42 protein-coding genes and 1 riboswitch are annotated in these 57,671 nt (G+C 72.2%); of the genes, 14 read left to right on the plus strand and 28 right to left on the minus strand.

The genetic code is table 11. From position 1 onward, the window contains the following. Nucleotides 1–70: 70 nt before the first annotated feature. The 6 genes from sucD to ACFV6E_RS34955 form a co-directional block, all read right to left on the minus strand. Nucleotides 71–955 carry a succinate--CoA ligase subunit alpha gene (gene sucD, locus ACFV6E_RS34930; RefSeq protein WP_385162749.1) on the minus strand — a complete coding sequence of 295 codons (885 nt, stop codon included), beginning with the start codon at nucleotides 953–955 and terminating at the stop codon, nucleotides 71–73. A 21-nt stretch (nucleotides 956–976) separates the two neighbouring features. Continuing rightward, nucleotides 977–2,155 carry an ADP-forming succinate--CoA ligase subunit beta gene (gene sucC / locus ACFV6E_RS34935; RefSeq protein WP_385467184.1) on the minus strand — a complete coding sequence of 393 codons (1,179 nt, stop codon included), beginning with the start codon at nucleotides 2,153–2,155 and terminating at the stop codon, nucleotides 977–979. A 563-nt stretch (nucleotides 2,156–2,718) separates the two neighbouring features. After that, entirely contained in the window at nucleotides 2,719–3,678 is a 960-nt protein-coding gene (locus ACFV6E_RS34940) for a hypothetical protein (protein ID WP_385467187.1), read from the minus strand. 221 nt (nucleotides 3,679–3,899) lie between these two features. Further along, nucleotides 3,900–5,078 carry a VWA domain-containing protein gene (locus ACFV6E_RS34945; protein WP_385162743.1) on the minus strand — a complete coding sequence of 393 codons (1,179 nt, stop codon included), beginning with the start codon at nucleotides 5,076–5,078 and terminating at the stop codon, nucleotides 3,900–3,902. After that, a complete protein-coding gene (locus tag ACFV6E_RS34950) occupies nucleotides 5,075–7,855 on the minus strand; it encodes a DUF5682 family protein (protein WP_385467189.1) in 2,781 nt (926 codons plus the stop codon). Before ACFV6E_RS34950 ends, ACFV6E_RS34945 begins: the two co-directional genes overlap by 4 nt. Then, a complete protein-coding gene (locus tag ACFV6E_RS34955; RefSeq protein ID WP_385467192.1) occupies nucleotides 7,852–9,054 on the minus strand; it encodes an AAA family ATPase in 1,203 nt (400 codons plus the stop codon). Before ACFV6E_RS34955 ends, ACFV6E_RS34950 begins: the two co-directional genes overlap by 4 nt. Before the next feature lie 133 nt (nucleotides 9,055–9,187). Here ACFV6E_RS34955 and ACFV6E_RS34960 point away from each other — a divergent pair, with 133 nt between their 5' ends. Both ACFV6E_RS34960 and ACFV6E_RS34965 read left to right on the plus strand, forming a co-directional pair. Further along, nucleotides 9,188–10,543, plus strand: coding sequence for an SWIM zinc finger family protein (locus ACFV6E_RS34960; protein WP_385467195.1), 1,356 nt, complete (start codon nucleotides 9,188–9,190; stop codon nucleotides 10,541–10,543). A 46-nt stretch (nucleotides 10,544–10,589) separates the two neighbouring features. After that, nucleotides 10,590–12,224, plus strand: a complete 1,635-nt coding sequence (locus ACFV6E_RS34965; RefSeq protein ID WP_385467198.1) for a DUF5691 domain-containing protein — start codon at nucleotides 10,590–10,592, stop codon at nucleotides 12,222–12,224. A 268-nt stretch (nucleotides 12,225–12,492) separates the two neighbouring features. Here ACFV6E_RS34965 and ACFV6E_RS34970 read toward each other — a convergent pair whose 3' ends face one another. Next, nucleotides 12,493–12,909: a cobalamin B12-binding domain-containing protein gene (locus ACFV6E_RS34970; protein WP_385162735.1), complete on the minus strand. Its 417-nt coding sequence runs from the start codon at nucleotides 12,907–12,909 to the stop codon at nucleotides 12,493–12,495. Nucleotides 12,910–13,418: 509 nt separating this feature from the next. Here ACFV6E_RS34970 and ACFV6E_RS34975 point away from each other — a divergent pair. Both ACFV6E_RS34975 and ACFV6E_RS34980 read left to right on the plus strand, forming a co-directional pair. Continuing rightward, a complete protein-coding gene (locus ACFV6E_RS34975) occupies nucleotides 13,419–14,282 on the plus strand; it encodes an esterase/lipase family protein (protein WP_385162733.1) in 864 nt (287 codons plus the stop codon). 326 nt (nucleotides 14,283–14,608) lie between these two features. Further along, a complete protein-coding gene (locus ACFV6E_RS34980) occupies nucleotides 14,609–16,336 on the plus strand; it encodes a M23 family metallopeptidase (protein ID WP_385467201.1) in 1,728 nt (575 codons plus the stop codon). Between the two features lie 185 nt (nucleotides 16,337–16,521). Here the strand turns inward: ACFV6E_RS34980 and pcrA are convergent, their stop codons facing one another. Then, nucleotides 16,522–19,008 (minus strand): DNA helicase PcrA, encoded by a 2,487-nt coding sequence (gene pcrA / locus ACFV6E_RS34985; RefSeq protein ID WP_385467204.1) that lies wholly within the window; start codon nucleotides 19,006–19,008, stop codon nucleotides 16,522–16,524. 323 nt (nucleotides 19,009–19,331) lie between these two features. Further along, nucleotides 19,332–19,518, plus strand: a riboswitch (cyclic di-AMP (ydaO/yuaA leader). 7 nt (nucleotides 19,519–19,525) lie between these two features. Here pcrA and ACFV6E_RS34990 point away from each other — a divergent pair. After that, nucleotides 19,526–20,692: an NlpC/P60 family protein gene (locus ACFV6E_RS34990; RefSeq protein WP_385467207.1), complete on the plus strand. Its 1,167-nt coding sequence runs from the start codon at nucleotides 19,526–19,528 to the stop codon at nucleotides 20,690–20,692. A gap of 89 nt (nucleotides 20,693–20,781) precedes the next feature. Here the strand turns inward: ACFV6E_RS34990 and ACFV6E_RS34995 are convergent, their stop codons facing one another. Then, nucleotides 20,782–21,135 (minus strand): hypothetical protein, encoded by a 354-nt coding sequence (locus ACFV6E_RS34995; RefSeq protein WP_385467210.1) that lies wholly within the window; start codon nucleotides 21,133–21,135, stop codon nucleotides 20,782–20,784. 435 nt (nucleotides 21,136–21,570) lie between these two features. Here ACFV6E_RS34995 and ACFV6E_RS35000 point away from each other — a divergent pair, with 435 nt between their 5' ends. Then, the gene (locus tag ACFV6E_RS35000) at nucleotides 21,571–22,725 is read left to right on the plus strand and encodes an NlpC/P60 family protein (protein ID WP_385467213.1); all 1,155 of its coding nucleotides are present in this window, start codon (nucleotides 21,571–21,573) and stop codon (nucleotides 22,723–22,725) included. A gap of 36 nt (nucleotides 22,726–22,761) precedes the next feature. On the opposite strand, the gene ACFV6E_RS35005 is transcribed toward ACFV6E_RS35000, so the two are convergent. The 5 genes from ACFV6E_RS35005 to ACFV6E_RS35025 all read right to left on the minus strand — a co-directional run bounded on the left by ACFV6E_RS35005 (nucleotide 22,762) and on the right by ACFV6E_RS35025 (nucleotide 25,745). Next, entirely contained in the window at nucleotides 22,762–23,142 is a 381-nt protein-coding gene (locus ACFV6E_RS35005; RefSeq protein ID WP_385162721.1) for a hypothetical protein, read from the minus strand. Continuing rightward, complete coding sequence (locus ACFV6E_RS35010; protein WP_385162719.1) at nucleotides 23,139–23,423, minus strand: type II toxin-antitoxin system CcdA family antitoxin; 285 nt, start codon at nucleotides 23,421–23,423, stop codon at nucleotides 23,139–23,141. The genes ACFV6E_RS35005 and ACFV6E_RS35010 overlap by 4 nt, the downstream gene beginning before the upstream one ends. Nucleotides 23,424–23,506: 83 nt before the next feature. Further along, nucleotides 23,507–24,379: a hypothetical protein gene (locus tag ACFV6E_RS35015; protein WP_385467216.1), complete on the minus strand. Its 873-nt coding sequence runs from the start codon at nucleotides 24,377–24,379 to the stop codon at nucleotides 23,507–23,509. Nucleotides 24,380–24,648: 269 nt separating this feature from the next. Beyond that, nucleotides 24,649–24,909, minus strand: coding sequence for a DUF397 domain-containing protein (locus ACFV6E_RS35020; protein WP_385467219.1), 261 nt, complete (start codon nucleotides 24,907–24,909; stop codon nucleotides 24,649–24,651). After that, nucleotides 24,906–25,745 carry a helix-turn-helix domain-containing protein gene (locus ACFV6E_RS35025; protein WP_385162713.1) on the minus strand — a complete coding sequence of 280 codons (840 nt, stop codon included), beginning with the start codon at nucleotides 25,743–25,745 and terminating at the stop codon, nucleotides 24,906–24,908. The genes ACFV6E_RS35020 and ACFV6E_RS35025 overlap by 4 nt, the downstream gene beginning before the upstream one ends. Before the next feature lie 138 nt (nucleotides 25,746–25,883). Here ACFV6E_RS35025 and ACFV6E_RS35030 point away from each other — a divergent pair, with 138 nt between their 5' ends. Next, a complete protein-coding gene (locus ACFV6E_RS35030; protein ID WP_385467222.1) occupies nucleotides 25,884–26,294 on the plus strand; it encodes an ATP-binding protein in 411 nt (136 codons plus the stop codon). A gap of 37 nt (nucleotides 26,295–26,331) precedes the next feature. Here the strand turns inward: ACFV6E_RS35030 and ACFV6E_RS35035 are convergent, their stop codons facing one another. Both ACFV6E_RS35035 and ACFV6E_RS35040 read right to left on the minus strand, forming a co-directional pair. Beyond that, the gene (locus ACFV6E_RS35035) at nucleotides 26,332–27,138 is read right to left on the minus strand and encodes a LuxR C-terminal-related transcriptional regulator (RefSeq protein ID WP_385467225.1); all 807 of its coding nucleotides are present in this window, start codon (nucleotides 27,136–27,138) and stop codon (nucleotides 26,332–26,334) included. Continuing rightward, entirely contained in the window at nucleotides 27,135–28,421 is a 1,287-nt protein-coding gene (locus ACFV6E_RS35040; RefSeq protein ID WP_385162707.1) for a PspC domain-containing protein, read from the minus strand. The genes ACFV6E_RS35035 and ACFV6E_RS35040 overlap by 4 nt, the downstream gene beginning before the upstream one ends. A gap of 179 nt (nucleotides 28,422–28,600) precedes the next feature. Between ACFV6E_RS35040 and ACFV6E_RS35045 the strand changes: the two genes are divergently transcribed. Both ACFV6E_RS35045 and ACFV6E_RS35050 read left to right on the plus strand, forming a co-directional pair. Then, entirely contained in the window at nucleotides 28,601–30,211 is a 1,611-nt protein-coding gene (locus ACFV6E_RS35045; RefSeq protein ID WP_385467227.1) for a PspC domain-containing protein, read from the plus strand. Then, nucleotides 30,198–30,545, plus strand: a complete 348-nt coding sequence (locus tag ACFV6E_RS35050) for a hypothetical protein (RefSeq protein ID WP_385162703.1) — start codon at nucleotides 30,198–30,200, stop codon at nucleotides 30,543–30,545. Before ACFV6E_RS35045 ends, ACFV6E_RS35050 begins: the two co-directional genes overlap by 14 nt. Before the next feature lie 5 nt (nucleotides 30,546–30,550). Here the strand turns inward: ACFV6E_RS35050 and ACFV6E_RS35055 are convergent, their stop codons facing one another. Together ACFV6E_RS35055 and ACFV6E_RS35060 are read right to left on the minus strand one after the other, a co-directional pair. Beyond that, nucleotides 30,551–31,081, minus strand: coding sequence for a DoxX family membrane protein (locus ACFV6E_RS35055; RefSeq protein ID WP_385162701.1), 531 nt, complete (start codon nucleotides 31,079–31,081; stop codon nucleotides 30,551–30,553). Between the two features lie 151 nt (nucleotides 31,082–31,232). Further along, on the minus strand, nucleotides 31,233–32,552 hold the full coding sequence (locus ACFV6E_RS35060; protein WP_385162773.1) for a hypothetical protein: 1,320 nt from the start codon (nucleotides 32,550–32,552) through the stop codon (nucleotides 31,233–31,235). A gap of 277 nt (nucleotides 32,553–32,829) precedes the next feature. Here ACFV6E_RS35060 and ACFV6E_RS35065 point away from each other — a divergent pair, with 277 nt between their 5' ends. Then, nucleotides 32,830–33,729, plus strand: coding sequence for a DUF4429 domain-containing protein (locus ACFV6E_RS35065; RefSeq protein WP_385162699.1), 900 nt, complete (start codon nucleotides 32,830–32,832; stop codon nucleotides 33,727–33,729). Nucleotides 33,730–33,824: 95 nt separating this feature from the next. On the opposite strand, the gene ACFV6E_RS35070 is transcribed toward ACFV6E_RS35065, so the two are convergent. Further along, nucleotides 33,825–34,619 (minus strand): class II aldolase/adducin family protein, encoded by a 795-nt coding sequence (locus ACFV6E_RS35070; RefSeq protein WP_385162697.1) that lies wholly within the window; start codon nucleotides 34,617–34,619, stop codon nucleotides 33,825–33,827. A gap of 349 nt (nucleotides 34,620–34,968) precedes the next feature. Here ACFV6E_RS35070 and ACFV6E_RS35075 point away from each other — a divergent pair, with 349 nt between their 5' ends. Next, the gene (locus tag ACFV6E_RS35075; RefSeq protein WP_385162695.1) at nucleotides 34,969–35,463 is read left to right on the plus strand and encodes a pyridoxamine 5'-phosphate oxidase family protein; all 495 of its coding nucleotides are present in this window, start codon (nucleotides 34,969–34,971) and stop codon (nucleotides 35,461–35,463) included. Nucleotides 35,464–35,542: 79 nt separating this feature from the next. On the opposite strand, the gene guaA is transcribed toward ACFV6E_RS35075, so the two are convergent. Beyond that, nucleotides 35,543–37,117, minus strand: a complete 1,575-nt coding sequence (gene guaA, locus ACFV6E_RS35080; RefSeq protein WP_385162693.1) for a glutamine-hydrolyzing GMP synthase — start codon at nucleotides 37,115–37,117, stop codon at nucleotides 35,543–35,545. A gap of 503 nt (nucleotides 37,118–37,620) precedes the next feature. On the opposite strand from guaA, the gene ACFV6E_RS35085 reads away from it, so the two are divergent. Further along, complete coding sequence (locus ACFV6E_RS35085) at nucleotides 37,621–37,905, plus strand: chorismate mutase (protein ID WP_385162691.1); 285 nt, start codon at nucleotides 37,621–37,623, stop codon at nucleotides 37,903–37,905. A gap of 793 nt (nucleotides 37,906–38,698) precedes the next feature. Here ACFV6E_RS35085 and ACFV6E_RS35090 read toward each other — a convergent pair. Further along, nucleotides 38,699–39,412 carry a hypothetical protein gene (locus ACFV6E_RS35090; RefSeq protein WP_385162689.1) on the minus strand — a complete coding sequence of 238 codons (714 nt, stop codon included), beginning with the start codon at nucleotides 39,410–39,412 and terminating at the stop codon, nucleotides 38,699–38,701. A 277-nt stretch (nucleotides 39,413–39,689) separates the two neighbouring features. Here ACFV6E_RS35090 and ACFV6E_RS35095 point away from each other — a divergent pair, with 277 nt between their 5' ends. After that, nucleotides 39,690–40,685 (plus strand): LAETG motif-containing sortase-dependent surface protein, encoded by a 996-nt coding sequence (locus ACFV6E_RS35095; protein ID WP_385162687.1) that lies wholly within the window; start codon nucleotides 39,690–39,692, stop codon nucleotides 40,683–40,685. A 208-nt stretch (nucleotides 40,686–40,893) separates the two neighbouring features. On the opposite strand, the gene ACFV6E_RS35100 is transcribed toward ACFV6E_RS35095, so the two are convergent. From ACFV6E_RS35100 to ACFV6E_RS35130, 7 genes are all read right to left on the minus strand, one after another. Continuing rightward, entirely contained in the window at nucleotides 40,894–42,699 is a 1,806-nt protein-coding gene (locus ACFV6E_RS35100) for a GMC oxidoreductase (protein WP_385162686.1), read from the minus strand. Nucleotides 42,700–42,756: 57 nt separating this feature from the next. Beyond that, nucleotides 42,757–44,436, minus strand: coding sequence for a succinic semialdehyde dehydrogenase (locus ACFV6E_RS35105; protein ID WP_385467230.1), 1,680 nt, complete (start codon nucleotides 44,434–44,436; stop codon nucleotides 42,757–42,759). Between the two features lie 140 nt (nucleotides 44,437–44,576). Next, nucleotides 44,577–46,355 (minus strand): serine/threonine-protein kinase, encoded by a 1,779-nt coding sequence (locus tag ACFV6E_RS35110; protein ID WP_385467233.1) that lies wholly within the window; start codon nucleotides 46,353–46,355, stop codon nucleotides 44,577–44,579. A gap of 91 nt (nucleotides 46,356–46,446) precedes the next feature. Next, nucleotides 46,447–48,213 (minus strand): serine/threonine-protein kinase, encoded by a 1,767-nt coding sequence (locus ACFV6E_RS35115; protein WP_385467241.1) that lies wholly within the window; start codon nucleotides 48,211–48,213, stop codon nucleotides 46,447–46,449. Nucleotides 48,214–48,404: 191 nt separating this feature from the next. Next, nucleotides 48,405–51,272, minus strand: coding sequence for a protein kinase (locus tag ACFV6E_RS35120; protein WP_385467236.1), 2,868 nt, complete (start codon nucleotides 51,270–51,272; stop codon nucleotides 48,405–48,407). 307 nt (nucleotides 51,273–51,579) lie between these two features. Continuing rightward, nucleotides 51,580–53,898 carry a serine/threonine-protein kinase gene (locus ACFV6E_RS35125; protein WP_385467243.1) on the minus strand — a complete coding sequence of 773 codons (2,319 nt, stop codon included), beginning with the start codon at nucleotides 53,896–53,898 and terminating at the stop codon, nucleotides 51,580–51,582. Between the two features lie 274 nt (nucleotides 53,899–54,172). Further along, on the minus strand, nucleotides 54,173–55,882 hold the full coding sequence (locus tag ACFV6E_RS35130; protein ID WP_385467239.1) for a glycerol-3-phosphate dehydrogenase/oxidase: 1,710 nt from the start codon (nucleotides 55,880–55,882) through the stop codon (nucleotides 54,173–54,175). Nucleotides 55,883–56,219: 337 nt separating this feature from the next. Between ACFV6E_RS35130 and ACFV6E_RS35135 the strand changes: the two genes are divergently transcribed. Next, the gene (locus ACFV6E_RS35135) at nucleotides 56,220–57,428 is read left to right on the plus strand and encodes a nucleotide sugar dehydrogenase (protein ID WP_385162676.1); all 1,209 of its coding nucleotides are present in this window, start codon (nucleotides 56,220–56,222) and stop codon (nucleotides 57,426–57,428) included. Nucleotides 57,429–57,671 lie beyond the last annotated feature (243 nt).

Consider the following 57,671-nt stretch of genomic DNA (forward strand, 5'->3'; position numbering starts at 1 on the left):
CCGGATCGGGGTGCGGGCCCACTCGGCGCCGGCCGGAACGGAAGGGAACGGCCGGTGAGGTTGTCGAAGGTCAGCCGGCGAGGATCTCGCGGGCCAGCTTCGCCGTCTCGGTCGGCGTCTTGCCGACCTTGACGCCGGCGGCCTCGAGGGCCTCCTTCTTCGCGGCGGCCGTGCCGGAGGAGCCGGAGACGATGGCGCCGGCGTGGCCCATGGTCTTGCCCTCGGGCGCGGTGAAGCCCGCGACGTAGCCGACGACCGGCTTGGTCACGTTGGCCTTGATGAAGTCGGCCGCGCGCTCCTCGGCGTCGCCGCCGATCTCGCCGATCATCACGATCAGGTCGGTCTCGGGGTCGGCCTCGAACGCGGCGAGCGCGTCGATGTGCGTGGTGCCGATGACCGGGTCACCACCGATGCCGACGGCGGAGGAGAAGCCGATGTCACGCAGCTCGTACATCATCTGGTACGTCAGCGTGCCCGACTTCGAGACCAGGCCGATGCGGCCCGGCTTGGTGATGTCGCCCGGGATGATGCCGGCGTTCGACTGGCCCGGGGTGATGAGACCGGGGCAGTTCGGGCCGATGATCCGGGTCTTGTCGCCCTTGGACTTCGCGTACGCGTAGAACGCGGCGGAGTCGTGGACGGCGATGCCCTCGGTGATGACGACCGCGAGCGGGATCTCGGCGTCGATCGCCTCGACCACGGCGGCCTTGGAGAAGGCCGGCGGGACGAAGAGGACGGACACGTTGGCGCCCGTCTTCTCGATCGCCTCGGCGACCGTGCCGAAGACCGGGATCTCGGTGCCGTCGACGTCGACCGTGGTGCCGGCCTTGCGCGGGTTCACGCCGCCGACGATGTTCGTGCCGTCGGCCAGCATGAGCTTGGTGTGCTTCATGCCCGTGGCACCGGTCATGCCCTGGACGATGACCTTGGAGTCCTTGTTGAGGAAGATAGCCATGGCTGTGGTGTCCCTCGTCCCTTACTTCGCAGCCGCGAGCTCGGCGGCCTTGTCGGCCGCGCCGTCCATGGTGTCCACGCGCTGCACGAGCGGGTGGTTGGCGTCCGACAGGATCTTGCGACCCAGCTCCGCGTTGTTGCCGTCGAGGCGGACGACGAGGGGCTTGGTGACTTCCTCGCCCTTGTCGGCCAGGAGCTGGAGCGCCTGGACGATGCCGTTGGCGACCTCGTCGCAGGCGGTGATGCCGCCGAAGACGTTGACGAAGACGGACTTGACGTCCGCGTCGCCGAGGATGATCTCCAGGCCGTTCGCCATGACCGCGGCGGAGGCGCCGCCGCCGATGTCGAGGAAGTTGGCGGGCTTCACGCCGCCGTGCTTCTCACCCGCGTACGCGACCACGTCGAGGGTGCTCATGACGAGACCCGCGCCGTTGCCGATGATGCCGACCTCGCCGTCGAGCTTGACGTAGTTGAGGTTCTTCTCCTTGGCGGCGGCCTCGAGCGGGTTGGCCGCCGCGTGGTCGACGAGCTCCGCGTGGTCGGGGTGGCGGAAGTCCGCGTTCTCGTCCAGGGAGACCTTGCCGTCGAGGGCGAGGACGTCGCCGGAGGCGACCTTCGCCAGCGGGTTGACCTCGACCAGGAGGGCGTCCTCCTCGATGAAGGTCTTCCACAGGGTGACCAGGATGTCGGCCACCTTGTCGGCGACCTCGGCCGGGAACTTCGCGGCCTCGACGATCTGGCGCGCGATCTCGGGGGTCACACCCTCGTTGGCGTCGATCGGCGTCTTGGCGACGGCCTCCGGACGGGTGGCCGCCACCTCCTCGATCTCCATGCCGCCCTCGACGGAGGCGATGGAGAGGAAGGTGCGGTTGGTGCGGTCGAGGAGGAAGGAGACGTAGTACTCCTCCACGATCTCCGGAGCCGTCTCGGCGATCATCACCTTGTGGACCGTGTGGCCCTTGATGTCCATGCCGAGGATGTCCGTCGCGCGCGCGACGGCCTCGTCCGGGGTCGCCGCCAGCTTCACGCCACCGGCCTTGCCTCGGCCGCCGACCTTCACCTGCGCCTTGACGACAGACTTGCCGCCCAGCCGCTCGGTGGCTGCGCGGGCCGCCTCAGGCGTGTCGATGACTTCACCGGCCAGCACCGGTACACCGTGCTTGGCGAAGAGGTCCCTCGCCTGGTACTCGAACAGGTCCACGCGCGTCCGTCCCTATCAGTGATCTCGCGGTTCGTTGGATGCGTGGGCGTGCCGCGAAGGGCAACGTGACGTCCGCTGTCACTAGGGAGGCGCACACGGTGACCGAGCGCGCGGCATGTCCGTCTCGCAGGTTATCGCCGCTCGACGCGGGTCCCTAAATCGCAGATCACACCTGAGCGGTGATACCTGTCACAACGTGCATCAGGCATGCCTCAGGCATGCGGTGCCTCACCGGGCTGGGGTTGGCCCGGTGAGGCACCTGAACGGGCCTTCAATGGCTTCGAAGGTCCGGCCCCTCAATGGTTTTCGAGGGGCCCGGGCCCGGCGGTTCCCACCCCTGGGAGCCGATGGGCCCTGCCCGCGGGGCATGGGCCGGCCGGCCGACGGCTTTCGGCCATCCGGAGCCCTGCCCCTGCGGAGTCTGTGGTGTGCCGCGCGGCGGCATCGCGAGGGCGCGGCCACGCGGGAAGAGCGAGGCCACGGCCGCGCAGAGAAAGAGGGGACGCGAATGCGCTGCGCGAAACGAGAGGTGAAAGGGGAGGGGAGGGGAGTAGCGGGTCGCCCTAGCCGGGGAACTTGAGAATGTCCCGGTGCCTGTCCCGCGTCCCGGCCGCGATCAGCACCGCGGCGGCGCCGGGCACGAGCCGCATCGACACCCGGTGGTGCGGCGCGACCGCCTGCGAGTCGCCGTGCCGCGGCGCGCCGCCGTCGACCGCCGAACGGTTGCCCAGAAGACCGGTCGGGTCGCCCGCGGGCGCCCGCTCCGGGGGTGCGACAGCCCGGACACCCTGCCCGCCGCCGTACGAGCCGCTGTGCGCGGACCCGGTGATCACATCGGTCCCGGCGTACGTCGGTCCGTACGTCTCCGCCGCCGGGCGGACCGTAACCGCCGCAGCGGCGTCGTCGTCCGCCTGTCTGCCGTCCTGGTCCGGGGCCGCGTCGCCGTCCTGCACGGACACCGGCGGCACTGACGCCGGAAGCGTGTCGCCCGCAGCGGACGCGCCGGGCAGGCTCGGCAGCTCCGGGGTCGCCGGGAGTCCGGGGAGCCCGGGAAGGGACGGCAGGGACGGGACCGTCGGCAAGGACGGCACCGACGGCTGCTCGGCGATCGGCGGAATCTGCGGCAACTGGGGCAACTGCGCCGACACGTCGGCCAGCTCCCCCGTCACCGTCTCCACGACTTCGCCGACCGTCCCGATCGTCCCGGCGAGATCGCCGGTGGCGACACCGTCGACGACGCCGCTGACGGCACCACCGACCACGCCGTTGACGACGCCGTCGACCACGTCACCGACCGGCCGTACGGCCTCGCCGCCCACCGGGCGGATCACTCCGGCACGGGCCGACGGAGTCCCGTCCACCCCGTCCGTCCCGTCCGCCGCCTGGGCCTGCTGTCCGCAGAGCAGGCCGAGGGCGAACAACGCGCCCACCAGCAGGGCCAGTTGCAGCACACGCCGTCCGGCCGCCGCGCGCATCACGCGCAGGGCGGCCCGGGGCACGGGTGCGGCGACTGACGGGGACAAGACTGCGGGAGCCTCTCGTGCGGCGGAACGAGACGGGTCGAGCGCGCGGGCGGTCATCTCGTCCCGCTGGATGAAGATTTAATGAAGAGGGTGTCGATCCTCGCACGTGAGTACGGAGGTTGCGCAAGCCCCCTGTTACTGATGGGTACGCATGTCCGCTTTCTCCCCCTCGGATCTGCCCCGAGGTCTCTCCCGCAGCCGTCTTCCTCAGCGCCCGGTGTTCACTGCGTGTCCGGTATCGGCAGGGGCCGCTTCTCGATCGCCGCCGCCATCACCTCGGGGAACAGATCGGGCGTGCAGGCGAACGCCGGTGCGTCGAGGGCCGCCAGCGCCGCCGCGTGCTCCCGGTCGTAGGCGGGCGCCCCTTCGTCGGACAGCGCGAGCAGCGTCACGAACTGCACCCCCGACGCCTTCATCGCCGCGACCCGCTTCAGCATCTCGTTCCGTATGCCGCCCTCGTACAGGTCGCTGATGAGGACGACGACGGTGTCCGCGGGCCGGGTGATCTGCGACTGGCAGTACGCCAGCGCCCGGTTGATGTCCGTACCGCCGCCCAGCTGCGTGCCGAAGAGGACGTCGACCGGGTCGTCGAGCTGGTCGGTGAGATCCACGACGGCCGTGTCGAAGACGACGAGCCGGGTGGCGATGGACCGCATCGACGCGAGCACCGCCCCGAACACCGAGGCGTAGACGACGGACGCCGCCATCGAACCCGACTGGTCGATGCAGAGGATGACCTCCTTCTTCACCGACTGCGACGCCCGCCCGTAGCCGATGAGCCGCTCGGGCACGATCGTGCGGTACTCGGGCAGGTAATGCTTGAGGTTCGCCGCGATCGTGCGGTTCCAGTCGATGTCGTGGTGGCGGGGCCGGCTGATGCGTGCGCTGCGGTCGAGCGCGCCGGTGAGGGTGGCGCGGGTGCGGGACGCCAGCCGCTTCTCCAGGTCCTCGACGACCTTGCGGACGACGGCGCGGGCCGTCTCCTTCGTCGTCTCGGGCATGGCCTTGTTGAGGGAGAGCAGCGTGCCGACGAGGTGGACGTCGGCCTCCACCGCCTCCAGCATCTCCGGTTCGAGGAGCAGGGTGGACAGCCCGAGCCGGTCGATGGCGTCCCGCTGCATGATCTGGACGACGGAGGACGGGAAGTACGTCCTGATGTCGCCGAGCCAGCGTGCGACGGACGGTGCCGATGCCCCGAGCCCCGCCGACCGCTCCCGTCCCGGCTGCGGTTTGTCCCCTTTCCCGTAGAGCGCGGCGAGCGCGCCGTCCATCGCCATGTCCTGTCCGGCCAGCGAGCAGCCGGTGCCGTCCGCCGCGTCTCCCCCGAGGACCAGCCGCCACCGCCGCAGCCGCTCGTCGTCGGCCGCGCTCGGGCTCGGGCTCCCCGCCGTGGCCGTCATCGGCCCACCCCCACCAGATCGTTGTCGTCATTACCCACGCCACGGCCCACGCCACTGCCCGCGCCACGGCCCGCGTCACGGCCCACGCCACTGCCCACGCCACTGCCCGCGTCACGGCCCGCGTCACGGCCCGCGTCACAGCCCGCGTCACGGCCCACGCCACTGCCAGCGTCACTGCCCACGTCACGGCCCACGTCACGGCCCACGTCACGGCCCGCGTCACGGCCCGCGTCACAGCCCGTATCACTGCCCGCGTGCTCGCCGAGACCCAGCAGCAGCCGCAGCATCGGCACCACCGCGTCCGCGCGGGCTGTGTCGAGGTCCGGTGCGAAGCCGGGTATTCCGGAGGTGCCGGCGGAGGTCTGGGGGGCGCCCGTGCCCGGACCGCGCCGCACCAGCTCGCCCAGCGTCCGGCGCACCCCCGCCTCGTACGCCGAGAACGTGCGCCGCAGCAGCGGCAGTACGTCGGTGAACGCGTCCCCCGGGACGCCGGTCAGCCACGCGTCCACCAGCCCCAGCAGCCGCTCGTCGTGCAGGAGCAGCATCCCGCCACCGGAACCGCCCCCGACGAAGCCCTCGATCCACGCGGCCGCGTCCGCCGGCGACGTCCCCGGGGACAGCACGAGCCCCATCAGCCGCGCCGCCTCGTCCTGCGCCAGCTCCCCGCTGTCGAGCAGCAGCCGTACGGCCCGGCCCCGGATCACGCCGGGCACGGTCTCGCGCGCGGACAGCACCCGGAGCACGGAGTGCCAGCGCTCCCGCAGGGCCGTCGGGCCGCCGGGCGGGGATACGACGCCCGCATCGGCACCGGTGCGCTCGGCCGCACGGGCCTCCGCATCAGCGGACCCGACCACACCGGCCTCCGCATCAGCGGACCCGACCACACCGGCCTCCGCGTCAGCGGACCCGACCACACCGGCCTCCGCGTCAGCGGACCCGACCACACCGGCCTCCGCATCAGCGAGCCCGGCCGCACGGGCCTCGCCCAGCAGGCCCACCGCTCCCTGCACCGCGTCCACATGACGCCGCATCTCCTCGGCGGCCTCCGCGTCGAGTCCCGCGCAGGCGGGCGGGAGGCCGACGAAGACGCGCTCCGCGAGACCGGCCGCGACCTCGGTGAGCGCGTGCACGTCGGTGCCGCGCACGTCGCCGTAGCGCAGGGAACGGACCAGGGCGGGCAGCGCCTGGGCGAGATGGCCGACGTCCGCGTCCAGGGCGGCGCGGTCGGCGAGGACGCCCATGACCACGGGCAGCGCCTCCGGGAGCCCGGCGAGCAGGCAGCGCTCGGCGAGCGCCGTGACGTCGGCGAGCGACCCCGCCGCGACGGCGTCCGCCTCGGCCTTCGCCGTCGCCGCGGACAGCACGGTCGTGCCCCACACCCCCGCCTCGGCGACCCGTACGGACAGCTCCGGCTCCCAGCGCAGCCGCCAGGTCTCCCGGAAGGTGCCCGTGCTGCCGCGCGAGGCGGCCGGCTCGCCCCAGCCGATGCCCAGGAGGCGCAGCCGGTGCAGCAGCCGGCTGCGCTCGGCGTCGGTGTCCTTGCGCAGGTCGAGCTCCAGCTCCCGCTCAAGCGCCTCCGGCTTGCAGCGCAGCCGCCGCTGGAGCCGGGTGAGGTCGCGCTGCAACGGCACCGCCGGTGCGGACTCCGGCACCTCCCCCAGGACGTCCCCGACGACCAGCCGGTCGTGCACCAGCGCGAGCGGCACGTCCGACCCCTCGCACATCACGGCGCGCACCGCGTCGGTGGTCTCGGTCAGTCCGGGCAGCGGCCGGCCCCGCATCGCGGCGAGCGTCCGCGCCAGCCGTACCGCCTCGATGACGTGCGCCGACGACACGAGGCGGTCCTCGTCGCGCAGGAGTCCGGCGACCTTGGTCATCCAGCGCTCGACCGGGCGGTCCCGGGCGGTGAAGAGATGCCCGTACCAGCCGGGCGAGTCGATGCCCGCGCCGTAACCGCTCGCCCGGGACAGCCGGCGGTGCGTCCACGGCACCCAGGTCATGTCCGTCTTGACCTTGGGCAGCCCCTTCAGCAGCGCCCGGTCGGCGGAGACGGTGTGCTTCTCGCGCAGCGCGGGGACGTGCCAGGCCCCGCACACCACGGCCACCCCGTCCGCGAACTCCTTCTGCGCCGCCCGCAGCTGGATCCGCATGTACGCCTCGCGCACCAGGTCGCGGTCGTGGCCACCGCTGCCGTACGTCTCGCGCAGCGCCGCCATCGCGTCGCCGAGCACCTCGAAGGGTGCGAACGCGTCGGTGTCCGCCCCGCCCCGGTGTTCGACGACGTCCTCCCACCACCGCTCCGGGTCGTCGTAACCGGCGGTCTCCGCGAGCACGGCGAGCGGGTCGATCCGCACGGCCTCCTGCACGGCCGCCTCGGTCCCCCCGGACTTACCCTCCCCCTCCTCTTCTTGCTCCTTCCCGGGCTCCCGCTCCTCGCGCCCCCACGCGAGGGTGTGGGCCGCCGGGAGGTCGATGAAGCGGGCCGGGACCCCGTGCTCCACGGCCCACCGGATCGCCACCCACTCCGGGGAGAACTCGGCGAGCGGCCAGAACGCCGACCGGCCCGGTTCGTCCACGGCGTGGGCGAGGAGTGCGACGGGCGGCCGCATGTCCGCATCGGCGGCGAGCGGGATCAGCGCGTCGGCCTCCGGGGGACCCTCGATCAGCACCGCCCCGGGGCGGGCCTCCTCCAGCGCGGCCCGTACCGCGCGGGCGGAGCCCGGCCCGTGGTGCCGCACCCCCAGCAGCAGCGGCCCCGTACCGCGCGGCCCGGTCATGCGCCGACCTCCCGGCAGGCCCGGTAGAAGTCCTTCCAGCCGTCGCGCTCGCGGACGACCGCCTCCAGGTACTCCTGCCAGATGACGCGGTCGGCGGCCGGGTCGCGGACGACGGCGCCGAGGATGCCGGCGGCGACGTCGCTCGCCCGCAGGACGCCGTCGCCGAAGTGGGCGGCCAGCGCGAGGCCGTTGGTGACGACGGAGATCGCCTCGGCGGTGGAGAGCGTGCCGCTGGGCGACTTCAGCTTCGTCCGGCCGTCGGCCGTGACCCCGTCGCGCAGCTCGCGGAAGACGGTGACCACGCGGCGGATCTCGTCCATGCCGTCGGGCACGGAGGGGAGGTCGAGCGAGCGGCCGATCTGGTCGACGCGGCGCGAGACGATGTCGACCTCCGCGTCGGCGGTCTCGGGCAGCGGCAGCACGACCGTGTTGAATCGGCGGCGCAGCGCGCTGGACAGGTCGTTCACCCCGCGGTCGCGGTCGTTGGCCGTGGCGATGACGTTGAAGCCGCGGACGGCCTGCACCTCCTGGCCCAGCTCCGGGATCGGCAGGGTCTTCTCCGACAGGATCGTGATCAGGGTGTCCTGTACGTCGGCCGGGATGCGGGTCAGCTCCTCGATGCGGGCCGTCATGCCGTCGGACATGGCGCGCATGACGGGGCTGGGGACGAGCGCCGCGCGGCTCGGGCCGTGGGCGAGGAGCTGCGCGTAGTTCCAGCCGTAGCGGATCGCCTCTTCGGGGGTGCCCGCCGTGCCCTGCACGAGCAGCGTCGAGTCCCCGCTGACGGCCGCGGCCAGGTGCTCGGACACCCAGGTCTTGGCGGTGCCGGGCACGCCGAGCAGGAGCAGCGCCCGGTCGGTGGCGAGCGTCGTCACGGCGACCTCGACGATGCGCCGCGGGCCCACGTACTTCGGTGTGATCACCGTGCCGTCCGGCAGCGTGCCGCCGAGCAGGTACGTCGCGACGGCCCACGGCGACAGCCGCCAGCGGGCCGGCCGGGGCCGGTCGTCCTGCGCGGCCAGCGCGGCCAGTTCGGCGGCGAACGCGGTCTCGGCGTGCGGCCGCAGAGCCTCGCCCGCACCGCTCGCACCGCTCCCCCCGCTCTCTTCCGCGGACGGATCGGCGGACGTCGGGTCGGACGGATCGGCGGACGTCGGGTCGGACGGATCGACGGACGTCGGTTCTACGGACACGGACATGGCTCGGTCCCCCTCCAGCTCGGCCGGTTCGGATCTGGTTCCACCGTGCACCACGCCACTGACAATCCGCTCTGACCTGCGCAAACGCGGTCGCGATGAGCGATTGTCAGTGGCGGGATCTACCTTCGATGGCATGACTCAGCAGGGGGTGCGCTGGACGGCGGATCAGGTGCTGGCACTGGCGCCTGACGCCGCATCACGCAAGGCGGGAAGCAAGCTCGGCGCGGCCGGACCGTGGTCGGAGGCGGGCAGTTCGGGCGAGGGGACGGTGTGGGGGCTGTGCAAGGGCAGCGGCAGCAAGCCGTATCAGACGGTCGTCGACATCGCGGACACCGCGGGCCCGGCGTACAAGTGCAGTTGTCCGAGCCGCAAGTTCCCGTGCAAGCACGCGCTGGGGCTGCTGCTGCTCTGGTCGGGCGGGGACGGGACGGTGCCGCGGGGGGCGGCGCCGGACTGGGCGGAGCAGTGGATCGCGGGCAGACGCAAGCGCGCGGACGACAAGCGGGCGGCCGCCGCCACGGGCGCGGCGCCGGCCGGTGATCCCGAGGCGGCGCGGCGCCGTGCCGAGCGCCGGGCCGAGCGGATCACGGCGGGGACGGTGGAGCTGGAGCAGCGCCTCGCCGACCTGCTGCGCGGCGGCCTGGCCGCAGCGGAGCGCGCGGGGTACGGGCTGTGGGAGGAGACCGCGGCCCGCATGGTGGACGCGCAGGCGCCGGGACTGGCCGCGCGGGTGCGGGAGTTGGGCGCCGTCCCGTCGTCGGGTCCCGACTGGCCGGTGCGGCTGCTGGAAGAGTGCGCGCTGCTCCATCTCCTCGACCAGGGCTGGCTGCGCCGCGAGCTCCTGCCGGAGAGCCTCGCCGCGACCGTCCGCTCGCGCATCGGGCTGCCCGGCTCGGCCGACGGTCCGCCGGTGCGCGACCACTGGGTGGTCCTGGCTCAGTACGACACGGTGGAGGGCCATCTCACGACCCGCCGCGCCTGGCTGCACGGCGCCGAGTCCGGCCGTACGGCGCTGCTCCTCTCCTACGGGGCCGCGGGCCGCGCGCCCGAGCTGTCCCTGCCGGTGGGGCTGGCCCTCGACGCGGAGCTGTCGGCGTACACGGGCGGCGCGGGCCAGTTGAGAGCGGCCCTGGGCGAGCAGTTCGCGGCGCCCTCCCCTACGGCGGTGCGTCCGGTCGGTACGACCACGGCCGAGGCGGCGGCCCGCTACGGGGAGGCACTGCGGTCCGATCCCTGGCTGGACTCCTGGCCGGTGACGCTCGACCGGGTGATACCGACCCCGGCGGGCGACGCCTGGCAGCTGGCCGACGCGGACGGGGAGCTGGCGCTGCCGCTGGCGCCCTCCGCCGTGTCCCGCCCCGGCCTGTGGCGACTGGTCGCCCTGTCCGGCGGCGCGCCCGTCACGGTCTTCGGCGAGTGCGGCCACCGCGGCTTCACCCCCCTGACGGCCTGGCCGGAGACGACGGGAGAGGCGGTGCCCCTGTGCTGACCCCCTCCCCATTCCTGCTCCCGCTCCCTCACCTCCAAGGACGCTCATGAACAGGACACCCGCTCCCCCGGAAGCGCCGGCCGGTGACTCCTGGGAGGACCTCGTCATCTCGGCGCTGCTCGGCACCGACCGGCGTACGCCTTCGGCGTGGGACCCGCGGCGGGAAGCCCCGGTGGCGCTGCTGGACGCCGCCGCTGTCGAGACCGTGCGCCGCAGGGCCGGACTGCGGCCCGCCCGCGCAGCGGCCCGGCCCGAGCCCGCCGCCGCGGACCCGCGCCCGCCGCTGCCGCCCGCCGCGGCCCGCAGGCTCTCGATGCTGCTGGCGGACCGGCCCGGCAGCGGTTCGGGCGGCCGCAGGGGCTCGGCACCGGATCTGAGGGAGCTGCTCCCGCAGTGGCTCGCGCTGGCGAACTCGCGCGGCTTCGCCCCGCCCCCGCAGCTGCTGCCCGCCCTGCTGGACGCGGCCCGCGGCCGTACCGATCTGCGGCCGGCCGCGCTCACCTTCGCCGGGCCGCGCGCGCTGTGGCTGGCGCGGCTGCGTCAGGACTGGCGGTTCGCCCTGCGGGCCGCGCCGGGCGGCGGCGCGGCCCTGCCGGACCTCGACGATCGCGAGCGCATGACGCGGTTGTGGCAGGAGGGCCTGTTCGCCGAGCGGGTCGCGCTGCTCGCGGCGGTCAGGGCGCGGCAACCGGCCACCGCGCGCGAACTGCTTTCGACGACCTGGGCGACGGAGCGCGCGGAGGACCGCCTGATGTTCCTCGACTCGCTGCGGACGGGCCTGGACGCGGCGGACGAGCCGTTCCTGGAGCAGGCGCTGACCGACCGCAGCCGCAATGTGCGGTCCACGGCGGCCGAGTTGCTGTCGGCGCTGCCCGGTTCCGCGCTCGCCGGGCGGATGGCGGCCCGCGCCGGTTCGTGCGTGGCCCTGGACCGTACGCGCAGCGAGCCGGCGATCGTGGTGGAGGCACCGCACGAGTGCGACGCGGAGATGGAGCGCGACGGGGTGGTGCCCAAGGCCCCGGCGGGGCGGGGTGAACGGTCCTGGTGGCTCGGCCAGTTGGTGGAAGCGGCGCCCCTTGGGACCTGGTCCCGGGTCCTCGGGGGACGGACACCGGAGGAGGCAGTGGCGTTGCCGGTGACGGACGACTGGCAGGGCGAGCTGCACGCCGCGTGGTGCCGGGCCGCCGTACGGCAGCGTGATCCCGCCTGGTCGCGGGCGCTGCTCGGGTCGCCTTCCGCTCCGGAGGCCGGCGGGCCCGGGGCGGTGTCGCTGGCGGAGCGGGCGAAGCTGCTGACGACGCTGGAGGCCGCCGAGCGGGCGGAGTGGGTGGCGCGGTTCATCGCCACGCACGGTCTGTCCGAGGCGTTCCAGCTGCTCGGTGTGTGCGCGGTGCCCTGGAGCGAGCCGCTGGGCCGGGCGGTCGTGGACGCCTTGAACATCGCGCGGGACGCGGGCAGTTACCCCTGGAGCTTCAGCGGGGTGATGGGGCTGGCGGAGCGGTGCCTCGACCCGGCCGAGGCCGCGCGCCTCGACGGCCTCACCTCGGTCCCGGACGAGCAGGAGAACGCCTCACCCGGTGCCGGCGGCTACTGGGCGGAGTCCTTCCAGCGCCTGACCACGACCCTGCGCCTGCGCGCGACGATGTCGGCGGAGCTCATGGCCCCGACGACAGCAACGTGAGGAGCAGCCGTGGGCAACGTGAGGAGCAGCCGTGCCACGACTCACCGCGCTCCACCACACGGGCGCCCCACGGCCCGGCGCCTACCGCCGTCCGGCAGACCGCGTCCGGCGTCCCGCGTCCGGCATCCAGCGTCCCGCCACGCGGTGCTTACCGCGTCCGGCGCCCCGCGCCCCGCCATCCGGACGCGGCCGCCACCCGCCGTAGCCGGTCGCCCGCCGCAGTCGGCGCGTCCCGGCGGACCCGGCCCGGCCTCAACGCCCCGCGCCCCTACGCCCCCGCCGGCTGTCGTACGTTCCCGCGGACCCACTCCACGATCGAGGCCGTCGTGGCGCCGGGCGTGAAGATCTCGGCGACGCCCTTCTCCTTCAGCGGCGCGATGTCCGCCTCGGGGATGATGCCGCCGCCGAAGACCTTGATGTCCTCGGCGTCGCGCTCCCGGAGCAGCTCGATGACAGCGGCGAAGAGCGTGTTGTGGGCGCCGGAGAGGATGGACAGACCGATCGCGTCGGCGTCCTCCTGGATCGCGGTGTCCACGATCTGCTCGGGCGTCTGGTGCAGTCCCGTGTAGATGACCTCCATGCCGGCGTCGCGCAGCGCCCGCGCGATCACCTTGGCCCCGCGATCGTGGCCGTCGAGCCCCGGCTTGGCCACCACCACGCGGATCGGACCGGCTGCCACACCCATCACTGCCTCCATGAACCGACTGACCAACCTGTACCGGACAACGTGTACGGACAACGTGTACCGAACACATCGCACGGGTTCCCCGCACCACACGGGGACGGGGGAAGTGAACGAACGTTATCCCCAGCATCCCGCAACCGGCAGTTTCGCGGTGGAGACCGAGGGGGAAATCACACGTGGGACACGTTCGCCGCGCACGGCTCCGCTCATTTCGCGGCCCTCGCACCGTTGGGACCCACGCACCCCGCGGCACAGGGACCACAGCGGGACGTGCGCAAGGAGAGCCGCCTGAGGTAGCCCCGGCACCGCGACCACCCGAGGACGTCGCGGCAGTGGGGTTCGTCGGCGACGGCACAAGACGCCACGCCATGTCCGCCAGGGCGGACCGGGTGGCGCCCCACCACAGGAGGCGGGGACCCGTCGGGGATCGCCGATTCACCGCATCGCGGTTCTCCATGAGCGCACACGGGGGACAGAGGCTCCTCCCGCGTGCCGACGGGAGGTCGGCCATGAAGGTCACCGGGGCAGTGCTGCCCTTCTATCCGCTCTGTCACCGCCTGTTCCCCAGCAGACTGGCGGGACTTTCCATGGCCCTGCTGAAGGCGACAGCCCTGGAGATGACGATCCTCGCGGGGCATCTGCTCCTCTACCCGTCGGGCATCGTCCAGGAGCGCAGGTCCGCCCCGGCCGCCGTGCCGGCGGACGCCGCCGCGCTGCCGACCGACACCAAGCCCCCAGTCGTGCTCCTGCACGGCTTCATCGACAACCGCTCGGTCTTCGTACTGCTGCGCCGCAGCCTCGCCCAGCACGGCAGGCAGCGCATCGAGTCGCTCAACTACTCGCCCCTCACCTGCGACATCCGCACCGCCGCCGAGCTGCTCGGCCGGCACATAGAAGAGATATGCGAGCGCACGGGCCACCAGCAGGTGGACATCGTCGGGCACAGCCTCGGCGGCCTGATCGCGCGCTACTACGTGCAGCGCCTCGGCGGTGACCTGCGGGTACGCGTCCTGGTCACGCTCGGCACCCCGCACGCGGGCACCCGCGTCGTCCCGCTGGCGAACGCGCACCCGATCGTCCGCCAGATGCGTCCGGAGTCGCGGATCATCGAGGAGCTGCGTCGGCCCGCGCCGGGCTGCCGTACGCACTTCGTGAGTTTCTGGAGCGATCTCGACCAGCTCATGGACCCGCTGGAGACGGCCAGCGTCGACCATCCCGACCTGCTCGTACAGAACGTGCGGGTGAGCGGGATCGGACATCTCGCCCTTCCGGTGCATCCCGCCGTCGCGACCGGGATACGCCAGGCACTCGACATCGAGGAGACGGGGGCACCCGCGGTCGCCGGCACGAGCGACGATCTGACGGTGGCCTGACAAATTCCGACAGCGACCGACCCGCCGGCGACCTCACGGCGATCCGACAGCGACCCGACAGCGATCCCACAGTGACCTGACAGCGGTCCGTGCGGCGGGTCGAACAGGGGTCCGTACGACGGGGTGGACGGCGGGTCCGACGGCGCATCAATTCGAACACCGATCGAACGCCAGGCCAAAGCCGCGCCCGCAGTCCGCCGAAAGACGGCCGAATGCCCCTTTCCTGCGTGCACGAAACCTGAGGAAGATTGTCGCGCGCTCGTACCGCCGGGTACAGTCACCGCACTGCTCTGCCAGCCCCTGTTGTCGAGGCGAAAGAGAAGTTGGTGAACGACCGTCACCCGTCGGGGACCGCAACTCCCCCGGCTCCGGCCTCCGATGCCGCCTCGGCGCACTACGCGTCCTACAGCGGACCGGACGGCCAGTACGGCGACTTCACCACGTACGACGGTTATGCCGCCACCGGATTCGACACCGGTCACGGCGGTTACGCGGCGACGAGCTTCGCGGCCGATCCGCTCTTCGGCGATCTCCAGGGCGCTTCCGGCGCGGCCACCGACCAGACCATGGGCGCGGCCACGGGTTCGTACGACACCGGGCACTGGCAGGCGGGTGATCAGACGTCGGCCACCGGCGGTCACCAGACGCTGGGCTACGACCCCTACGCGGCGCAGCACCAGGACGGGTACGACACCGGCGGCTACGACACCACCGCCTGGGCGGCCGGATACCAGCAACTCGCCGGTATTCCGGCGCAGTCGCAGGGCCACGACGGCAGCGGCCAGTGGGACGCGAGCGCCTGGCTCCAGCCGGAGCAGGCGGGTCCGCTCGGCCAGGCCGGTCCGCTCGACCACGGCGACCACGGCCAGCAGGACCACACCCAGCAGTGGGCCGCCACGCAGATCTTCGACACGGGCGCCTACGACGCCACGCAGTGGAACGGCGACGGCGGCGCTTCCGCGGACGCGTTCGGCGCGGACGCGTTCGGCGCCGAAACGTATGGGCAGCCCGCGGCCGTACCGTTCGACCAGCAGGCGACCGCCACGTTCGAGCAGGTCGCCTACGACCAGCCGGCTCCCGAGTCCTACGACCAGCAGGCTTCCGAGCCCTTCGACCAGCAGGCCACGGCCACCTTCGAACAGGTCCCGTACGAGCAACCCGCCGCGGTGGACGACGGGTTGGAGACGGCCGGCGGCGAGCACCCGGACGAGACGCAGCCGTTCCTCCTCGACGGGGTCGAAGAGGTCACCGATGGGACACCGGCCGCCCCGGCTCCGGGCTCACGCGCGGCGAACCGGTCGGCGAGCCGTTCCCGCCGCCGCGCTCCCGCCAAGCGTTCCGCACTGCTGACGGTCGCCGTGCCCTCGGCGTGCGTGATGGGCGTCGCGGGCATCGCCGCCGCCTCGGTGGTGGGCGTGAGCGGCGACGACGGCAAGGAGACGACGGCCTCCGAAGCGGCGGAGAAGACGACGTCGACCAAGACGACCACCGCCAACAACAAGCTGGACACCCAGCTCGCGAACCTCTCGGCGGACGCCGACGACTTCGCCGACCGGGCGAGCCGGACGCAGGAACGTATCGACCTCAAGGCGCAGCAGGAAGCGCAGAAGAAGAAGGCGGCGGAAGAGGCGGCCCGCAAGGAGCGGCTGCGCCCCAAGTTCGCCCTTCCGGTCGCGCAGAAGGGCCTCAGCGCCTACTACGGCCAGGCCGGCGTCAACTGGATGTCCGTGCACACGGGCATCGACTTCCCCGTCTCGTACGGGACGACGGTGATGGCCGCGACCGACGGCACCGTCCGCACCCAGTGGAACAGTGCCTACGGCAACATGGCGATCGTGACCGCCAAGGACGGCACGGAGACGTGGTACTGCCACCTCTCCAGTTACAAGGTCGCCTCCGGGACCACCGTGAAGGCCGGTGACCCGATCGCCTTCTCCGGCAACTCCGGCAACTCCACCGGCCCCCACCTGCACTTCGAGGTCCGCCCGGCCGGCGGTGCGGCGATCGACCCGCTGCCGTGGCTGCGCAGCCACGACCTGGACCCGACGGCGTAACGAGCGTCTTCCGGCGGGGACGGGCCACCGCCGACGCAACGCGACCATTTTTCCGGTGCGGCAGGCAGCCGAGCGCTCTCCGGCGGGGCGGGCAGCCGAGCACCCTCCGGCGCGGGCGGGCCACCGAGCACCCTCCGGCGCGGGCGGGCCACCGACGGCGCCCGCCCCCGCCGTAACTCCCTGGGCTACAGCTTCTCCACCGGTGCGTACCGCAGCAGCAGTCGCTTCGGCTTCGCTTCGCCGAAGTCGACGGTCGCCTCCGCGTTGGCGCCCGTGCCCTTCACCCCGACGACGGTGCCGAGGCCGAACTGGTCGTGCGTGACCCGGTCCCCGACGGTCAGGGAGACGACCGGCTTCTCGGAGACGCCGCGGCGCGTCGCGAACCCGGACGCGCCCGAGGCCGCCGAGCGCGAGCGCGACGAGGACAGCGAGGCCGCGACGCTCGACACCGGTCCGGAGGCCACCGCGCCCATGGATCCCGTGCGCTTCCATTCCAAGTGGGCGTCCGGGATCTCCTCCAGGAAGCGGGACGGCGGGTTGTACGAGGGCTGGCCCCAGGCGCTGCGCATGGACGAGCGCGTCAGGTACAGCCGCTCCCGCGCGCGCGTGATGCCGACGTAGGCGAGGCGCCGCTCCTCCTCCAGTTCCTTCGTCTGGCCGAGCGCGCGCATGTGCGGGAAGACGCCATCCTCCATGCCGGTGAGGAAGACGACCGGGAATTCGAGGCCCTTGGCGGTGTGCAGGGTCATCAGGGTGATGACGCCGTTGCCGTCCTCCTCGTCGGGGATCTGGTCGGAGTCGGCGACGAGCGCGACCCGCTCCAGGAAGTCGGAGAGCGAGCCCGCCTCCTCGTCCTCACCGGACTCCTGCTCGAATTCGAGAGCGACGGCCGCGAGTTCCTGGAGGTTCTCGATGCGGGTCTCGTCCTGCGGGTCGGTGGATGCCTGCAACTCGGCCAGGTAGCCGGTGCGTTCGAGCACGGCCTCCAGGACGGTCGCCGGGCCCGCGCCCGACTCCACGACGGTGCGCAGGTCCTCCATCAGCGTGTTGAACCGCTTCACGGCGTTGGTCGAGCGGGCCGCCATCCCGTACGCCTCGTCGACGCGGCGCAGCGCCTGCGGGAAGCTGATCTTCTCGCGCTGGGAGAGCGCGTCGATCATGGCTTCCGCGCGGTCGCCGATGCCGCGCTTGGGCACGTTCAGGATGCGGCGCAGCGGGACCGAGTCCTCCGGGTTCGACAGCACGCGCAGGTACGCGAGGACGTCGCGGACCTCCTTGCGCTCGTAGAAGCGGACGCCGCCGACGACCTTGTACGGCAGGCCGACGCGGATGAAGACCTCTTCGAAGACACGGGACTGGGCGTTCGTCCGGTAGAAGACGGCGACGTCGCCCGCCTTCGCCTCGCCCGCGTCGGTGAGCCGGTCGATCTCGTCGGCGACGAACTGCGCCTCGTCGTGCTCCGTGTCCGCGACGTAGCCCGTGATGCGCTCGCCCGTGCCCGCGTTGGTCCACAGGTTCTTGGGGCGGCGGCTCTCGTTGCGCTCGATGACCGCGTTCGCGGCGCTCAGGATGGTCTGGGTGGAGCGGTAGTTCTGCTCCAGGAGGATCGTCGTCGCGTCCGGGTAGTCCTCCTCGAACTGGAGGATGTTGCGGATGGTGGCGCCGCGGAAGGCGTAGATCGACTGGTCGGCGTCACCCACGACGCACAGCTCGGCCGGGCCCTCGCCGAGACCGTCGCCGACGCCATCGCCCTCGCCCTCGCCGGAGGGACCGACGAGCTCCCTGACCAGCGCGTACTGCGCGTGGTTGGTGTCCTGGTACTCGTCGACCAGGACGTGGCGGAAGCGGCGGCGGTAGTGCTCGGCGACGTCCGGGAAGGCGCGCAGCAGGTTGACCGTCGTCATGATCAGGTCGTCGAAGTCGAGCGCGTTCGCCTCGCGCAGCCGCGACTGGTAGAGCGCGTACGCCTGGGCGAGGGTCTTCTCGAAACCGTCGGCCGCCTGGCCCGCGAAGTCCTCCTCGTCGATCAGCTCGTTCTTCAGGTTCGAGATCTTGGCGCTGAACGACTTCGGCGGGAAGCGCTTCGGGTCGAGGTCCAGGTCACGGCAGACCAGGGCCATCAGGCGCTTGGAGTCGGCGGCGTCGTAGATCGAGAACGACGAGGTGAAGCCGAGCTTCTTGGACTCGCGGCGCAGGATGCGCACACACGCGCTGTGGAAGGTCATCACCCACATCGCGTTCGCCCGCGGGCCCACGAGCTGCTCCACGCGCTCCTTCATCTCGCCCGCGGCCTTGTTCGTGAACGTGATCGCGAGGATCTGGCCCGGGTGCACATGGCGCTCGCCCAGCAGGTGCGCGATGCGGTGCGTGAGCACGCGCGTCTTGCCGGAACCGGCACCCGCGACGATGAGCAGAGGGGAGCCTGCGTGCACCACGGCCGCGCGCTGGTTCTCGTTCAGCCCGTCCAGGAGCGCGGCCGGGTCCACGTGCGGGCGGGCGGCACCGTCCCGGTAGTACGCGTCCCTGGGCGGCGGCGCGTCGAAGCGCCCGGCGAACAGGTCGTCCGGGATCGGCTCCGGAGCCCCGTCCTCGGGCGGCGGCGGAGGCTCTTCCCCATGGGCCCCGGAGGGCTGGAGGTCCGCCAGGAAGCTGTCGTCAAAGAGGCTGCTCATCGCCATCCGAGTCTAGGCGCCCCCACTGACACCCGGGGCCGCGCAGCAGAACCACCCGGGACCGCGCCGGAAATCGCGTACCTCTCATCGGCTCCGCGCCACCGGCCGGTCACCTTCCGCTACGGGCCCGACCGCGGTCCGTTCCGGACAGCCGTCACCGCCATCACGCCACGGTGAGACGTACGTCACCACCACCGACCGTCCCGCAAAAAGGTCACGAAAATGTATCGGGCATATCGAACATCAACCTTCACAGAAGACACACGAGTTGGCTAGCGTGCTGCGCAGGCCGCCCGACCCCCACCGGCGAACGTCGCCGGGCCGTGCGGCCTCCGCCGAGTCCGGTGCGCCCCCGCGGCAGCCGGAGCCGGGGACCCAACCGACCTTGGGGTGAATCGGTGCCGCCAACCAGTGGGCAGCCACTGGACACGCGCGCACCGTAGGGCAACCCTTCCGAACCACCCGCCCGAACCCGACAGCTAACCCGGTAGGCGGATCACGGAAGGAGTCGCCTCCCTTGGCGTCGCACCGCAAATGGCGTCCCGCCGCTACGCGCCTTGCGGGTCTCAGGACCCCCACCCTCGCCACCGCCGCCCTCACCTCCGTGGCCCTGCTCTCGCAGACGGCGAACGCCGCGCCGGCCGAGCCGAAGCCGAGCATGGAGGAGGTGCAGAAGAAGGTCGACGACCTCTACCACCAGGCCGAGACCGCCACCGAGAAGTACAACGCCACGCGCGAGCAGACCGCCAAACAGCGCAAGCGCGTCGACACCCTCCTCGACGATGTGGCCAAGCGCACCGAAAAACTCAACGACGCGCGCGAGGAGCTCGGTTCCTTCGCCGCGGCCCAGTACCGCACCGGCGCCGCCGCGCCCGACACGGCGACCCTCCTGCTGGCCGACAACCCGCAGGACTACTTCGACCAGACCCAGCTGATGAGCCGGCTCACCAGCCGCCAGAAGCAGGCCGTCGACGACTACGTCACCGAGCAGGCCGCGACCACGAAGAAGCGGCAGGAGGCGTCGGAGAGCCTGGAGACGCTCACCTCGTCGCAGAAGACGCTGAAGACGTCCAAGGCGGAGGTACAGCAGAAGCTCGCCGACGCCCGCGAGCTGCTGTCCAAGCTGACCGCCGAGGAGAAGGCACGGCTGAAGGCGATCGAGGAGAAGAAGCAGCAGGAGGCCCAGCGCAAGGCCGAGGAGCTGGCCCGGCAGCAGGCCGCGGAGGAGAAGAAGCGCCAGGAGGCCGAACAGAGCCAGGGCTCGAGCTCGTCGGGCAGCACCTCCACAGGTTCCTCGACCGGCTCGTCTGCGGGTTCCTCGTCCAGTACGAAGGCGGCCAAGGCCATCGCCTTCGCGCGCGCCCAGATCGGCAAGCCGTACGTCTGGGGCGCGACCGGGCCCGACTCCTACGACTGCTCAGGGCTGACGCAGGCCGCCTGGAAGGCCGCCGGTGTCAGCCTGCCGCGTACCACGTACGACCAGGTGAACGCGGGAACCACGGTCTCGCTCTCCGCCGCGCAGCCCGGTGACCTGATCTTCTTCTACGACGACATCAGTCACGTGGGCGTGTACATCGGCAACGGCATGATGATCCACGCCCCGAAGCCGGGCGCATACGTCCGTGAGGAGTCGATCTACTACGCGGGTGAGTCGATCATCCACAGCGTGGTGCGGCCGGCCTGAGCCGGACCGGAAACGTTGAAGGGGGTCTACGCACGCGTAGACCCCCTTTTAGTGGACCCCCTTCTACGGGAAGGCCCGTTCAGGCCCGCTCAGGTCCAGAGGACGGCGATGAAGATGTTCGCCATGGTCAGCAGGCCGACCGCGGCGAAGGCACCCTTGTCCACCTTCTCCTCGTCGCGCTTCACATAGACGAGCCCGAGGATCACGATCAGCAGGGCGAGCTTCACGCCGATCTTGATGTTGTTGACGGTGTTGTCGTCGGCCTGATTGAGGCCGACCAGCACGATGCCCGTGACCAGCATGGTGAGCGCGCCGTGCAGCATCCCGGGGACGAACCGGGCCGTGCCCTGGCCCATCGCTTTCATCTGGGTGAGGAAGCCGCCGAGCAGCGCGGCGATCCCGATGATGTGCAGGCCGACGAAGAGATGGATGAGTACGTCCATGGTCCGGAGCCTATTCCTGCCCACGGGCGGCTCCGGTCACCGGGCCTGGCGTGACGACCGAGGCGCAGGGCTCTCTCTGCGCGGCGGCTGAGGTCGGCCCGCCGTAGCAGCCCGGCGCTCCCCGTCCCCCGGGATCCGCCGCATCGGTCAGCAAACCGGTTCGAATCGACGGCTCCGGTACGGCGGGACGGACACTCACGGTCACCCGGTGATCCACTGCCGTCATTTCCGTACATGGCGTCTCCGTGCCCTCGTTCCCCGGCTTAGCGTCCTCCCCCAGGTGACCGGCTCTCCACCGCCGCCCGGGCCAGGGGCGGCCGCCGGTCGCCGCCGAGAAGGTCCGGTGGCGGCTCGCTCCCCTGTGCGGGGCCGCCACCGGACGGGTCGCCGCAGACCGCCCCGCGCGGGCGGCCGTACGGAAGGATGTGGGCCCTCGTGGCAGCGCACCGCAAGCCCAGACAGCGCTCGCTCCGCGGCCCCACGGCCCGCACCGCGGCCACGGTCGCCCTCGCCGGCGCGGCGACCGCGGCGACGACCGCGACGGGCCTCGACGGCACGGCGCACGCCGATCCGCAGCTCTCCTTGTCCGAGGTCAAGGCAGAGGTGGACAAGTTGTACGAGGAGGCGGAGGTCGCCACCGAGAAGTACAACGGCGCCGAGGAGAAGGCCGGGGCGGCGGAGCGGCGGCTGAACGACCTGCGGGACGAGGCGGCGCGCAGGGCGGACCGGTACAACGCGGCCCGGGAGGCGCTCGGCGCCCTCGCCGCGGCCCAGTACCGCAGCGGAGGGGCCGCCCCCGCGATGCAACTGGCGCTGTCGGACGATCCCGAACGGTATCTGGAGGGCGCCGCGTTCGCCGAGCGCGCGGGCGACCGCCAGGCGTCGGCCGTCGGCCGGGCGCGGACGCAGTTGCGGGAGCTGGAGCGGCTGCGTGGCGCCGCCCGGGTGGAGCTCACCACCCTCAAGTCCCGCCAGACGGAACTGAACCGCCACAAGAACACGATCACCGGGAAGCTCGGCGAGGCCCGGCGGCTGCTGTCCCGGCTCACCGCCGAACAGCGCGCACGCCTCGCGGCGGACGAGGGCGGCAGTGGCGGGGAGGGCGGGGAGCGCTCGTCCCGCACGGATGCGGGGCGTCCGGGCGCCGGCCCGCCCGCGTCCGGATCGGGCCCGGCAGCGGGCCCGGCAGCAGGCTCGCCGACGGGCTCAGCAGCTGGCCAGCCCTCCAGCCAGGCGCCCGGCTCCCGGGCCGCCGCCGCGATCGCGTACGCGCGCCAGGCGCTGGGCAGCCCGTACGTGTGGGGTGCCACCGGTCCGGACTCCTTCGACTGCTCGGGCCTCGTCCAGGCCGCCTACCGCGCGGCTGGCGTCTCCCTGCCGCGTACGACGTACGCCCAGATCGACGCGGGCCACCGGGTCGCCCGCTCCGAACTCGCCCCGGGCGACCTGGTCTTCTTCTACTCGGGCATCAGCCACGTCGGGATCTACATCGGCAACGGCCAGATGATCCACGCCCCGAACCCGTCGGCTCCGGTCCGCGTGGCCCCGATCGACGAAATGCCGTTCGCGGGGGCGGCACGGGTGGCGTGACGCGGGTCGGCGTGACGCAGGCCGGGTGAGCGCGATTCATCCCGTCAACGGCAGCACCGGCACACCGAACCCGCGGTACGCGCCAGGCTCCGTGGTGGCGACTTCCCAGCCGGTCGCCATACTGACGGCGGCCACGTGCACCGCCGGCCACCCTTGCTCGGGGAAGATCGTGGTCGCGATACGCCCCATGGTGTCGGCGACCACCCTGTCGACCGAAGCCACTTCCACGGCGGGGAGCTGGGCCAAGTGACCCGAGATTCCAGGCCTTTCCCCTGTCGCCTCGGCCAGGCTGAGCGCCGGAACGACCACCGTGTAGAGCGGGTCCTCGTGCGCCGCCACGATGAACGCGGAGAGCACGCGATGCCCGCGCCCGAGTGCGAGCAAACCGTGCTGGTCCAGGATGACGCCGTCGCTCACGCAGCCGCACCCTTGCGGCGAGCGTCGCTGCGGGCCTTGCTCGCGGCCAGCATGCCGCGCGCCTCGATGAGCTCCTCGTCCGACAGCGCCTGACCACGAAGCAGGGCCTCCTCGACGTACTCCCTGGCCTGCTCGGCTCGCCTCCGACGCTCGACGCGGCTTCGCATGGTCTCGTTGATCACGGCCGAGATCGATGCCGCCTCGCCCGCATCGACGAGCCGCTGAAGCTCTGCGAGCACGTCCGAGTCGAGGGTGACGGAAATAGGCTTTTTGGCTACCACAATGCGAGGGTATCGCATGACCATGTGAGAGACGCCTACCTAGTGAGAGTGTCGGTCGGACTGCCGGGGCGCGCGGAAACGCCTCACACACGTAGCGGTGTGCGGATCGCCCCGCGCACTTGTGCGGCTCTGGCGCGTACGGCCGTCGCAGGCAGCGCCCACGGCTCCTCGGGCGTGGCGCCGCCACGGCAGGCCCGGCAGAGGCCGTCGGGAAGGGCCTCGGGACTGCCCGGTACGCCGCAGTCGGTGCACTCCGGCATGGTCAGCGGTGGTCGCACCTCCGTGATGGACGGCTCGGGCGGCATCTTGTCCTGGAGGCGCCGCCGCAGGAACGCGCGGGGTGAGTGGACCTGGTCAGGGAGCCCGGCGGTGAGGGACTGCGTCATCCGGTCCGCGGTGACGCCTCTGGCCAGCCAGTCGGTGGCGAGCCCTTCGAGGGCGGCGCAGTCGGCGGCGGAGAGCGCGAGCCGGGGTTCGGCGCGGCCGAGCCGGGCGAGGGCTTCGTACCCCTCCGAGGGGCGGGGCCGCTCCGCGGGGGGTACGACGTCGGTGGCCGCCTGGGCACTCGGTACGTCACCCGAGAGCACCCGGGCCCACCATTCGCTGTCACGTGCGGTACGCGACCACAGGGTGCGGAAGACCCAGCGAGTCACGCCCTCGCCAGTTCCCTCACCGGTGGCCGCGCCTTGCGCACGGCACCGCACCCGGCGGAGGTGACCGGCCCGGGACAGCTCGTTGAGGGCGGACCGGACGGCCTGCTGACCGTAGAGGGGCAGGGCCTTGGCGAGGGTCTTGGCGTCCATCGCGGCGCCGTCGGGAAGCCGGTCGATGAAGGCGGCGACGTAACGCTCGCGAGGCGGGAGGTGGTCGAAATCGCCGGTCCGGGTCGGCGACTGATCCGGCGCCGACCGTTTGCCGTAACCGGGATTGGCCATGGGGTGTGCGGACGCGGGCATGACCGCGTTAGGGTCTTCAGAAGCCATGAGATCGCTCGTTTCGATCTTGAGGTCAGACCCCGGTCCGGTGTTGGTAGCACCTGCCGGGGTCGCTTGCTGTTGCGAACGCTAGAGCGTCACGACGGCGCGTGGCAAGCCGATCACGAAATGTCATGTGCGCTGGCCCGCGCGGGCGTTGGGAGGGAGGGTGGGTTGAACCCAACCACCCATTCCTCACAAACAGAGCTCGACTCTCGACCCCCGAAGCACGGGCCCCGAGCGGCGGGGCGTCAGACGCTACGAGCGTGCGCGACGAACGCCGCCCAGGCGCGGCCGGGTATCGCGATCTCCGGGCCCCGACCCCCGAGCTTCGAGTCCCGAACGTGAGTAACGGGCCGCCCTGACATGGGCTGGTCGTGGGCGACTTCGAGACATGCGCTGCCTGAGGAGTCGCTGTAACTGGACTTGTGCCATGCGTAGGCGACTTCGACGCAGTTGCTGCCTTCGCTGTCGCTGTAGCTGGACTTGAACCACGTCAGGTGGTCATTCACTTCCGCTTCGCCACCCCTCTGATGAACTCGGCAGACTCCTCGACGCTGAGGGCGTGCATCCCGATCATGGCATGCTTGCGCGACAACGCACTGACCTTGTCCGCGTTGGCATACAGGGCACTCGTCCCTTGCCCCTCGGCGAAGGCGTAGACGTCGTGCTCTTCCGTCTCCAGCAGAACGATCGGACCGTTGAGGGCAACTCCTGCGCACCGACCGAACGGCAGGATCTGGATGGCTACGTTGCGCAGTTGCCCCACCTCCACGAGATGCTGGAACTGCTGGCGCATCACGTCCTCGCCGCCTACACCAGTGTGCAGCGCGGCTTCGTAGAGGAGGAAGCCGTACATCACGCCGACCCTGCGTCGCAGGGCCTCCGCCCTGCGCAGCCTGGCGGCAACGCGTGCGCTCACGGTCTCATCGTCGAGCGGCGGGCAACCGTCGCTGATCAAGGCTTGCGCGTAGGCCTCGGTCTGCAACAAACCCGGGATCAGCAGCGGCTCGTAGCAGGAGAAGCTGATGGCCTCCCCCTCGATGGCCATGAACTCCTGTGACCGCGCCGGGAACGGCTCCGGCCTCAAAAACTCCTGCGCCGCAACCAGCTTCCCCCGCGCCCCGCACAACTGGTCCGCCGCCTGCAAAAGGCCAAGCGTAGGGCGCCTCCTCCCGCACTCCATCGACTTCACGTACTCGTAGTCGTAGTTGGCCTCGCTGGCCAGCGCCTGGCGGCTGATGCCCGCCTCCTCGCGCCACATCTTGATCTGGCTGCCGCAGTACCGCCACGCCTGCTGCGGTCCCCGCGGTTGCCGCGACTGCCGCGCATCCCCCGAAGTCGCCACGCCTGCCCCACCTGCCTCCCGCTGAACACAGCGTGTACACGCACGCTGTGTACCCATGCCGACACTCGCGAGGCTAGGCGCCAACCACCAGCCTGATCACGGCAAATGACGGAGAACCACACGCAAGGACCGAAACCCATGCCGATGCCCGAAGACACCGTGTGGCACCTGCCGCGTCACGCCCGCAGCGCGGGCCGGGCCCGGACCCTCCTCCGGGAACAGACCGCCGCCTGGAAGCTCGGCGACGAGGCGACGGAGACGGCCGTCCTGCTGCTCAGCGAACTCGTGACGAACGCCTACCGGCACGGAAGGGTCTCGCCGGGCCGCGAAATCCGGGTCCGCTGCACCCTGGACGACGACCGCCTCCGCGTCCTGGTGACGGACGCGAACGGCACCCTCCCCGCGCCCCGGACCGCATCGCCGGACGACGAGTCGGGCCGCGGCCTGGCCCTCGTCGCCGCGCTGGCGGACGACTGGGGCGCGACCCCGCGCGCGGAGGGCATCGGCAAGACCGTCTGGTTCGTACTGTGCCTCACAGCTCAACCGTGACGCCGTACTCGTACGCGCACGCGTCGGGCCCAGCCGCTCAGACCAGCCGACGTGCCGTAGCCCACCGCGTCAGCTCGTGCCGGTTGGAGAGCTGGAGCTTTCTCAGGACCGCCGAGACATGGGACTCGACCGTCTTGACGGAGATGAAGAGCTGCTTGGCGATCTCCTTGTACGCATAGCCGCGGGCGATCAGCCGCAGGACCTCGCGCTCGCGCTGGGTGAGTCGGTCGAGGTCCTCGTCCACGGGCGGGGCGTCGGTCGAGGCGAAGGCGTCGAGGACGAAGCCGGCGAGACGCGGGGAGAACACCGCGTCGCCGTCCTGGACCCGGAAGACGGAGTCCACCAGGTCGGTGCCGGTGATCGTCTTGGTGACGTACCCCCGCGCACCACCGCGGATCACGCCGATGACGTCCTCGGCAGCGTCGGAGACGGACAGCGCCAGGAACCGCACCGGCTGCTCGGCATCGCTCATCAACGGCGCGCAGCGGCGCAGCACTTCGACCCCGCCGCCGCCCGGCAGATGGACGTCGAGGAGGACCACCTCGGGCCGCGTGGCCGTGATGACCGAGACCGCCTGGTCGACGTCCGCGGCCTCCCCCACCACCTCCACGCCCGTCCGCTCGGTCTCCCCGATCTCGGCCTGGACCCCCGTACGGAACATCCGGTGGTCGTCCACGAGAACCACCCGCACCCGGCGACCGCTCGTGGCCCCCGCTGCCGCGCTCGCCTCGGCCGAACCAGCCGCACCGGCAGCCCCGGCAGCCGCGCCAGTTGCACTGACCGCCGCACCGGCGTCCGCACCGGCTTCCGGCGTCCCGCCGCCCGGCCCGCTCGCGTCGCTCATGACGTCTTCTCCGCCCTCTCCATCTCCAGCTCGACCTCCGTACCGCCGTCCGGCACCGCACGCAGCCGTGCCGTGCCGCCGTTGCGCTCCATGCGGCCGATGATCGATTCTCTGACGCCCATCCGGTCGGCGGGTATCGCGTCCGGGTCGAAGCCGGGGCCCCGGTCCCGGACGGACACGAAGACCGTCCGGCCCTCGACTTCCGCGAAGACCTGCACCGCGCCGCCCTCGCCACCGTACTTGGCGGCGTTCACCATCGCTTCTCTCGCGGCCTGCATCTGTGCGCCGATCCTGTCGTCCAGCGGGCAGTCCCCCACGACGACGACCTCGATGGGGACGCCGTGCTTGTCCTCGACCTCCGCGGCGCTACGCCGGACGGCCTCGGCGAGGGTGTCGGGTTCCTCGTCCTCGTCCTTGCCGGTGCCCTCCGGCTTGTAGAGCCAGGCGCGCAGGTCGCGCTCCTGGGCCCGGGCCAGCCGCCGCACCTCGCCCGGACTCTCCGCGTTGCGCTGGATGAGGGTCAGGGTGTGCAGCACCGAGTCGTGGACGTGGGCGGCGACCTCCGCTCGCTCCTGGGCGCGAATGCGCATCAGCCGCTCCTCGGAGAGATCCTGGGTCATGCGGACGAGGTAGGGACCGGCGAGGAGGCCGATGCCCACGAGGACCGCGAGCGCCGCCTGAAGCACCGAACCCAGGTGGGCCGCCGAGCCCTGGAGCACGAATATCCCCGAGACGCCCGCGGTGACGAGCAGGACTCCGGCGGCCGAACGCAGCAGCGTGAGCGTGCGCCGGCGGCGGCCGACCTCCATCCAGCGGGCCCGCCGCGCGTTGTCCGCCTGGCGCCAGACGAGGGCCACGCCCGCGCCGACGAGCACCGTGGGCCAGAGATAGGCCTTGGCACCGACCAGATTCACATTGCCCGCGAAGATCATGGCCATCACGACCATGAGGAGCAGCGCGACGATCTGGCCCCGGTCGGGTCTGCGCGCGACCAGCCTGCGGCGGCCGTCCGGCGAGGTCTCCGTGGACAGCGCGGGAGGCCGGTCGGCGTCGACACCGCCGACGCCCAGCGGCACGAAGAACCAGAACGCCGCGTACAGCAGCGTGCCCAGTCCGTCCGCCATGCACAGGCCGACGAACATCAGCCGCACCCAGACCACGGGCAGACCGAGATGCCCGGCGAGCCCCCGCGCCACGCCTCCGAGCCAGCGTCCGTCGCTGCTGCGGTAGAGCTTGCGCGGGGGCCGCGGGTCGTCGAGTGGCAAAGTCGCGGCTTCCGGCATGCCAACGATGGTCACACGCCGACCGCGGCCGCAGCATCAGGGTCGACCCCGGATACTCCCCTGATCTCCCGCGGGCCGCCGCTCGAACGGTGCCCGCGGCACGGGTCAGGGGCGATCTCAGGGTCGGGCCAGGGTCATCCCGACTGCCGTGGCGGCGCCGCGGCCGTCACCATATACACATGACAGAGCAGCAGCACGCGGCGGAGCCGGGCCACGGCTCGGGTCCGGGCGCCCGGCCACCGGGCCCCGGCCCGCGGGACGCCGCACCTCCCGCCGGTGGCCGGCACGCCGCGCCTCCCACCGGTGGTGAGGAACCGCGCGCGCACGAGGCCCGGGCACACGGAGCTGGGACGCATGAGGCCCGGGCGCACGGAGCCGGGGAGCACGAGGCCCGGCAGCGCGGAGGCCGGGGCGGATCGACCTCGCCCGGGGCCGCGGCGGCCGAGCCGCAGCGCAGATTCCGCCGCGACCGGCGGCAGAAGGTGCTGGGCGGGGTGTGCGCGGGTCTTGGCAGGCAGTGCGAGATGGACCCGGTGATCTTCCGGATCGTGCTCGCGCTGCTCGCCGCGACCGGCGGCCTCGGCCTCATCTTCTACGGCTTCGTCTGGCTCTTCGTGCCGTACGACGACGAGGACGAGAACGAGGTGCGCAAGCTCCTCACCGGCCGCGTCGACGGCCAGGCGCTGGCGGCCGTGCTCTTCGCCCTCATCGGCTGCGGCATCTTCCTCTCCATGCTGAACAACGGAGGGGTGCTCGTCTTCGCCGGCGTCCTCTCCCTCCTCCTGGCCGGCGCGGGCTACTGGTCGCAGCACCGCGGAGCCCCGGACCCCGACCCGCTGACCGCGCAGGCGGCGGCCGACGCACCGCCCGAGGCCAAGGCACCGCCCGTCGCCGCCGCGTATCCGTCCTGGTGGCGCGACCCGATAGTCAAGGACGGCACCCACGTGGGCGGCACCGGCTATCTGTGGGGCCCGTCGGACGCCCGGGACCGGGATGTCGCGGCAGCGGTGAACATCGCCCGCGGCACCTCCGCCCACGGCATACGCGCCCCGCGCGAGCCACGGCCGCGCGGCCCGCGTTGGATAGGTGGCTGGGTGTTCCTGCTCGCGCTGCTGGCGGGCGCCCTCGGCACCCGCCTGACGTGGGACGGCACGGATGTCGCCGGCAGCGCTCAGACCGGCCTGGCCTGCGCGCTCGTCGTCCTCGGCCTGGGGATAGCGGTCAGCGCGTGCCTCGGGCGCACCGGCGGAGGCTCGATCTTCCTGGCCGTCCTCACGGCCGGTCTGCTCACCTGTTCCGCGGCACTGCCCGACGACCTCAGCACCAACTGGGTCCGCACCCGGTGGACCCCGGCGGCGGTGTCCGAGGTCCGGCCGCACTACGACCTCGGTACGGGCGTCGGCACCCTCGACCTCACCCGGATCGATCTCGCCGGGGACCAGAAGGTGACGACGGGCGCCGAGGTGGGCGTGGGCCGGCTCGTGGTGGTCGTCCCCGAGGACGCGACGGTACGGCTGGACATCGAAGTGGGCGTCGGCGACATCCAGTTGCCGGGCGACGCCGAGAAGGACGTGGACGTGGCCCCCGGCAAGCACCGCCGGCTCACACTGAAGCCCAGCGACAGCTCCGGCTCCGGCTCCGGCTCCGGCTCCGGCTCCGGCTCCGGCTCCGGCTCCAGTAAGGACGATGGCGGAAGCGATGGCAAGAACGGCGTCAAGGACGGTGGCACGCTCGACCTTCAGCTCGAAGTCGGCGTCGGACAAGCGGAGGTGACCCGTGCTGCGTCATGAGTTCCAGCCGGGGAAACTGATAGCGGGCTTCGCCCTGCTCGCCACGGGCGTGGTGTACGCCGGGGACGCGGGCGGCGCCTGGGACGCCGAGTGGTTCGTGGCGATACCGCTGGTCGTGGGCGGCCTGTGCCTGGCGGGCGTGGTGGCCTCCGTGACCCATGCGATACGCCGCGCACGCCGCGCGGCGCGGGACAGGGGCCAGCGCACGGTCGGGATCAATCCTCGCGACGTCACCCACGGTGATCACAACGAGGCCGCCCACGACAACGGGACCTCCGCGGACGCGCCACCGCCCAGCACGGCAACTCCGGGAAGTCAGTCCCCGCAGCAGTAGCTGCCCTAGCGGTACCCGCCCGTCCGTCGGCGGCGCCGAGTTCGCAGGGCCGCGTCGACGGAGAGGACGGAGGCGCCGGCGAGTACGAGAGGAAGCCAGGCCATCAGGTAGGCGAGGTCGTTGCCGTAGTAATAGGGATCGGAGGCCCAGCTCACGGTCAGCCAGAGACTGAGGGAGATCAGCGCACCGCCGAGCGCGGCGAGGCGGGCGAGCAGTCCGAGCAGGGTGCCGATGCCGACGGCCAGCTCGCCGAGGGCGATGGCGTAGCCGAAGCCGACCGGGTTCTTCAGGGCCATGTCGACCAGCGCGGGGATCGCGGACGAGTCGCGCACCGACCGCATCATGTCGCCGATCGACCCCGATCCGGCGTCCTTGAGGAAGGCACTGTCGGTGAGCTTGTCCAGACCGGCGTAGATGAAGGTGATGCCCAGGAAGACACGCAAGGGCAGCAGGGCGTACCGGGTGGCGGTCTCCCGCCAGTCGCGGTCGCCGTCGAGGTAGGTGCCGTGGGTGTTCGACCGTACGCCGTGAGTCATCGCCTGTGCCCGCCTCTCGCCCACTGTGCCGTTGACCCCTCAACAGACGATACGTACGAAGAGGTCTTCGCGCTCACGCTATGGGCCACGGGGTTGTCCGCACCGGACACCATGGCGCGGAACCACCGCCCGCCTGACCGGTCCCGGTGGGTCACTCCACCACGTCGATGGTGCAGCGATTGGTTTCGAGGCCCGCGGCGGTGACGACCTGGACCTCCACGCGTCCGGGTTCGACGTCCACCGGTACCGGCACGGTCAGTACGGCGTCGGTCGGGTTGCTGAAGCCGCCCGGGACGGGGACGAGCGGGACGTGGACATGGACGGTGCCGATGCGGACGACCATGCGGGAGAGCCGGTCGGCGGTCTGGGCGCCCGGGGGCACGAACCCGGCACCGCGGATCTCGATGTCGTCGCCGGTGCGGATGGGTGCGTCGAGGTCGCCGGCCTCGCGGGCGCGGACGACGGAGAGGATGACCGGCCGGCCGCCCTCGGAGTACTTGCCGGCGAAGTAGGTGACGGCGGAGACGAGGACGAGCAGGGCCAGTCCCCAGGGGAGGTCGGGAAGCTGCTCCGGCCGCCGGGCCAGCCGTACGGCGGCGAAGACGATCGCGACGGCGCAGACGACGACGTACTGGATGTCGGCGAAGCTGCCTCGTCCCGAGTCGTCGGTGAGCAGGTCGGCGGCGCGCGGCCGGTCGGCGCGGACCTTCTGGAGCCGCTGGCCGAGCACGCGCAGTCCGACGACCCGCCGTACCAGTACGGCGATGGCGCAGACCGTGGCGACGACGGTCACGACGCCCGCGCCCCGGGCGAGTTCGAGGCCCGAGATGAGCCGGTCGCGTTCGCCGTGGCCGGAGGCCGCGGCGAGCTGCCCGACGAGGACCAGGACCGAGAAGGCGGCGAGGAGGACCCAGCTCGCCGCCACGGCGCGGGAGGTGGAGAGCCGGTTGTCCTCGCCGATGACCGGGGCGAGGGCGCCGCCGCGGGCCCGGTGGAAGTAGCCGGCCACGGTCAGCAGCGCGCCCACGGCGACCGCCGCGAGCAGGCCCGCGGTCCGTGCGGCACTCCAGCCCGCGCCGATCGCGGTGAGCGTCTCGACGAGCAGGAGCAGTCCGACCGCTGCCCACACGGTGTACGCGGTGCGGCGCCACAGCCGTGCGAGCCACGCCTCGCCCTCGAGGCGTCCGCGCTCGGCGACCAGGTCGGCGGACTGGGTGAGTTCGTCCGAGACCCACTGCCGGGACGCGGACGCGGAGTGGGCGACCGCGGCGGGCAGCCCCTGCCCGGACGCGAACTCCTCGCGCTGGGCGAGGAAGGCGGCGACCGCGCGCCGGTGTCCTTCGCGCGCGCCGTGCGGGCAGTCCCCGCACGTGCAGCCGCCCCCGTGTGCGCCCCGGCCGGACCCGGCGCCCGACCCGGCATCGCGCCCGCCACCGCGCTCCGCGCCGTGTCTCGCCTCCTGCACCGCCACGCCCGCTGCCGCCTTCCTCACCAGAGGTGTCCAGAGATGTCATCGATCCGAGTGGTTCACACAGGTCAGCGCAGGTCGAGTGCAGGTCGAGCGCCGGTCTCGCGGAGTTCCCCGAGCAGGAATGCCGCGGCCGGACTTTCCGTACGTCTGACTGCCGTACAACTGCCCCGTGATGACAGCGCATTGTGCCGTACGGAACACGGCGCGCGTTCGGCAGGTCTGGTCAGCACGGGTGAATCGCCGGACTCCGTGTTGACCCGGCTGCGAGAATTTCCGTATGGCCGAGATCATCCAGCGGGACGGGACCTGGGCCTTCGACGGCAGCACGGTCCGCATCACGCCGGGGCTCCACCGCACCGTGCCGCTGTTCCGGCAGACGTACGGAGAGATCTCCGTGCCGCTGGAGGCGGTCGCGGGCATCGTCTTCGAACCGGAACGCAAGCGCGGCCGGCTCCGCCTCAGACTCCGCGAGGGCGCGGACCCGCTGCTCCAGGCGACCGGCGGGCGGCTGCCGGAGACGGCGGACCCCTACCGGCTGGCCGTGGACATCGACCGTTCCGGGGTCGCCGAGTACGTCGCGGAGGAGATCCGGCAGGCGCTGCTCCTCGAGCAGATACCGAAGGAGCCGGCCAAGACCTACCTCCTTCAGGGGCCGCCGGTCCCGGTGTCGGTCCGTTCCAGCGACGGCACGGTCTCCTTCGACGGCGCCCGGGTGCGTATCGACTGGGCGGACACCTCGGACCGGGTCAAGCGCGCCACCGGCCCGCGGATCATCGCGGTCGGCGACGTCATCCAGGTGGAATGGCTGCCCAACTCCGGTTACGAGGACGGTTTCCTGCGCTTCGTGACCAGGGAGACGGTGTTCTCCAAACTGCCGCCGGAGAAGGACCCGTACGCGCTCGATCTGTGGGGCAACGCCCGCCGCGATCTGCTCACCGCGCTCGTCGCGTCCGCGGTGACGGCGCGGCTGCCGCACCCCTCCGCCCGCGTGGGCGACTACACGGACTGCGCCGGACAGGCCGACCTGCCCCGGCTCGCCGCTGCCGTGCCGCCGCCGGCCGACCATCACGACGTACTGCTGCGCCGGTTGCGGGAGCTGGGCGAGCTGCACCGCGCGGGGGTGCTCACGGACGAGGAGTTCGCGGCGACGAAGGCGACGATCCTGCGCGGCTTCTGACACCGGCTTCCGACACCGCCCCAGCCACCCCAAACGGAATGACTCCAGCCACCCCGAAGCAGAATGACTCCAGCCGCACCGGAGCCGAACGGCCCTCAGCTCAGCAGGTCCGGCTCGCTGCGGCTGATGTCCTGCCACAGGGGCTGGTAGTTGATCCAGGCGACCAGGTCGCCGCCGAGCTGTTCGCGGGTGGCGACCGCCTGTCTGTGGTCGATGAGGACCGGGCGGCCCGCGGCGCGCGCGGTGAGCTGCACCTGGCAGGACCGTTCCATCGACAGGAACCACCAGGCCGCCGCGTCCACCGAGTCGCCGACGGTGAGCAGCCCGTGATTGCGCAGGACGAGCGCCTTGCGGCTGCCGAGCGCGGCGGCTATCCGGCGGCCCTCCTCGGCGTCGACGGCGACGCCGGTGTAGGTGTCGTAGAGGGCGTGGTCCTCGTAGAAGGCGCAGGACTCCTGGGTGATGGGGTCGAGGAGGTCGCCGAGGGCGGCCAGCGCGCGGCCGTGCACGGAGTGGCAGTGGGCGACGGCCACGACGTCGGGGCGGGCGGCGTGGACTTGGGCGTGCACGGTGAACGCGGCCTGGTTGACGTGGTATTCGCCCTGGATGACCTGGCCGTCCTGGTTGGCGAGGACGAGATCGCTCACCGTGACGTGCTTGAACGGCATGCCGAACGGGTTGACCCAGAAGCAGTCGCTGTACTCCGGGTCGCGCGCCGTGATGTGCCCGGAGACGCCGTCCTCGAAGCCGTACCGCCCAAAGAGGCGCAGCGCGCCCGCGAGCCGCTCCTTGCGGTGCTGCCGCTCGTCGTCCAGCGACTCGTACCGGGGCGGCATCGCGAACCGCAGCCGGTCGGTCGGCAGGGGCAGGGGCGACTTGGGCCCGTGCATATGTCCTCCAGCACTGGCGTGGACGGTACGAGCGGAAGTTACCCGCGGTCAGCACAGGAGAACAGGGCCGTCCGGGGAAGCCGGGGAAGAGAGTGCACAACCGTTACCCGGGTACCGCGCGACGGACTCCGTACACCACGAACGTCAGGACACCTCACGGCCGTTGCCCGACGGATGCGCGATCTCACATGTCCGGATGCGCGATCACACGTGTCCGGATGCGCGATCGCACGTGTCCGGATGCCCGATCGCACGTGTCCGGATGCCCGATCGCACGTGTCCGGATGCCCGATCTCACGTGTCCTGATACCCGACAGCAGATGTCCGGATTCGCCGCCACACTGCGGGGATGGACAGCAGCAACGGCACGGACTGGGCCGCCTTCGCCGCCGCCGAACCGGAGTTCGCCGCGCTCGCCGAGGCGCGCTTCGGCGGCTTCACGCACCACGTCCTGGCCACCCTTCGCGAGGACGGCTCGCCGCGGACCAGCGGTCTGGAGGTCCGCTTCCTCCGCGGCCAACTGTGGCTGGGCATGATGCCGGGCTCCCGCAAGGCGGCGGACCTGCGCCGCGATCCGCGTTTCGCGCTCCAGGCGAACCCGGGACCGACGGCGCGGCCGCCCGACGGCGGCGACATCCGCGTCACCGGGCGGGCCGTTGAGGTCCACGACCCCGAGGAGGTACGCCGCTACGCAGACACCGTACGGCCGCCGGACCCGGACGCCTTCCACCTCTTCCGCACCGAACTGACCGAGGTCGCCCGGACCTACGTGGAGGACGACACGTACCTGGTGGTGCAGGTGTGGCGGCCGGGCGGGCCCGTGCGCACGCTCAAGCGCACCTGAAACTGATGAGGAGGGCCCCCGTCCGGTACCGGACGGGGGCCCTCCTCATCAGCTGTGAATCAGCCGCGGGTCCTGTGGGTCACTCCCACTCGATGGTGCCCGGCGGCTTGCTCGTCACGTCGAGCACGACGCGGTTGACGTCCTTGACCTCGTTCGTGATCCGGGTGGAGATCTTCGCCAGCACCTCGTACGGCAGCCGCGACCAGTCGGCGGTCATGGCGTCCTCGGAGGAGACGGGCCGCAGCACGATCGGGTGGCCGTAGGTCCGGCCGTCGCCCTGGACGCCGACGGAGCGGACGTCCGCGAGCAGGACCACCGGGCACTGCCAGATGTCGCGGTCGAGACCGGCCGCCGTCAGCTCCTCGCGGGCGATGGCGTCGGCCTCGCGCAGCAGGTCGAGCCGCTCCTTGGTGACCTCGCCGACGATCCGGATGCCGAGCCCTGGACCCGGGAAGGGCTGGCGCTGGACGATCTCGTCCGGCAGGCCGAGCTCCTGGCCGACCATCCGGACCTCGTCCTTGAAGAGCTTGCGCAGCGGTTCGACGAGCTGGAACTCGAGGTCCTCGGGGAGGCCGCCCACGTTGTGGTGGGACTTGATGTTGGCCGTGCCGGTGCCGCCGCCGGACTCGACCACGTCCGGGTAGAGCGTGCCCTGGACCAGGAAGGCGACCTCGGGACCCGCGTCCGCGACGATCTCGGCCTGGGCCTGCTCGAAGACCCGGATGAACTCCCGGCCGATGATCTTCCGCTTCTCCTCGGGGTCGGAGACCCCCTTGAGGGCGGTGAGGAAGCGCTCCTCCGCGTCGACGACCTTGAGCTGCACGCCGGTGGCCGCCACGAAGTCCTTCTCGACCTGCTCTGTCTCGCCCTTGCGCATCAGACCGTGATCGACGTACACGCAGGTGAGCTGGGAGCCGATGGCCTTCTGTACGAGGGCGGCGGCGACGGCGGAGTCCACGCCGCCGGAGAGCCCGCAGATGGCGCGCTTGTCGCCGACCTGCTCGCGGATGGCCGCGACCTGCTCCTCGATCACGTTGCCGGTGGTCCAGTCCGGGCGGAGCCCGGCACCCCGGTAGAGGAAGTGCTCCATGATCTGCTGCCCGTGCGTCGAGTGCATGACTTCCGGGTGGTACTGGACGCCGTAGAGCTTCTTCTCGTCGTTCTCGAAGGCGGCGACCGGGACGACCTCCGTGGAGGCCGTGACGGTGAAGCCCTCGGGGGCGGCGGAGCAGGCGTCGCCGTGCGACATCCAGACCGACTGCTCGTCCGGGGTGCCCTCGAAGAGGGTGGAACCGGACTTGCTGACGTGCAGCGGCGTACGGCCGTACTCACGCGCGCCGGTGTTGTCGACCGTGCCGCCGAGGCTCTCGGCCATGAGCTGGAAGCCGTAGCACATGCCGAAGACGGGGACGCCCGCCTCGAAGATCGAGCGGTCCAGGCGCGGGGCGCCCTCCGCGTACACCGACGAGGGACCGCCGGAGAGGATGATCGCCGCCGGGTTCTTGGCGAGCATCTCCTCGACCGGCATGGTGCTCGGCACGATCTCGCTGTAGACCCGGGCCTCGCGAACGCGACGGGCGATGAGCTGGGCGTACTGCGCACCGAAGTCGACGACCAGGACGGTGTCGGTGGCGGCGGGGGACGCTTCTGGCACGGTCTGCCTTCCGGCGGTGGGCAAAAGGGGTGGGTACTTCCGAGTCTACCGGGGCTCAGGTGGGGCTCGCCTACGAGCGCCCGCAGGGGCCCGCCCCGGGCCGGGGAGACGTCACGGCACCCGCCCCGGCCTGCTCCGGGCCGGGGCGGATCGGGTCGGCCCGGGGACACGTCACGGCGCCCGTTCCGACTCCGGTCCGGTCCCGGCTCGGGTGCGGCCCCGACCCCGGGTCCCGGTCCCGCTCCCCCCGGCCGGGGTCTCAGCATCCGAACCGGCTTGGCGTCCGGCAGGCGTGTGGGCATACTGCTGCCATGCTCACGCACCCGACCTACGCGACGACCTTCGCGTTTACCTATGGCAACCGGCCCGCCGGCTGCCATGGTCGTCCTGCTTGAGCAACTGACAAGCGACTTCCCAGGCGCCCCGGGCCGACAAGGCCCGGGGCGCCTGCCGTTTCCGGACCTTGCCGTTCCGGGGCACCCCTTCCACCGAGGAGCCCCACCATGGCCGACGTACTCGACACGACCGGCGCGCGGACCGACGAGGCCGCGGGCGTGATCACCGGCGCCCGCGAACGCATCGACGCCCTCGACGACCGGATCATCGGTCTCGTCCAGGAACGGATGGCCGTCTCGGCGGTGATCCAGGAGGCCCGGATCGCCTCCGGCGGCCGCCGGGTGAACCTCTCGCGCGAGATGGAGGTCCTCGGCCACTACCGCGAGGCGCTCGGAAGGCCCGGCACGGCCCTGGCGATGACCCTGCTGGAGCTGTGCCGGGGCCGCGTCTGACTGTGCCGGGGCCGCGTCCGGCACACCGGACGAACGCCGGATGACTTACCGGACCCGGCCGGGCCGTCGCGGGGCCGTCGTCGGCCCGCGGCCGCACGTCCGCTGCACCTACGTTCGTACGCCGTCTCACCCGTACGGCGCGTGACCGGTGCGACGCGGGCTTCGTTGGTCCCGGTGTCCGTGCCAGCCAGGGGCGGGCCCGAAAGAACCACGCGTGGCTCCGCCGGGGCGATGAGACGTGACGGCCATGCCGTGCGTCGTGGGACCTCGTCCCGGCGTGGTGACCGGACGGCAGGGGACAGCAGCCCGGTCACTCCATTGAACGGTCGGCCCCGGGGACGCCCGGGGCCGGTCGGCGGAATTGTCCCAGAGTGGTCGAGACGGTTGCGAAGGCCGCGGACCATCCAGCACGATGCGAGAACAGCCCCTCAGGGCTCCACGTCCCGTCGCAGACAACAGCATGAGAGATGTACGGCTCGCCGCAACCGGTCAGCGCCGGTCCGCGCGAACCGACTGCCAAAGGTCGAGACCACGCGTGCGCCCCTGCGCGCCGGGGCGCACGACCGGCGGCCGACCCGAACCGAGCGGCGCACCCCCCGGCGCCGCCTCCCAGGCACCGTCGCTGCCCTGACGTCGGTGCTGACGAAGAAGGGCCCCGCGGCCCCCCTCTCCCCGATTCCTCCGGCAGGACCGGGCAGGAATCGGGGACCCGGCAGCGGGGCCCTTCGCCGTACCACCAGCCTCGGCCACCCGGACGCCCGGCCGGGCGCCTGGTGAGGGCCGGCCCGCCGGCTCAGGCAGTCGCCTTCTTCACCTTCGCCAACTGGGCGTCGATGATCTTCTTCGGGATCTCGACCACGTCCTTCTCCAGCATGTCCATCGAGGAGAAGGAGACGACGACGGAGCCGACGCGCACCACGGTGTACGTCGCGGGCACGGCCGCCCCCTCGATCGTGGCGAGGAGCCGGTACGACACGGACTCGTCGCCGAGACCCGGGTCCTTCAGCGCCTTGACGTCCTCGTACTTGTAGCCGGTGTGCTCGTAGGCGGTGCACTTGCCGGTCGCCGTGCGCAGCCCGGACAGCACCTCCTCGGCACCGCCCGACGCGTACGAGAACAGCGCGAGGGACGTGACGGAGGCGTCGAGCGCGTTCTCGGCGTTCAGCGTGCGGCCGGCACCGGCGCTCGCCGTGGGGTCGGTGCTGAAGAGGAACATGTCGGCGATCGGCTGACAGGCGGCCGGGGACGCGGGCACGGAGGCGAGCAGGAGGTCCGAGGCCGGCGTCTTCTCGACCTTGTACTTGTCGACCTCGCCGTCCGCGAGGGCGGCCTTGTCGAGCTCCGCCTTGGTCAGCGGCGCGGCGGCCTTCGAGGCACCGCCGTTCTTCGCGCCGTCCGTCCCCTGGGTGGACTCCTTGGTGGGCGACTTCTTCGACTCCCCGCCCTTGTCGTCGCTTCCCCCGCACGCCGCGGTGAATCCGAGCGCGGCCACGACCGCTACAGCCACCGCGCCCCGCGACACCTTTGACTTCACTTTCCCCACCTTCGCAATGTTTACGAGCCGCCCTTTTTACTGTCTCTTTAGGAAGTCCACAAGGTACAGCCGCTGGTGACGGCATGTGACTCAGCCCACATGAGTTTTTTGTAAAGACGCGTACAACCCTTTACATCCGCTACCGGTCACACCTGCTGAATCAACGGCCACACCCGCGCCCCACCGCGGAGGCCTCCCGTTACCTTCGCGTGCTGCGTCGCTGCGGTACGCCGGACTTCCCGAGGTCTTCATGAAGCTTCGCCGCGCCATGGCCCTTGCGGCCGCGACGGCCGTCGTGTCTCCTCTGGCGCTGCTCTCGGCGCCTGCCGCCTTCGCCGAGGAGCCGCCCACTTCCACCGAGTCGTCGGCGACCTCCACGCCCGAGACGACGCCGTCCACGTCCGAGAGCCCGTCTGCGCCGGAGAGCACCCCGCCCGCCGAGAGCACCGAGTCGGCCTCGCCGTCGGACTCGGCCAGCACCAGCCCCTCCGCCAGCGCGTCCACCTCGGCCCCGGCCTCCGCCACGCCGACCGAGGAGCCGAGCGAGTGCCCCGTCGACGAGAACGGCGAGGACGTCGACTCCGCGCTGTCCCTGGACGTCTCGGGTCTGCCGGGCAAGATCGTCGCGGGCAGCGGCTGGCACAACTTCACGCTGAGCGCCGCCAACCACAGCGACGAGGACCTCGGCCAGGTCCAGTGGCTGATGCTCGTCGACAACGACTCGGTGAGCGACAACGAGAAGGACTGGCTGTCCACCTACGCCCAGCTCGAGTACTTCAACCCGGCGACCAAGAAGTGGGAGTCGATCGCCGACGAGGTCGGCAACGGCTTCTACTACGGCGAGACCACGCTGGGCGCCAAGGAGACCGTCGACATCAAGCTGCGCGTCAACATCGGCGCCAAGGCTCCGGTGGGCGACGGCTACTCGATCGGCCTCGGCGGTTACGTGGACCAGGACGCCAACTGCGTGCACAGCGCGTTCGCGTACTTCGACTTCACCGTCCTCAAGCCGGGCAGCAGCAACGAGAACCCGGGCGAGGCCAAGCCGGGCAAGGGTGACAAGCCGTCCGGCGGCAAGCAGCCCCAGGGCGGCGCCAACGACATCCCGGCCACCGGCAGCCTCGCCGAGACCGGTTCCTCGTCCGCGCTGCCGATGATCGGCCTCGTCGGCGGTATCGCCGTCGTCGCCGGTGCCGGTGCCGTGTTCGTGGTGCGCCGCCGCAAGACCGGTGACGCCGCCGCGTAAGACGGGCGCCGCCTCTTGAGGCGGGCCGTTCAGAGGCGTCATCGCCTCGCACACAGAAGAAGGACCTGGGCTCGGAGGGGGGCACAGGTCCTTCTTCTTGTGGTGCGACAGATGTCACTCCCGGTCGTCGTACGACAGGAGCCACTCCCGGTCGTCGTGCGACAGGAGTCACTCCCGCTTGCCGTGCGACAGAAGTCGCTCCCGCCCGTCACTGCTTCGGCGGCACCGCCGGCATCCCGAGGAACGGGAGCTTCAGCGCGCCGAAGGCGTCGGCGGGGACGGCCGGTTCGCGCGGCTCCACCGGCTCGAGGCGCTCGTACGCCGCTCCCTGCGCCGGACGCGGGTCGGCCTCGCCCTTGTTGGGCCAGTACGACATCGCGCGCTCGGCCTGCGCGGTGATGGTGAGCGACGGGTTGACGCCGAGGTTGGCGGAGACGGCGGAGCCGTCCACGACGGAGATCCCGGGGTGGCCGTACAGCCGGTGGTACGGGTCGATGACGCCCGTGTCGCGGCTGTCGCCGATCGGGCAGCCGCCGAGGAAGTGCGCGGTGAGCGGCGTCCCCATCAGCTCGCCGACATTGCTGCCGGGGAAGCCGTTGATCTCCTCGGCGATCGCGGAGGCGGCCTCCGAGGCGGCCTTGATCTGCTTGGGGTTGGGGGCGCCGTGGCCCTGGCGCGCGGTCAGCAGGCCCTTGCCCACGCCCGACGGCTTGAGGTGGGTGGTCAGGGAGTTGTCGAGCGACTGCATCACCAGGCCGATGATGGTCCGCTCGGACCAGCGGCGGTTGGAGACCGAACGGGCCATCATCAGCGGGTGCCTGGCCGCGTTGACCAGCCAGCCGAGGACGCGCGACGAGCGCTCCGCGTACGGGACCTGGAGGATGGACAGGCTGCCCATCGCGTTCGAGCCCTTGCCGTAGCGGACGGGTTCGATGTGCGTGCTGGCGTCCGGGTGGACGGACGAGGTGATGGCGACCCCGCGGGTGAAGTCGGCCCTGGTGCCGTGCGCCTTGCGGTAGCGGCGGTCGTCGGTCTGCGCGCCCACCAGCGCCTCGGAGTTGGTCCGGGTCAGCTCGCCCAGCCTCTCCGAGAGATACGGGAGCTGGCCGCCCGCCCTCATCCGGTGCAGCAGGGTCTGGGTGCCGTAGGTGCCGGCCGCGAGGACGACGCGGCGCGCCGTGAACGTACGGCCGCGGTCCTTGCGGCGGTCGTCGGTGGGCAGCGTCCGCACGGCGTACCCGCCGCGCGAGTCGTCCGTCACGGACACCACGCTCGTCATCGGGTGGACGACGGCGCCGGCCTTCTCGGCGAGGTAGAGGTAGTTCTCGTTGAGGGTGTTCTTCGCGCCGTGGCGGCAGCCCGTCATGCACTCGCCGCACTCGCTGCACGCCTTGCGGGACGGGCCCGCGCCGCCGAAGTAGGGGTCGGCGACCTCGCCCCCGGGCTTCGCCCGCGCGCCGCCGTCGGCGTCCTCGCCGTCCCCGAAGAAGACGCCGACCGGCGCGAGGTGGAAGGTGTCCCCCACGCCCATCCGCTCGGCGGCCGCCTTGAGATGGACGTCGGAGGGGGTCATCGTCGGGTTGAGCCGCACCCCCAGCATGCGCCGGGCCTGGTCGTAGTACGGCGCCAGCTCCTCCTGCCAGTCCGTGATGTCCTTCCACTGCGGGTCCTCGAAGAACGGCTTCGGCGGTACGTAGAGGGTGTTGGCGTAGTTGAGCGAACCGCCGCCGACGCCCGCGCCGGCCAGCACCATCACGTTGCCCAGCAGATGGATGCGCTGGATGCCGTACATGCCGAGCTTCGGCGCCCACAGGTAGTTCTTCACGTCCCAGGAGTTCTTGGGCAGCGACTCCCGGGTGAAGCGGCGGCCGGCCTCCAGCACGCCCACGCGGTAACCCTTCTCGGTCAGCCGCAGGGCGGTGACGGAGCCGCCGAAGCCGGAACCGACCACGACGACGTCGTAGTCGTAGCCGTGGTCGTCGTCATGGCTCTGGGCAGTGTTCTCCTGTGACACGTGCTCTCCTCGTCGAGAACGGGTGCGGGCGGGCGATATGGGGCGTTGGACGGGCGGCTAGCGCAGGCGCAGCGCCTTCATCGCGCGCAGGCTGCGGCTCATGAAGGCCGCGTACTTCTCGTCGTCCATGCCGAAGGACGGGGCCATGGGCAGCAGCCGCTGCTGGGCGACGGTCTGCGCCTCGGTGTACTTGAGGATGCCCTCCGAGCCGTGGCGGCGGCCGAGCCCGGAGTCCTTCATGCCGCCCATCGGCGACTGCACACTGCCGTACGCGGAGGCGTAGCCCTCGTTGACGTTGACGGTGCCGCTGCGCAGCCGGCCCGCGACGGCACGGCCGCGCCGCCCGTCCTTCGTCCAGACCGACGCGTTCAGCCCGTACGACGTGGAGTTGGCCTGCTCTATCGCCTCGTCCTCGGTCCTGAAGCGGTAGATCGAGACCACGGGTCCGAAGGTCTCCTCGGTGCAGACCGCCATCGGGGCCTCGACGCCGTCGAGGATGGTGGGCTCGTAGAAGTAGGGGCCTATGTCGGGCCGGGCGGTGCCGCCCGCGACGACCTCGGCGCCCTTGGCGACCGCCTCCGCGACGTGCCGCGTGACGGTGTCGAGCTGCCGCTCGCCGACCAGCGAGCCCATGTCTGCGCCGTAGGAGAGCGACGTGCCGAGCCGCATCGCCTTCGTGCGGGCGGCGAAGCGCTCCAGGAACGCGTCGGCGACCGACTCGTGGACGTACAGCCGCTCTATGGAGATGCAGAGCTGGCCCGCGGAGGAGAAGCAGGCCCGTACGGCGCCGGCGGCGGCCTTGTCGAGGTCGGCGTCCTGAAGGACCAGCATGGCGTTCTTGCCGCCGAGTTCGAGGGACACCCCGACCAGGCGGGCCGCCGCGCCCTGCGCGACCTCGCGCCCGGTGCGGGTGGAGCCGGTGAAGGAGACGTAGTCGGCGTACTTGACGATCTCGGGTCCGACGACCGGTCCGTCCCCGATGACGACCTGGAAGACCTCGGCGGGCAGCCCGGCCTCGACGAGCAGGTCGCGCGCCCACAGCGCGGTCAGGCAGGTCTCGGTGTCGGGCTTCATCACCACGGCGTTGCCCGCGACGAAGGCGGGCAGCGCGTCGCCCACGGACAGCTCCAGCGGGTAGTTCCAGGGCGCTATCTGGCCTATGACGCCGCGCGGGTGGCGCAGCTCGGTGACCTTGGTCAGGGTCGGTACGGCGCCGGTGTGCCGCTTGGGCCGCAGATAGGCGGGGGCCTTGCGGCCGTAGTGCCGGGCGGCGACCGCGACGGCCTGCACCTCCTCGTGCGCGTGCAGCCGCGCCTTGCCGGTCTCCAGCTGTATCAGGTCGAGGACCTCGGCCTGCCGGGCGAGCACCAGGTCGTGGAAGCGCAGCAGGACGGCGGCGCGCTGCCGCACCGGGGTCAGCGCCCAGGCGACCTGCCCGGCGCGGGCCCGGTCGAACGCCTTCAGTACGTCCTCGGGCGTGGACTCGGGCAGGTCCGCCAGCTTCTCGCCGGTGAGCGGCGTGTGGTTGGCGGTCCGGCCGGATCCGACGACGCCCTTGGTGAGCTGGGCGACCAGCTCGGGCGTGACGACGTCGGCGGCGGTACGGGCACCCTGCGGGGAGGGCGCCAGGGGGTTGGTGCCGGTCTTGCCGCCCGCCGGGGCGTCACCGGTCGTTTCCGTGGCCGTGGCCGTGGCCGTTGCCGGGGCGGCCTGTTCCGGGGCCTTCGAGTCCGTCATGAGCCGCAGGGTATGCCCGCCCGGACACTTTGGGTACCCGTCGGTAACGGGGTTTCACCGACTGCTCACACGACGCCAGTGATCGCTGGCAACAAACGTCCTGATCAGGGCATTGTTTGCCGCCAGAGCCTGCAAACCCGTCAGAGCGTGTCGATGTCCAGATTGGCGATCGCCGCGTCCGCGACCTCCCGCCCCCGCCCCGTGAAGTCGCCCTTGCCCGGGTAGCTGATCGTGAGCTTGTACATGTCCCCGGCGGAGGTCTTGTAGTAGAAGATCCGCACCTCCCGCGGACGCGGGTTGCTGCTGTCGGTGGTCGTGTACGCGACCGTGTTCTCGGCGGCCTTCTGGCCCTGGTACGTGGTCTCCCGCGTGGCCGTCTCCGGTCCCTCGGGCATGCTCAGGGCGTACTCGCCGCTCTCCTTGAACTCACCGTCGTCGGCGTACATCTGGGCCGCGGCCGAGTCCTTGATGCTGCGTCCGGAGTCATCGGACTTCCTGGACAGGTTCAGCCCGATCCAGACGGCCCCGCTCGCGTCGCTGTACGTCACCCAGTTCTTGTCGGTGTCGTCGTCGTCCGGGCGGCCCGCCTTGTAGTCCGCCGGCACCCCCAGCGTCACGCCCAGCGCCTTCTCGTGCCGCTGCTTCCAGCCGTCCGGCAGCGTGCCCGCGAACGGATCGGCGAGCACCAGGGCCACCGCCACCGCCACCGCGACGAGACCGGCGGCCAGACCGAGCCACGCCTTGCGGCCGAGGCGGACGCCCTGGCCGACGGGGCCCGCGAGCTGCACGATCTGCGTCTCCGGCGGCGGCTTCACGGCCTCTTCGAGGAGCCGCCGGACCTCGGCCGCGCCGGGGCGCCGGGCCGGGTCCTTCTGGAGCAGGCCGTTGATCGCCTCGGCGAGCGGCCCCTTCGCCGAGGCGGGTGCCGCGGGCGTGGCGTTCAGCACGGACTGAAGGGTCGCGGGGGTGTTGCTGCGCCGGAAGGGCGAGACGCCCTCGGTGGCCGCGTACAGGACGACGCCCAGCGACCAGAGGTCGGAGGCCGGTCCCGGGCGCTGGCCGAGGACCCGCTCCGGGGCGATGTACTCGGGCGAGCCGACGAACCCGCCCGTGTCCGTCAGGTTCGTCTCGCCCTCGATCTGCGCGATGCCGAAGTCGGTGAGGACGACCCGGTCGTGCCGGCCGAGCAGCACGTTGTCCGGCTTGACGTCGCGGTGCAGGATGCCCGCCGCGTGCGCGGCCTCCAGGGCGCCGAGCACTTCGAGGCCGACCCGCGCCGCGTCCCGCACACCGAGCGTGCCCTCCTGGAGCACGGCGCCCAGCGAACGGCCCCGCACCAGCTCCATCACGATCCACGGCCGGCCGTCCACCACCGCTACGTCGTGCACGTTCACGACGGCCGGGTGGTCGAGCCGGGCCGCGGCGCGGGCCTCGCGGCGCATCCGCTCGAAGGCGGTGGCGCGTTCGTGCTCGGGGAGGTGGTCCGGAACGCGGGGCTCCTTGACGGCGACCTCGCGGTCCACGGTCTCGTCCTGGGCCCGCCATACGGTGCCCATGCCGCCGTGCCCGAGCCTGGCCAGCAGCCGGTAGCGGCCCGCGATGAGCCGCCCGGCGCCCGGGTCCTGGACGGGCGGGTGCGGCTGAGCCGGGTGGTGCGGCTGAGCCGGGTGGTGCGGCTGAGCCGTCGGCTGCTCCGGGACGACGCGGGTCGGGGTGACGTACGGGTTGTCGGGGTGGGGCACTCCGGGCCGGCCGGGGTGTCCGGAAGGCTCAGGCCGGCCGGGGTGCGCAGGGTGTCCGGGCTGCCCGGCGGGGGCAGCGGGCTGCCGCGGCGCCGGTCCGCCGCCCGGACGCGGCGGCTGAAGTCCGTAACTCGTCGGCTCGTCCGCCCCGTGAGGGGCTCCCCCGTTGCTGCTCATGAAGCATGCATATCGCGCCGACTGCCCGGCCATCCACCCCCGTCGGACACCGGTCACAGACCCGTGACGCGAGCCACGCTTCCACCCAGGGCTACTCGCCCTCGGGCCGCCAGCCCCTCAGCACCGCGTCGAACTGCTCGCGCGCGGTGTCCCAGTCGTCCGCGGGCGCGGACATGTAGATCGCGTACTCGACGCCGTCCCGGCTGGTGTAGGTCTGCTCGATCGCCCGGCGCTGGCCGGGGAACGCCGACTGCGAGGCCAGCGCGTTCCAGGTGAAGTCCCACAGGGAGCCCTGGCAGTCGCGGTAGGTGTTGGGCTGGAGCGTGATCCGCTTGTAGTTCTGGAGCTTCATCAGTTGCTGCTCCAGATCCTTCTGGTGCGTGTACGCGTTGTCGAAGTCCGGCGAGTCGTCCACGCCGATGCGTACGAAGTGCTCGCCGCCGTCGGGCGTGTAGTCGACCTGGCTGCCGTTGGCCTGCCGTTTCCAGCCCTTGGGCAGGGCGAGGCTGAACCCTTCGACGTCCTGGACGCGGATCCAATCGTCGGGGACCGCGCCGGACTGCTCCGTGCCGTCCGTACCGGCCGAGGTGCCCTTCCGTCCCGTGGCGCCGGTGAGATAGTGCGCGGCCAGCGCGCCGCCACCGCCGACGAGCATGGCCAGCACCACGACCAGGGCGAGTACCCGGCCGCGGTGACGCTTCTTCGGTGCTCCGGCCGCGGGGACGCCGTAGGCGTCGCCCTGACCGGGCGGCCGGCCCGGCACATGGGTGGTCGCCCCGAGCGCGTCGGGGCCGACGTACTGCTGCGGCAGAGTGGGGTTGGCGCCCATGTGGGCGACGCCTGTGTGGTCGGTGGCCATGTGGGCGGTGCCCATGTGGTCGCTGCCCGTGTGGGCAGCCTCCGCGAGCCCCGCGCCGCCATGGTCCGCACGCCCATGTGCCGCCGCGCCATGTGCCGTAGCACCATGTCCCGCCGCCACAGGTCCGGTTCCTACCTGGGACGACACATGCTGCGTCGCCACGAACGCCTGGGCGTCGCGGGACCGTCTGCCCTCCGCGGCCTCGGCGAGCATCTGCTCCGCCTGCTCCGGAGTGGGCCGCTGCGCGGGGTCCTTGCACAGCAGCGCCCTGATCACCGGCTCCAGCGCGCCCGCGGAGCGCGGCGCGGCGGGCTCCTCGTCGACCACCGCCTGCATGGTGGTCAGCGGCGAGGTCCGGCGGAACGGCGAGGTGCCCTCCACCGCCGTGTACAGCGTGGCGCCGAGGGCCCACAGGTCGGAGGCGGGCCCGGGGTCGCCCCCGCGCACCCGCTCCGGTGCGAGGAAGTCGACGGAGCCCACGATCTCGCCGGTGCGCGTGATCGTCGAGTCGCCCTCGACCTGCGCGATCCCGAAGTCCGTGAGCAGTACGCGCCCGTCCGCGGCGAGCAGGACGTTGCCCGGTTTCACGTCACGGTGCAGCACTCCGGCGGTGTGCGCGGCGCGCAGGGCGCGCAGCGTCCACAGCCCGATGCGCGCGGCCTCGGCCGGTTCGATGCTGCCGCGGTCCCTGATCGCGTCCGCCAGCGAGTCGCCCTCGACCAGCTCCATGACGATCCAGGGCCGGTTGTCGTGCTCCAGGACGTCGTGCACCGTGACGACGGCGGAGTGGTTGATCCGTGCGGCGGCCCGCGCCTCGGCATGGGTCCGGGCGAGCAGGACCGCGCGGTCGCTCTCGGTGACGTACAGCGCCGCCGTCAGCTCCTTGATCGCGACGGCTCGGTGCAGTACCTCGTCGTGCGCCCGCCACACCCGGCCCATCCCGCCGCTGCCGATGGAATCGACGAGACGGTAGCGGCCGGCGAGGAGCAGGCCCTGCATCTGATTCACGTTTCCCCGCAATGGTATTGACGGGTTCACACTAAGGACCTCGCCCCACCCGGGGAAACCGGCTCGGTGGTACGGAGACCGCACTGTGACGGTTCTCGCTTCCGTGTCCACCGTGCGCCCGAAATGTGCTCACGGGCCGTCACCAAGCTCCCACGGAAGGGGCACACCAGCGGGTAACTACGTCAGCCGGTCACCTGATACGTCGCCGACGCCTGCTCGTACAGCCGGGTCACCTCGTCGCGTTCGGCCTCGGGACCGCGTACCTGCACCACGTGGTACTCCCCGCCGACGACCATCGCCAGGTTGCGCACGTACAGTTCGCGGCCGTCGCTGTCGCTCCACGTGAACTGTCCCTCGGCCATGGTCCGGCCGCCCACGTCGATCGTCCGCATCCCGCTGGACGTGGCCCACGTCGAGTCGCGGAAGGGCTGCAACTCGCGCTCCTTCTCCCGCTGGTACGTCATCGGGTCACTGCCGTACGCGTCCGTGCTGTCCCGGCCCGGTACGACGACGAGCTCGAAGTCCCCGTGCGAGTACACCACTTGGCCGCGCCCGTTCTTGGCCGCGCGGTCCCAGCCGCGGGCCACGGCGACCTGGAAGCCCTCCGAGTCCTTGCGCAGGGTGAAGCCGTCGGCGACGTCGGGCCCGCCGCTCGTCTGCTCCTGCGTCGAACCGGCCGATCCGGAAGGGCTCTTGTCCGGTCCCGGCGAGGTCTGGTCGGGCCGCGGCTCGCTGCTCGCCTTGCTGTCCGCGCTGCTGTCGGGCGCCGGGGCGGCCTCCCCCGCGGACCCGGTCCGCTCGCCGTCCGTACCGCCGCCCGGGGTCGCCTTCGGCATGAAGTACATGGCGTACGCGACCGCCGCCGCGAGCGCGAGCAGCACCAGCAGGACCAGGTTGCGCCCGAGCCGCCGCGGCTTGGGCGGCCGGTCGTGTTTCGACCGCTTGTGGCGGGCGTGCGGACCGGTCGCGGGGAGCCCGGCCCGGCGCCGCCTGACCAGTTCGCCCCGGCGCCGCACGATCGGCAGCCGGCTGGGGTCGACGGGCGGCGCGGCGATGACGTACGTACCGGCCTCGGGCTCCGGGGCGGACCGGACGAGCGAGCGCAGCCAGCCGCTCAGCTCCTCGAAGTCCAGGCGCTCGGTGGAGTCCTGCCGCAGCAGCGACTCCACGACCGGCCGCAGCGGGCCGCACTCCTCGGCGAACGCCGGCGGCTCCGCGCACACGAGCTGCACCAGCTCCGCCGTGTTCTCCTCCGGGTAGGGCGCGTGGCCCTGCACGGCGCGGAAGAGCAGCGCCCCGAGCGCCCACAGGTCGGTGGCGGGGCCGATCGGCGCGGCGAGCTGCCAGTTCTCGTGTACGGGACCGGCCTGCTCGGGCGCCCAGCGCTCGGTGACCGGGCCGACGACGGCCATCCGCGCCTGCCGGGCCCGCTCCGCGGCCAGCGCCGTGGCGGGCCCCCGGCGCGGAGCGGAGGCGGCGACCAGCTGGTCCCAGCGGGTGCCGTCCTGCGGCGACGGGACGCTGTCCTGCGGCGTCCGCGCACCGTCCGGGCCCGCGCCCTGCTGCTGCGGCAGACCCGTGACGGGTACGGGGCGTCCGGGTCCGGGGCCGGGAGCGGCGTCGGCGGTGAAGCGGTCACCGATCCCGTTGCCGTTGCCGCTGCCGTTGCCCGGACGGTCCCGGTAGGCGTCCTGGACCGGCCCGAGCGCCGGGGCGCCGCCGGTTCCGGACCGCGGCACGGCTCCGTGCCAGGGGCCCGCGCGTCCGACCCCGTACGGGTCGGCGATCTGCCCGGCGGGCGGGGTGCCCGGCGTCTGCTCGACACCCTGCCCGGGAGCCCGGCGCGCGTCGCCCCCGTAACCGGAGGATGTCGGAGCACCGTAACCGGAGGAAGCCGGAGCACCGTGTCCAGGGGACGCCGAAGCACCGTTGCCGGAGGCCGAAGGCCCCTCCTCGTACCCCTCCGGCAGGGCCGGGCGGGGCGCGGGCAGGGCCGGCGGGCCGCCCCGCTGCTCGTCGTGCACGCGGGCCGCGGCGCGGGCGCCCGCGCGGTAGGCGGCGATGGCTCCGGCACGTGCGGCGCGTACGGCGTCGGCCCCCGTCTCGGACGGGCCGCCACCGCCGAGGGCGGGCGGTCCGGAGCGCGGTCCGTCCGTGCCCGGCAGGCCGCCCGGCGAACGGGGCTCGCCGCCCGCCGCACGGGCCTCGATGCCCTTGGCCCGCGCCTCGATCGCGGCCCGCCGCGCGGCCTCGGGGTCCCCGGCGCCGACGTCACCGGCACGCGCGACGACACCGGAAGCCCCGGCACCCCCGGCCGTACCGGCACCGGCACCCGTACCGCCGCCCGTACCGGCGCCACCGCCTCCGCCGACCCCGAGCGAGTGCGTCCCCGTCCCGCCGGGCGCGTCCGTCGGCGTGTCGCGGGGCGGTACGGGGTCGTACCCGCACAGCGCCTCCTCCGCCGCGCCGACCGCCAAGCCGGTGAGCATGACGCGGCCGTCGTCGCAGACGAGCACCGTACGCGCGGTGATGTTCCGGTGGACCCAGCCGTGCGCGTGCAGCACGCGCAGCGCGGTGAGCACGTCCGAGGCGACCTCGGCCGCCCGGTACGGCGTGAGCGGTTTGTCGGCGAGCAGCGCGGCCAGCGGCCGGGCGGCCACCAGCTCGCTGACCACCCACAGCGAGCCGCCCTCGGCGAACACGTCGAAGACCTGGTCGAGCCGGGGGTGGTCGGGTATCTGCGCGGCGGCCTGCGCGGCCTCTATGGCGCGCCGCACGGCCGGTTCGGCGGGCCGGCGCGTGGTCCGTCCGGACGCGCCCGCCCGGCCCCGAACGCCCGGTACGCCGTCCCGGGCGACGAACCCCTCGGGCAGCCCGTCCGCGTCGAGCACCTCGGCCTCGACGACCTCGGGCAACGGCACCTGCCTGATCAGGACTTCCTGGCCGCTGTAGGTGTCGAAGGCGCGGGTCTCGGCGAGTTCGTACTCGTCGGAGGGCGGCAGCGGCAGGCGGTAGCGGTCGGCGAGTACTCGCCCCGCATAGTCGTCCACGATGCCTCCCCCGGCCGCCCGATGGTCAATTCCGTTCGGGGCGCTGTCCGTTGTGGTTCCGTCCCGTCCGCATCCGTACTGTCCGCAACCACTCACGATACGTGCCGCGGTCAGCTCGCAATGAGGTACTCCGAGATATCACGCCCGATAACTCGTCCCCGGACACACTTCGGCCACGCCCGGGTGAACAAACGGCTTCCCGCTGTCCACCGTCCGGACACTTCTGACCGTCCGGTCGCGGTGCGTGACCACGCGTGCCGACCACGCACCGCTACCGCCGCTTCGTATCACGCGCCGCGGAGGCCGCTCACGACTTCGGCTTGAACGTGGACGTCAGCGTTTTCCACGTCTTCTCGCGGAGCTCGGTGTCCCAGTTCGCCGACTTCGCGGTGTACATGATCCCGTAGCCGAGGCTGGAGTTGACGACGAAGCCGCGGTCTATGACCCGGTACTTGGTCCCGCCGTCCACGTAGGTGAACTCCCAGTCGGCCGTGTTCCAGTCGCGGTAGTCCGCCTTCTCTATCCGCACCCGGTGGTACTGCGAGCGCGTCATGTAGCGCTCCTGGTTCTTCCAGTCCGCGACCGGGTCGGACTTCGGCTGGCTCGTCCAGCCGACCAGGAGCTTCTGCCCCTCGGGACCGGTGAAGCGGACCCCGACGCCGCTCGTGAAGGACTGGTACTTCCAGCCCTTCGGCAGCCCGATCGTGAACCCCTGGCTGCTCTTGTACGTCGTCACGGAGATGTCGTCGTCGTCCGACTTGGTGCTGTCCTCGCCGGAACCGCCCGAACCGCCGGAGCCGCCCGAACCGTCCGAGTCCCCGGACCCGCCCCCCGAGCCCGACGCGTCGGCGCTCGCCGTGCTGCTGGTCTCGCCGTCCGTGCCCGGCGCCCCGGAGGCCGTGGCGGAGGCGGACTTGTCCTCGTCGGTGCCGCCGCCGGAGTTCTTGCCCTGGCCGCCGCCGCCCGCCGTCGTCCCGCTGGACGCGGACGCGCCGGAACCGTTCTTGTTCTCCTTCGAGCCGTCGTCGCCGCCCAGGGTGATCGCCAGCACCGTGCCCAGTACGGCGAGCACGATCACCACCGCGGCGATGACCAGCGTCCGGCGCGGCACGACGTCGGTGATCGACGCCTTCGGCACCGGGCGCGGCGGCGCGGGCGGCACCTCGGGCCAGCCCGAGACCTTCGTGCGGGCGTCCTGACCGGAACCGGCGGTACCGGCACCAGCACCGGCGCCCCCTGCGGCGTTCCCTGACCCGGCAGCCCCTGCGGACTTCGTAGCACCAGTGGCACCAGTGGCACCAGTGGCACTGGTAGATCCAGTGACCCCAGTGGTCTTCGCGGTCCCGGCGGAACCCGTGGCCCCGGCGGCCGCACCGGCACCCGCAGCCCCGGCTCTACCGGCACCCTCAAGACCCTTGGCACCCTTGGCACCCTTGGCACCGGCACCACCCGCAGCGGGCGCGGCCGGCTCAGCGGCCGCGCCGCCCGTAGCAGGCGCACCGCCCGTGGCACTTGTGGCGCCCGCAGCGGGCGTCGTCCCGGCCGCCCCCGCGGACTTGCCGCGCGCCGCCGCGGCCGCGCCCGCCCCCGAGGCGGCCTTCCGCACGGAACGCAGCGCGCCGCGCAGCCGCTCCGCCGCCTCCTCGCCCTTCTTGGCCAGGGCGCCGCCGCCCGCGGCGGCCGCACTCCCCCTGCCCGTGCCCTCGTCCGGCAGCGGCGGCAGCGCGACGACCTTGGTCGCGTCCGCCGGCTCCGGCTCGTCCTTCGGGCGCTTCTGAGCGTGGATCACCTCGTTGAGCATGGTCCGCGCGCCGGCGTCGTCGAGCCGCTGCTCCGGGTCCTTGGCGAGCAGCCCGTAGATCACCTTCTCCAGCGGGCCCGCGTTCTTGGGCTTCTCCACCGGCTCGGTCATCACGGCCGTGAGCGTCGCGATCGCGGAGCCCTTGTCGTACGGCGGCACGCCCTCCACCGAGGCGTAGAGCAGGCCGCCCAGGGACCACAGGTCGGCCGCGGGTCCCGGCTTGTGGCCGCGCGCCCGCTCCGGCGAGATGTACGAGGGGGCGCCGACGAGCATGCCGGTCGAGGTGATGGACGGGTCGCCCTCCACCTGCGCGATGCCGAAGTCGGTGAGCACGACCCGGCCGTCCTCGGAGATCAGCACGTTCGACGGCTTCACGTCGCGGTGCAGGATGCCCTGACGGTGCGCCGCCCGCAGCACGTCGAGGATGTCGAGACCGACCTCGGCGGCGCGCTGCGGCGTGAGCGTGCCGTCCTCGCGGATGACCTCGGCGAGGGACTTGCCCTCGATGAGTTCCATCACGATCCACGGCCGGTCGTCCTCGTCCACGACGTCGAAGACGGTGACCGCGCCGGTGCTCCTGATCCGGGCGATCGCCTTGGCCTCGCGCAGCGTCCGGGTGATCAGCCGCCGCTTCTCGTCCTCGTCGATGCTCGACGGGAACCGCAGCTCCTTGACGGCCACCGTGCGGCCGAGGGTCTCGTCCTCGGCACGCCACACCGTGCCCATGCCGCCGCGGCCGAGTACGTCTCCCAGCCGGTACCGCCCGGCGAGGAGACGTCCGCTCTTGTCCTCACGGGATGCCCCCGCCCGCTCCGCCTCCGACATGCGTCCCCTCATGCAACCCGCCCTGACAGAGGCTCCATTGTCCCTCACCCACGGACCACCCGACGCCCAGGGGGCCCCTGGGAGCGCACCGGTACCGGGCCCGAGGGACGGTCACGTGCCGGTGACCCCCCTGCCACCTGGGCAGCTCCGTCCGGCATGCCGGACAGGACGGGCGAGGACCGCGCTGCCGCGGCCCCGGACACGCCGGACACTCGCGAACATTCCGCCGCCGGCCGAGCGGAGTCCCGCCCGCGTACCCGCGCATGACGCCGGATCAGCGGCCGGCCACGATGTCCGGTGCTCCGAGACGTGCCGCGTCCGCCGTCAGGTCGTCCGGCTGGCGCTGCGACTCCCGCTCCGCCTCGACCCGCTTCTGGTAGTGCTCGACCTCGCGCTCGATCTGGTCCTTGTCCCAGCCGAGTACGGGCGCCATCAGCTCGGCGGCCTCACGGGCGCTGCGCGTACCCCGGTCGAAGGTCTCGATGGAGATGCGGGTGCGCCGGGTGAGGACGTCGTCCAGATGGCGGGCGCCCTCGTGGGAGGCCGCGTAGACGACCTCGGCGCGCAGATAGTCGTCGGCGGCCTTGAGCGGCGCGCCGAGGGAGGGGTCGGCGGCGATGAGGTCGAGCACTTCCTCGGCGAGCACGCCGAACCGGTTCAGCAGGTGCTCGACGCGCACCACGTGCAGCCCGGTCCTGGCGGCGAGCCGGGCCCGCGCGTTCCACATCGCCCGGTAGCCGTCGGCGCCGATCAGCGGGATGTCCTCGGTGACGCAGTCGGCGACCCGCTGGTCGAGACCGTGCACGGCCTCGTCGACCGCGTCCTTGGCCATCACCCGGTACGTCGTGTACTTGCCGCCTGCCACCACCACGAGCCCCGGCGCCGGATGCGCGACGGTGTGCTCGCGGGAGAGCTTGCTGGTGGCGTCGGACTCGCCGGCGAGCAGCGGCCGCAGCCCCGCGTAGACGCCCTCGACGTCGTCGCGGGTCAGCGGCACCGCTAGCACCGAGTTCACGTGTTCGAGCAGATAGTCGATGTCGGCGCTGGACGCCGCCGGGTGCGCCTTGTCGAGGTCCCAGTCGGTGTCCGTGGTGCCGATGATCCAGTGCCGGCCCCATGGGATGACGAAGAGCACGGACTTCTCGGTCCGCAGGATGAGCCCCGTGGTCGAGTGGATCCGGTCCTTCGGTACGACCAGGTGGATGCCCTTGGAGGCCCGTACGTGGAACTGGCCGCGCTCGCCGACCATCCCCTGGGTGTCGTCGGTCCACACGCCGGTCGCGTTGACCACCTGCTTGGCGCGGATCTCGTACTCCCCGCCGGTCTCGACGTCCGTCACCCGGGCGCCGACGACGCGCTCGCCCTCGCGCAGGAAGCCGTTCACGCGCGCGCGGTTGGCCGCCTTCGCCCCGTAGGAGACGGCCGTGCGCACCAGGGCGGCCACGAAGCGGGCGTCGTCCACCTGCGCGTCGTAGTACTGGAGCGCTCCGACCAGTGCGTCCTTCTTGAGGGCGGGGGCCACGCGCAGGGCGCGGTGGCGGGTCAGATGGCGGTGCACGGGCAGTCCGCGGCCGTGTCCACGGGCCATGGACATGGCGTCGTAGAGGGCAACGCCCGAGCCCGCGTAGAGCCGCTCCCAGCCCTTGTGCTGGAGCGGGTAGAGGAACGGCACCGGCTTCACCAGGTGCGGTGCGAGCCGTTCGAGGAGCAGTCCGCGCTCCTTGAGGGCCTCGCGGACCAGGGCGAAGTCCAGCATCTCCAGGTAGCGCAGGCCGCCGTGGATCAGCTTGCTGGACCTGCTGGAGGTGCCCGACGCCCAGTCGCGCGCCTCGATCAGACCGGTGGAGAGCCCGCGGGTCACGGCGTCCAGTGCGGTGCCCGCGCCGACCACGCCGCCGCCCACGACCAGCACGTCCAGCTCGCCCTCGGCCATTCCCGCTAGTGCCTCGGCGCGCTGCGCCGGCCCCAGTGTCGCTGTCCTCACCGCTGCCTCCCGCTCTCGGTTGCGCTGGCCGTGCCCGTCCGGCGAAGCCCGGTTCTCAACCACCCATGCCCAAATTCTGACCGCGTTGCCCACGGTCGGCCACCGCCCCGGTCACGGCCGGTGACATTCCCGGTCAACATCGATCAATGACTCACGACGTGAACATCGATCAGGGACTCACGACGTGCACATCGATCAGGGACTCACGGCGCAACACAGACAACCAATCCCACAAATCGGTCATATTTACTCCTAGTCTGACATTGCGCTCGCTCGTTCTGTCCACCGGGTTCGCGCGCTCGTCCCACTTCGGCTACTGGGAAGGACGGCCCACGCCATGCCCGCAGATCTCGCCGTCATCGGACTCGGTCATCTCGGCCTCCCCCTCGCCCAGGCCGCCGTCGCGGCCGGCATCCCCACGCTCGGCTACCGGACCGGGCCCGAGTGCGGCTCCCTCACCGCCGCCGAACTGCGCCGGATGCACGCGAGCGGCTTCCGGCCGACCTCCAATCCGGCCGAACTCGGCCGGGTACGCACGGCCGTCATCTGCGCACCGACCCCACGGGGCGCGGACGGCTCCCTCGACCTGGGCCAGGTGGCCACGGCCGCCCGCACCCTGGCCACCCGGCTGCGCCCGCACACCACGGTGATCCTCGAGTCCCCCGTCTACCCCGGCACCACGGAGGAATTCCTGCGTCCGCTGCTGGAGGAGGGCTCCGGGCTGCGCGCCGGCCGCGACTTCCACCTCGCGTACTCGCCCAGCCGGGTGGCGCCGGGCAACCGCGACTTCGACCCCGCCCACACCCCCAAGGTCATCGGCGGTCTGACCCCCGCCTGCACCGAGTCCGCCGCCGCCTTCTACGGCCGCCTCACCGACAAGGTGGTCCGCGCGCGCGGACCACGCGAGGCGGAGACCGTGCAGCTCCTGGAGACCAACTTCCGGCACGTCAACATCGCCCTGGTCAACGAGATGGCCGAGCTCTGCCACGAGCTGGGCGTCGACCTGTGGGACGTCATCCGCTGCGCCGAGACCAAGCCCTTCGGCTTCCAGGCGTTCCGCCCGGGGCCGGGCGTCGGCGGCCACGGCGTCGCCCAGGACCTCTCCGGCCACCCGGCCCGCACCCTGCGCATGGTCGAACTGGCCCAGCAGGTCAACGACCGCATGCCGCGCTACGTGATCCAGCGCGCCGCCACCCTCCTCAACGAGCACGGCAAATCGGCCCGCGGCGCGCGCGTCCTGCTCCTCGGCGTCACCTACAAGCCCGACCACGCCGACCAGCAGGGCACCCCCGCCCGGGAGATCGCCACCCGCCTGATGGAACTGGGCGCCTCCGTCAGCTACCACGACCCGCTGGTGCCGTCCTGGAACATCCTGGACCGCCCGGTCCCGCGCGCCGACTCCCTCTACGAGGCGGCAGCCGCCGCGGACCTGACGATCCTGCTCCAGCCCCACCGCACGTACGACCTCCAGGGCCTGTCGGTGAAGGCACAGCTCCTGCTCGACACGCGGGGCGTCACCCCGACGGGGGCGGCGCACCGGTTGTGAAGGGGGCGCACGGAACGCCGGACCCCTGACGCCGCTGGCACCCAAGACCCCACACCAGTACCTTGGGACAAAAGACGGAGCCCACCGCAGTGGCTAGCTGCGGCAGGCTCCTGACGGATCACGGGTGCCCGCCCCTAGGCTCCATAGGGGCGGCCGCCCGACAAGCGGAGCCCACCGCAGTGGCTAGCTGCGGCAGGCTCCTGGCCGATCACGGGTGTCCGCCCCTAACTCTCATAGGGGCGG

It is taken from the genome of Streptomyces sp. NPDC059785 (genome assembly GCF_042732375.1).
Classification (GTDB): Bacteria; Actinomycetota; Actinomycetes; order Streptomycetales; family Streptomycetaceae; genus Streptomyces.

Coding starts and splice junctions, on each gene's coding strand:
- ACFV6E_RS35065 (WP_385162699.1), top strand. CDS start 32,830: ATGGCCGAGATCATCCAGCGGGACGGGACCTGGGCCTTCGACGGCAGC.
- ACFV6E_RS35040 (WP_385162707.1), bottom strand. CDS start 28,421: ATGCCGGAAGCCGCGACTTTGCCACTCGACGACCCGCGGCCCCCGCGC.
- ACFV6E_RS35110 (WP_385467233.1), bottom strand. CDS start 46,355: ATGAGCAGCAACGGGGGAGCCCCTCACGGGGCGGACGAGCCGACGAGT.
- ACFV6E_RS35125 (WP_385467243.1), bottom strand. CDS start 53,898: ATGTCGGAGGCGGAGCGGGCGGGGGCATCCCGTGAGGACAAGAGCGGA.
- ACFV6E_RS34970 (WP_385162735.1), bottom strand. CDS start 12,909: ATGGGTGTGGCAGCCGGTCCGATCCGCGTGGTGGTGGCCAAGCCGGGG.
- ACFV6E_RS35105 (WP_385467230.1), bottom strand. CDS start 44,436: ATGACGGACTCGAAGGCCCCGGAACAGGCCGCCCCGGCAACGGCCACG.
- ACFV6E_RS35070 (WP_385162697.1), bottom strand. CDS start 34,619: ATGCACGGGCCCAAGTCGCCCCTGCCCCTGCCGACCGACCGGCTGCGG.
- ACFV6E_RS34955 (WP_385467192.1), bottom strand. CDS start 9,054: ATGTCCGTGTCCGTAGAACCGACGTCCGTCGATCCGTCCGACCCGACG.
- ACFV6E_RS34995 (WP_385467210.1), bottom strand. CDS start 21,135: ATGGACGTACTCATCCATCTCTTCGTCGGCCTGCACATCATCGGGATC.
- ACFV6E_RS35015 (WP_385467216.1), bottom strand. CDS start 24,379: ATGCCCGCGTCCGCACACCCCATGGCCAATCCCGGTTACGGCAAACGG.
- ACFV6E_RS35035 (WP_385467225.1), bottom strand. CDS start 27,138: ATGAGCGACGCGAGCGGGCCGGGCGGCGGGACGCCGGAAGCCGGTGCG.
- ACFV6E_RS35135 (WP_385162676.1), top strand. CDS start 56,220: ATGCCCGCAGATCTCGCCGTCATCGGACTCGGTCATCTCGGCCTCCCC.
- ACFV6E_RS35095 (WP_385162687.1), top strand. CDS start 39,690: ATGAAGCTTCGCCGCGCCATGGCCCTTGCGGCCGCGACGGCCGTCGTG.
- ACFV6E_RS35055 (WP_385162701.1), bottom strand. CDS start 31,081: ATGACTCACGGCGTACGGTCGAACACCCACGGCACCTACCTCGACGGC.
- sucD (WP_385162749.1), bottom strand. CDS start 955: ATGGCTATCTTCCTCAACAAGGACTCCAAGGTCATCGTCCAGGGCATG.
- ACFV6E_RS35085 (WP_385162691.1), top strand. CDS start 37,621: ATGGCCGACGTACTCGACACGACCGGCGCGCGGACCGACGAGGCCGCG.
- ACFV6E_RS34965 (WP_385467198.1), top strand. CDS start 10,590: ATGAACAGGACACCCGCTCCCCCGGAAGCGCCGGCCGGTGACTCCTGG.
- ACFV6E_RS34960 (WP_385467195.1), top strand. CDS start 9,188: ATGACTCAGCAGGGGGTGCGCTGGACGGCGGATCAGGTGCTGGCACTG.
- ACFV6E_RS35045 (WP_385467227.1), top strand. CDS start 28,601: ATGACAGAGCAGCAGCACGCGGCGGAGCCGGGCCACGGCTCGGGTCCG.
- ACFV6E_RS35075 (WP_385162695.1), top strand. CDS start 34,969: ATGGACAGCAGCAACGGCACGGACTGGGCCGCCTTCGCCGCCGCCGAA.
- ACFV6E_RS34975 (WP_385162733.1), top strand. CDS start 13,419: ATGAAGGTCACCGGGGCAGTGCTGCCCTTCTATCCGCTCTGTCACCGC.
- ACFV6E_RS34945 (WP_385162743.1), bottom strand. CDS start 5,078: ATGACGGCCACGGCGGGGAGCCCGAGCCCGAGCGCGGCCGACGACGAG.
- ACFV6E_RS34950 (WP_385467189.1), bottom strand. CDS start 7,855: ATGACCGGGCCGCGCGGTACGGGGCCGCTGCTGCTGGGGGTGCGGCAC.
- ACFV6E_RS35115 (WP_385467241.1), bottom strand. CDS start 48,213: ATGCAGGGCCTGCTCCTCGCCGGCCGCTACCGTCTCGTCGATTCCATC.
- pcrA (WP_385467204.1), bottom strand. CDS start 19,008: ATGAGCAGCCTCTTTGACGACAGCTTCCTGGCGGACCTCCAGCCCTCC.
- ACFV6E_RS35030 (WP_385467222.1), top strand. CDS start 25,884: ATGCCGATGCCCGAAGACACCGTGTGGCACCTGCCGCGTCACGCCCGC.